Origin of the sequence: Pseudomonas baltica (genome assembly GCF_031880315.1) — a bacterium.
In the GTDB taxonomy this organism is placed as follows: Bacteria; Pseudomonadota; Gammaproteobacteria; order Pseudomonadales; family Pseudomonadaceae; genus Aquipseudomonas.
Genome location: NZ_CP134771.1, coordinates 5,962,663 through 6,018,937, shown reverse-complemented (window position 1 = coordinate 6,018,937; position 56,275 = coordinate 5,962,663). Strand labels below are relative to the sequence as shown.

General features: G+C 63.0%; 53 protein-coding genes and 2 pseudogenes (2 of these 55 running past the window's edge). 32 read left to right on the top strand and 23 right to left on the bottom strand.

Going from position 1 to position 56,275, the window contains the following annotated elements:
* The 4 genes in view from REH34_RS27455 to REH34_RS27440 are tightly spaced (at most 7 nt apart) and all read left to right on the top strand, a layout consistent with a single transcriptional unit that may run on beyond the window.
* On the top strand, positions 1-406 hold the 3' portion of the coding sequence (locus tag REH34_RS27455) for an ABC transporter permease (protein WP_226502235.1). The gene continues 512 nt to the left of window position 1, outside the view; only the last 406 of its 918 coding nucleotides appear in the window; the start codon falls outside the window, past its left edge; its stop codon occupies positions 404-406.
* A complete protein-coding gene (locus REH34_RS27450; RefSeq protein ID WP_311969922.1) occupies positions 403-1,281 on the top strand; it encodes an ABC transporter permease in 879 nt (292 codons plus the stop codon). Before REH34_RS27455 ends, REH34_RS27450 begins: the two co-directional genes overlap by 4 nt.
* Positions 1,278-2,957, top strand: a complete 1,680-nt coding sequence (locus tag REH34_RS27445) for an ABC transporter ATP-binding protein (RefSeq protein WP_311969921.1) — start codon at positions 1,278-1,280, stop codon at positions 2,955-2,957. Before REH34_RS27450 ends, REH34_RS27445 begins: the two co-directional genes overlap by 4 nt.
* Positions 2,958-2,964: 7 nt before the next feature.
* Positions 2,965-4,623, top strand: a complete 1,659-nt coding sequence (locus REH34_RS27440; protein WP_311969920.1) for an ABC transporter substrate-binding protein — start codon at positions 2,965-2,967, stop codon at positions 4,621-4,623.
* Between the two features lie 198 nt (positions 4,624-4,821).
* On the opposite strand, the gene REH34_RS27435 is transcribed toward REH34_RS27440, so the two are convergent.
* Positions 4,822-7,206, bottom strand: a complete 2,385-nt coding sequence (locus REH34_RS27435) for a TonB-dependent receptor (RefSeq protein WP_311969919.1) — start codon at positions 7,204-7,206, stop codon at positions 4,822-4,824.
* 308 nt (positions 7,207-7,514) lie between these two features.
* Here REH34_RS27435 and REH34_RS27430 point away from each other — a divergent pair, with 308 nt between their 5' ends.
* Together REH34_RS27430 and REH34_RS27425 are read left to right on the top strand one after the other, a co-directional pair.
* Positions 7,515-8,903, top strand: coding sequence for an MFS transporter (locus REH34_RS27430; protein ID WP_311969918.1), 1,389 nt, complete (start codon positions 7,515-7,517; stop codon positions 8,901-8,903).
* A gap of 58 nt (positions 8,904-8,961) precedes the next feature.
* Positions 8,962-9,123, top strand: coding sequence for a hypothetical protein (locus REH34_RS27425; protein WP_311969917.1), 162 nt, complete (start codon positions 8,962-8,964; stop codon positions 9,121-9,123).
* 6 nt (positions 9,124-9,129) lie between these two features.
* Here the strand turns inward: REH34_RS27425 and REH34_RS27420 are convergent, their stop codons facing one another.
* From REH34_RS27420 to REH34_RS27395, 6 genes are all read right to left on the bottom strand, one after another.
* Entirely contained in the window at positions 9,130-10,059 is a 930-nt protein-coding gene (locus tag REH34_RS27420) for a MetQ/NlpA family ABC transporter substrate-binding protein (protein WP_311969916.1), read from the bottom strand.
* 33 nt (positions 10,060-10,092) lie between these two features.
* Positions 10,093-10,761, bottom strand: a complete 669-nt coding sequence (locus tag REH34_RS27415) for a methionine ABC transporter permease (RefSeq protein ID WP_311969915.1) — start codon at positions 10,759-10,761, stop codon at positions 10,093-10,095.
* 18 nt (positions 10,762-10,779) lie between these two features.
* On the bottom strand, positions 10,780-11,778 hold the full coding sequence (locus tag REH34_RS27410) for a methionine ABC transporter ATP-binding protein (RefSeq protein ID WP_311969914.1): 999 nt from the start codon (positions 11,776-11,778) through the stop codon (positions 10,780-10,782).
* An 11-nt stretch (positions 11,779-11,789) separates the two neighbouring features.
* Complete coding sequence (locus REH34_RS27405; RefSeq protein WP_311969912.1) at positions 11,790-12,191, bottom strand: biopolymer transporter ExbD; 402 nt, start codon at positions 12,189-12,191, stop codon at positions 11,790-11,792.
* A gap of 1 nt (position 12,192) precedes the next feature.
* On the bottom strand, positions 12,193-12,906 hold the full coding sequence (locus REH34_RS27400) for a MotA/TolQ/ExbB proton channel family protein (RefSeq protein WP_226502224.1): 714 nt from the start codon (positions 12,904-12,906) through the stop codon (positions 12,193-12,195).
* Between the two features lie 102 nt (positions 12,907-13,008).
* Positions 13,009-13,833 carry an energy transducer TonB gene (locus REH34_RS27395; protein ID WP_311969911.1) on the bottom strand — a complete coding sequence of 275 codons (825 nt, stop codon included), beginning with the start codon at positions 13,831-13,833 and terminating at the stop codon, positions 13,009-13,011.
* Between the two features lie 353 nt (positions 13,834-14,186).
* Between REH34_RS27395 and REH34_RS27390 the strand changes: the two genes are divergently transcribed.
* Positions 14,187-14,351 carry a hypothetical protein gene (locus REH34_RS27390; protein WP_226502222.1) on the top strand — a complete coding sequence of 55 codons (165 nt, stop codon included), beginning with the start codon at positions 14,187-14,189 and terminating at the stop codon, positions 14,349-14,351.
* Positions 14,352-14,449: 98 nt separating this feature from the next.
* Positions 14,450-15,007: a helix-turn-helix domain-containing protein gene (locus REH34_RS27385; RefSeq protein ID WP_226502823.1), complete on the top strand. Its 558-nt coding sequence runs from the start codon at positions 14,450-14,452 to the stop codon at positions 15,005-15,007.
* Between the two features lie 105 nt (positions 15,008-15,112).
* On the opposite strand, the gene REH34_RS27380 is transcribed toward REH34_RS27385, so the two are convergent.
* Together REH34_RS27380 and REH34_RS27375 are read right to left on the bottom strand one after the other, a co-directional pair.
* Positions 15,113-15,634, bottom strand: coding sequence for a hypothetical protein (locus REH34_RS27380; protein ID WP_311969910.1), 522 nt, complete (start codon positions 15,632-15,634; stop codon positions 15,113-15,115).
* A gap of 177 nt (positions 15,635-15,811) precedes the next feature.
* The gene (locus REH34_RS27375) at positions 15,812-16,435 is read right to left on the bottom strand and encodes a LysR family transcriptional regulator (RefSeq protein ID WP_311969909.1); all 624 of its coding nucleotides are present in this window, start codon (positions 16,433-16,435) and stop codon (positions 15,812-15,814) included.
* Positions 16,436-16,543: 108 nt separating this feature from the next.
* Between REH34_RS27375 and REH34_RS27370 the strand changes: the two genes are divergently transcribed.
* Positions 16,544-17,143, top strand: coding sequence for a cysteine hydrolase family protein (locus REH34_RS27370; RefSeq protein WP_311969908.1), 600 nt, complete (start codon positions 16,544-16,546; stop codon positions 17,141-17,143).
* A gap of 124 nt (positions 17,144-17,267) precedes the next feature.
* On the opposite strand, the gene REH34_RS27365 is transcribed toward REH34_RS27370, so the two are convergent.
* Positions 17,268-18,437 carry an MFS transporter gene (locus REH34_RS27365; protein WP_311969907.1) on the bottom strand — a complete coding sequence of 390 codons (1,170 nt, stop codon included), beginning with the start codon at positions 18,435-18,437 and terminating at the stop codon, positions 17,268-17,270.
* A gap of 74 nt (positions 18,438-18,511) precedes the next feature.
* Between REH34_RS27365 and REH34_RS27360 the strand changes: the two genes are divergently transcribed.
* Complete coding sequence (locus REH34_RS27360; RefSeq protein WP_311969906.1) at positions 18,512-19,387, top strand: LysR substrate-binding domain-containing protein; 876 nt, start codon at positions 18,512-18,514, stop codon at positions 19,385-19,387.
* Between the two features lie 43 nt (positions 19,388-19,430).
* On the opposite strand, the gene REH34_RS27355 is transcribed toward REH34_RS27360, so the two are convergent.
* Positions 19,431-19,709: a hypothetical protein gene (locus REH34_RS27355; RefSeq protein ID WP_311969905.1), complete on the bottom strand. Its 279-nt coding sequence runs from the start codon at positions 19,707-19,709 to the stop codon at positions 19,431-19,433.
* Between the two features lie 217 nt (positions 19,710-19,926).
* Here REH34_RS27355 and REH34_RS27350 point away from each other — a divergent pair, with 217 nt between their 5' ends.
* Entirely contained in the window at positions 19,927-20,826 is a 900-nt protein-coding gene (locus REH34_RS27350) for an SDR family oxidoreductase (RefSeq protein WP_311969904.1), read from the top strand.
* Between the two features lie 374 nt (positions 20,827-21,200).
* Here the strand turns inward: REH34_RS27350 and REH34_RS27345 are convergent, their stop codons facing one another.
* Positions 21,201-21,998 (bottom strand): IclR family transcriptional regulator, encoded by a 798-nt coding sequence (locus tag REH34_RS27345; RefSeq protein ID WP_409373190.1) that lies wholly within the window; start codon positions 21,996-21,998, stop codon positions 21,201-21,203.
* Positions 21,999-22,092: 94 nt separating this feature from the next.
* Here REH34_RS27345 and REH34_RS27340 point away from each other — a divergent pair, with 94 nt between their 5' ends.
* The 14 genes and pseudogenes from REH34_RS27340 to REH34_RS27275 all read left to right on the top strand — a co-directional run bounded on the left by REH34_RS27340 (position 22,093) and on the right by REH34_RS27275 (position 36,931).
* Positions 22,093-22,491 carry an OB-fold domain-containing protein gene (locus tag REH34_RS27340; RefSeq protein WP_311969903.1) on the top strand — a complete coding sequence of 133 codons (399 nt, stop codon included), beginning with the start codon at positions 22,093-22,095 and terminating at the stop codon, positions 22,489-22,491.
* Positions 22,488-23,639, top strand: a complete 1,152-nt coding sequence (locus REH34_RS27335; protein ID WP_311969902.1) for a thiolase — start codon at positions 22,488-22,490, stop codon at positions 23,637-23,639. Before REH34_RS27340 ends, REH34_RS27335 begins: the two co-directional genes overlap by 4 nt.
* Before the next feature lie 29 nt (positions 23,640-23,668).
* On the top strand, positions 23,669-25,819 hold the full coding sequence (locus REH34_RS27330; RefSeq protein ID WP_311969901.1) for an acetate--CoA ligase family protein: 2,151 nt from the start codon (positions 23,669-23,671) through the stop codon (positions 25,817-25,819).
* A complete protein-coding gene (locus REH34_RS27325) occupies positions 25,803-26,684 on the top strand; it encodes a MaoC/PaaZ C-terminal domain-containing protein (RefSeq protein WP_311969900.1) in 882 nt (293 codons plus the stop codon). The genes REH34_RS27330 and REH34_RS27325 overlap by 17 nt, the downstream gene beginning before the upstream one ends.
* Positions 26,681-27,751 (top strand): acyl-CoA dehydrogenase family protein, encoded by a 1,071-nt coding sequence (locus tag REH34_RS27320; RefSeq protein WP_311969899.1) that lies wholly within the window; start codon positions 26,681-26,683, stop codon positions 27,749-27,751. The genes REH34_RS27325 and REH34_RS27320 overlap by 4 nt, the downstream gene beginning before the upstream one ends.
* Positions 27,748-28,512, top strand: a complete 765-nt coding sequence (locus REH34_RS27315) for an enoyl-CoA hydratase-related protein (RefSeq protein WP_311969898.1) — start codon at positions 27,748-27,750, stop codon at positions 28,510-28,512. Before REH34_RS27320 ends, REH34_RS27315 begins: the two co-directional genes overlap by 4 nt.
* Positions 28,513-28,515: 3 nt before the next feature.
* Complete coding sequence (locus tag REH34_RS27310; protein ID WP_311969897.1) at positions 28,516-29,664, top strand: acyl-CoA dehydrogenase family protein; 1,149 nt, start codon at positions 28,516-28,518, stop codon at positions 29,662-29,664.
* 34 nt (positions 29,665-29,698) lie between these two features.
* The gene (locus REH34_RS27305; RefSeq protein WP_311969896.1) at positions 29,699-30,619 is read left to right on the top strand and encodes an SDR family NAD(P)-dependent oxidoreductase; all 921 of its coding nucleotides are present in this window, start codon (positions 29,699-29,701) and stop codon (positions 30,617-30,619) included.
* The gene (locus REH34_RS27300; RefSeq protein WP_311969895.1) at positions 30,616-31,596 is read left to right on the top strand and encodes a nitronate monooxygenase family protein; all 981 of its coding nucleotides are present in this window, start codon (positions 30,616-30,618) and stop codon (positions 31,594-31,596) included. Before REH34_RS27305 ends, REH34_RS27300 begins: the two co-directional genes overlap by 4 nt.
* A 42-nt stretch (positions 31,597-31,638) precedes the next feature.
* Complete coding sequence (locus tag REH34_RS27295; protein ID WP_311969894.1) at positions 31,639-32,907, top strand: MFS transporter; 1,269 nt, start codon at positions 31,639-31,641, stop codon at positions 32,905-32,907.
* Between the two features lie 159 nt (positions 32,908-33,066).
* Positions 33,067-33,249, top strand: a pseudogene (locus REH34_RS27290) (transposase); the annotation flags it as partial.
* 88 nt (positions 33,250-33,337) lie between these two features.
* Positions 33,338-33,658 carry an AraC family transcriptional regulator gene (locus REH34_RS27285; RefSeq protein ID WP_311969893.1) on the top strand — a complete coding sequence of 107 codons (321 nt, stop codon included), beginning with the start codon at positions 33,338-33,340 and terminating at the stop codon, positions 33,656-33,658.
* Positions 33,659-34,059: 401 nt separating this feature from the next.
* Positions 34,060-34,899, top strand: a complete 840-nt coding sequence (yghU, locus tag REH34_RS27280; protein WP_226502202.1) for a glutathione-dependent disulfide-bond oxidoreductase — start codon at positions 34,060-34,062, stop codon at positions 34,897-34,899.
* Between the two features lie 388 nt (positions 34,900-35,287).
* The gene (locus tag REH34_RS27275; protein WP_311969892.1) at positions 35,288-36,931 is read left to right on the top strand and encodes an acetolactate synthase large subunit; all 1,644 of its coding nucleotides are present in this window, start codon (positions 35,288-35,290) and stop codon (positions 36,929-36,931) included.
* 88 nt (positions 36,932-37,019) lie between these two features.
* Here REH34_RS27275 and REH34_RS27270 read toward each other — a convergent pair whose 3' ends face one another.
* The gene (locus REH34_RS27270) at positions 37,020-38,174 is read right to left on the bottom strand and encodes an alpha-hydroxy acid oxidase (RefSeq protein WP_311969891.1); all 1,155 of its coding nucleotides are present in this window, start codon (positions 38,172-38,174) and stop codon (positions 37,020-37,022) included.
* An 84-nt stretch (positions 38,175-38,258) separates the two neighbouring features.
* Complete coding sequence (locus tag REH34_RS27265; RefSeq protein ID WP_311969890.1) at positions 38,259-39,176, bottom strand: LysR substrate-binding domain-containing protein; 918 nt, start codon at positions 39,174-39,176, stop codon at positions 38,259-38,261.
* A gap of 111 nt (positions 39,177-39,287) precedes the next feature.
* Here REH34_RS27265 and REH34_RS27260 point away from each other — a divergent pair, with 111 nt between their 5' ends.
* From REH34_RS27260 to REH34_RS27245, 4 genes are all read left to right on the top strand, one after another.
* On the top strand, positions 39,288-39,992 hold the full coding sequence (locus REH34_RS27260) for an SDR family oxidoreductase (RefSeq protein ID WP_311969889.1): 705 nt from the start codon (positions 39,288-39,290) through the stop codon (positions 39,990-39,992).
* A 120-nt stretch (positions 39,993-40,112) separates the two neighbouring features.
* Positions 40,113-40,952, top strand: a complete 840-nt coding sequence (locus REH34_RS27255; RefSeq protein ID WP_311969888.1) for a hypothetical protein — start codon at positions 40,113-40,115, stop codon at positions 40,950-40,952.
* A gap of 199 nt (positions 40,953-41,151) precedes the next feature.
* Positions 41,152-41,910: a carbon-nitrogen hydrolase family protein gene (locus REH34_RS27250; RefSeq protein ID WP_311972174.1), complete on the top strand. Its 759-nt coding sequence runs from the start codon at positions 41,152-41,154 to the stop codon at positions 41,908-41,910.
* Between the two features lie 86 nt (positions 41,911-41,996).
* Positions 41,997-42,287: a chorismate mutase gene (locus REH34_RS27245; RefSeq protein ID WP_311969887.1), complete on the top strand. Its 291-nt coding sequence runs from the start codon at positions 41,997-41,999 to the stop codon at positions 42,285-42,287.
* A gap of 11 nt (positions 42,288-42,298) precedes the next feature.
* Here REH34_RS27245 and ddlA read toward each other — a convergent pair whose 3' ends face one another.
* The 4 genes and pseudogenes from ddlA to REH34_RS27225 form a co-directional block, all read right to left on the bottom strand.
* Positions 42,299-43,393 carry a D-alanine--D-alanine ligase gene (gene ddlA, locus REH34_RS27240; RefSeq protein ID WP_311969886.1) on the bottom strand — a complete coding sequence of 365 codons (1,095 nt, stop codon included), beginning with the start codon at positions 43,391-43,393 and terminating at the stop codon, positions 42,299-42,301.
* Between the two features lie 201 nt (positions 43,394-43,594).
* Complete coding sequence (locus tag REH34_RS27235) at positions 43,595-44,020, bottom strand: GNAT family N-acetyltransferase (protein ID WP_311969885.1); 426 nt, start codon at positions 44,018-44,020, stop codon at positions 43,595-43,597.
* 65 nt (positions 44,021-44,085) lie between these two features.
* Positions 44,086-44,178: pseudogene (locus tag REH34_RS27230) on the bottom strand (LysE family translocator); the annotation flags it as partial.
* 20 nt (positions 44,179-44,198) lie between these two features.
* Positions 44,199-46,730: an ATP-binding protein gene (locus tag REH34_RS27225; protein WP_311969884.1), complete on the bottom strand. Its 2,532-nt coding sequence runs from the start codon at positions 46,728-46,730 to the stop codon at positions 44,199-44,201.
* Between the two features lie 266 nt (positions 46,731-46,996).
* Here REH34_RS27225 and REH34_RS27220 point away from each other — a divergent pair, with 266 nt between their 5' ends.
* Both REH34_RS27220 and REH34_RS27215 read left to right on the top strand, forming a co-directional pair.
* Positions 46,997-47,482: a response regulator gene (locus tag REH34_RS27220; protein WP_226502191.1), complete on the top strand. Its 486-nt coding sequence runs from the start codon at positions 46,997-46,999 to the stop codon at positions 47,480-47,482.
* Positions 47,460-48,464: a histidine kinase dimerization/phosphoacceptor domain -containing protein gene (locus tag REH34_RS27215; protein ID WP_311969883.1), complete on the top strand. Its 1,005-nt coding sequence runs from the start codon at positions 47,460-47,462 to the stop codon at positions 48,462-48,464. Before REH34_RS27220 ends, REH34_RS27215 begins: the two co-directional genes overlap by 23 nt.
* On the opposite strand, the gene REH34_RS27210 is transcribed toward REH34_RS27215, so the two are convergent.
* Positions 48,465-49,781 carry an LLM class flavin-dependent oxidoreductase gene (locus REH34_RS27210; RefSeq protein ID WP_311969882.1) on the bottom strand — a complete coding sequence of 439 codons (1,317 nt, stop codon included), beginning with the start codon at positions 49,779-49,781 and terminating at the stop codon, positions 48,465-48,467.
* 237 nt (positions 49,782-50,018) lie between these two features.
* On the opposite strand from REH34_RS27210, the gene REH34_RS27205 reads away from it, so the two are divergent.
* Positions 50,019-50,657, top strand: a complete 639-nt coding sequence (locus tag REH34_RS27205; protein ID WP_311969881.1) for a glutathione S-transferase — start codon at positions 50,019-50,021, stop codon at positions 50,655-50,657.
* Positions 50,658-50,817: 160 nt separating this feature from the next.
* Here REH34_RS27205 and REH34_RS27200 read toward each other — a convergent pair whose 3' ends face one another.
* From REH34_RS27200 to REH34_RS30420, 4 genes are all read right to left on the bottom strand, one after another.
* Positions 50,818-52,053 carry a saccharopine dehydrogenase family protein gene (locus REH34_RS27200; RefSeq protein WP_311969880.1) on the bottom strand — a complete coding sequence of 412 codons (1,236 nt, stop codon included), beginning with the start codon at positions 52,051-52,053 and terminating at the stop codon, positions 50,818-50,820.
* 28 nt (positions 52,054-52,081) lie between these two features.
* Positions 52,082-53,179 (bottom strand): carboxynorspermidine decarboxylase, encoded by a 1,098-nt coding sequence (locus REH34_RS27195; protein WP_311969879.1) that lies wholly within the window; start codon positions 53,177-53,179, stop codon positions 52,082-52,084.
* 166 nt (positions 53,180-53,345) lie between these two features.
* Positions 53,346-55,778, bottom strand: coding sequence for a TonB-dependent receptor (locus REH34_RS27190; RefSeq protein WP_311969878.1), 2,433 nt, complete (start codon positions 55,776-55,778; stop codon positions 53,346-53,348).
* A 137-nt stretch (positions 55,779-55,915) separates the two neighbouring features.
* A protein-coding gene (locus REH34_RS30420; protein WP_409373354.1) for a methyl-accepting chemotaxis protein crosses the window boundary here: on the bottom strand, positions 55,916-56,275 show its 3' portion. The gene runs 396 nt beyond the window's last position; only the last 360 of its 756 coding nucleotides appear in the window; its start codon lies off the right edge, out of view; its stop codon occupies positions 55,916-55,918.

Here is a 56,275-nt window from a genome sequence, read left to right as displayed (position 1 = left end):
GCTGGTCTTGCCCGCCGTGACCCTGGCGCTGCCCACCGCCGGGATCCTTGCACAAGTATTGCGCGAGGCCATGGAGAAAGCCCTCGAGCAGCCCTTCGTGACCACCCTGCGCGCTCGCGGCCTGAGTGAAACCCGACTGCGCTTCAGCCACGTGCTGCGCCATGCCTTGCTACCGATCGTGACTCTGGGCGGTTGGCTGGTGGGAGGCCTGCTCGGCGGCGCGGTGATCACCGAAAAAGTCTTCGGCCGACCCGGTCTCGGCACCGTCACCCTCAACGCCATCACCAGCCAGGACGTGCCGGTGGTGTTGGCCGTGGTGCTGGTGGCGGCCTTTATCTACGTAGCGATCTCGACGCTGCTGGATGTTCTGTATCTGCTCATCGATCCGAGGCTCAGAAGCCAATGACCCAGACTGTCTCCACCTTCGCGCCGGATGACACCGGCGCTACTGCAGCAGCCCCGTCGACGCGCCGCAAACTGCCTCTGGGCGTGGTGCTGAGCGCGGCGTTCTTGCTGGCGCTGGCCATCGCCCTGGTCGTGCCGTTCTGGCTGACCGGCTACGATCCACTGTCGGGCGACGTCACCGTCGGCCTGCAGGCGCCGAACCTGGTGCACTGGTTCGGCACCGATCGGCTCGGCCGCGACGTGTTCGCCCGCGTAGTCTACGGCACGCGCTATTCGCTGCTGATCGGCATCGCCGGCATGCTCCTGAGCCTGGTAGTCGGCACCCTGTTGGGTTTGCTCGCCGGCATGAAAAACCGCTGGCTCGACGAAGTCGCCTCACGCCTGTTCGACATGCTCTCGGCCTTCCCTAACGTGTTGCTGGCCTTGCTGGTGATCGCCCTGATCGGCCCTGGTTTGATGAACGTCGCAGTGGCTATCGGTATCGCCGGGATTCCCAAGTTCGGGCGCTTGATCCGCAGCCAGACGCAACTGGTGCGCAACGCCGATTACGTGCGCCATGCGGTGCTGTACGGGCAGTCGCGAGGGAAGGTGTTCCTGCGCCACTTGCTGCCCAACGTGCTGGTGGCCATTCCAATCGTGGCGACCATCGATATCGGCAGCTCGATCATCGCCGTCTCCGGCCTCAGCTTCCTGGGTCTTGGCCCACAACCACCGACACCGGAATGGGGCGTGATGCTCGCCGAAGGCCGTGACGTGCTGCGCGTGGCCTGGTGGCCGAGTGTGTTCCCCGGCGTGGCCATCACCCTCACGGTGATCTCTTTTACCGTGGTCGGCAGCTACCTGCAGCGCCGCTTCGAAGGGAGGCTCGCGCCATGACCCAAGCCTTGGTAGACATCGACAACCTGAGCATCAGCTTCCCGGCCCTGCACGGCGATACGCCGCTGGTGCGCGGTTTGAGCCTGAGTATCCAGCCCGGCGAATGCGTGGCCCTGGTGGGCGAATCCGGCTCGGGCAAGAGCCTGACCGCGCGCAGCCTGTTGGGTCTGGCCGGTGATGGCGCCGTGGTCAAGGCCAGGACCTTGCAAATCGCCGGTCGCGATGCCCTGACTTTCACCGAGCAGGATTGGCGCCAGATCCGCGGCCGCTGGGCCGGGCTGGTGATGCAAGATGCGCTGGTGTCGCTGGATCCTTTGCGCACCATCGGCCAGGAGGCGGGCGAAGTCCTCACCGTGCACGACTTGCTCAAGAGCAGTCGCGAGGTGGAACAGCGGGTGGTCGAGGTGTTCGCGCAGGTCGGCATCCCCGAAGCCAGGGAGCGCGCCGGTCAATATGCCCATCAACTGTCCGGCGGCCTGCGCCAACGGGCATTGATCGGCGCCGCCATCGCCGGCGAGCCAAGCCTGATCATCGCCGACGAACCGACGACCGCCCTCGATGTGACCGTGCAACAACAAGTGATCGCGGTCTTGGCCGACCGCGTGGCCCGTGGTGCCGGGCTGCTGATCATCAGCCACGACCTGGCATTGGTGGCGCAGATCGCCGACCGCGTTTACGTGATGCACAACGGCGTGGTGGTCGACTCCGGGCCGGTGGCGCAAGTGCTCACCCGCCCGCGCCACGACTACACCCGCCAACTGTTGGCGGCGACACCGAGCGAACAGTCCCGTGGCACCCGCCTGAGTTCGGCGCGGGTGCTGCCGGCCGTCGACGAGACTCAACCGTTGCGCATCGAGCGCAGCGCCTTGCCGAGTCGGCATATCGATCGACAACAGGTGGTGCTGCACGTCGACAACATCAGCAAGCACTATCGGCGCGGCGGTTTCGGCCGCCGCAAGGAGAGTTTCACCGCCTTGCACAGCGCCTCGTTCAGCGTGCACAAGGGCGAAGTGCTGGGCATCGTCGGTGAGTCGGGCTCCGGCAAGACCACCTGCGCCAACATCGTCCTCGGCCTGCTCGAACCCGACAGCGGCAGCGTGCAGCTGCTCGGCCAGCCATGGAGCCAGGTGCCCGAGGCGCAACGCCGGCCATGGCGGCGGCAGATGCAGTACATCCCGCAAGACCCGCTGAGCTCGTTCGATCCGCGCTACAGCGTGCTGCAGATCATCGCTGAAAACCTCCACGCCCAGGATCGCCAACGCGAGCGAGTCACCGCCCTGCTCACCCAGGTCGGCCTCAACGCCGCCTATCTCGATCGCCATCCCCGCTCGCTGTCCGGTGGTCAGCGCCAACGCATCGCCATCGCCCGTGCACTGGCGGCAGAACCCGCGCTGATCATCTGCGATGAACCGGTGTCGGCGCTGGACGTGTACGTTCAAGCGCAGGTACTGGACCTGATCAGCGAGTTACAAGCCGAGCGCGGCATCGCCCTGCTGTTCATTTCTCACGACCTGGAAGTGATCCGCCACGTCAGCGATCGCGTGCTGGTGTTCCATCAGGGCGAGGTGGTCGAGCACGGCACGGTCCAGCAAGTCTTCGACGCCCCGCAACATCCCTATACCCAACGTCTGTTGTCGGCACAGCCGACCGTGGCCGCTTCACCTGCTTGCGCTTAAGGACATCATGAGAGCACCCCTTCCCCTGCTTTGCCTGGCCGTTGCCATCAGCCCATTACTGGCCAGTTGCGACAACCCTTCAGAACCCGCCAAGAGCGTCGCCAAAACCGAGAACAGCGTGGTCAAGCCCCGCGACGGCGGCGACATCACGTTTGGCGTGACCACCGAACCGGTGTGCTTCGACCCGCACAACTCGTCGCAGCAGAATGCCTTCCTGGTGATCCGCAACTACATCGACTCGTTGGTCGGCAAGCAGGCCGACGGCACGTTCGCGCCCTGGCTGGCGAAGAGCTGGCGCATCTCCGACGATGGCCTGAGCTACAGCTTCACGCTGCGTGACGACGTGACCTTCAGCGACGGCACGCCATTCGATGGTGAGGCGGTCAAGGCCAACCTCGACTGGACCAGGGATCCGGCCCACACCGCCAACGCCGCCGCCTTTCTGGAGTATTACGATCACACCGAGGTGGTCTCGCCCCATGAGGTCAAGATCGTGCTGAGCAAGGCTGACTCGGCGTTCCTCGAGTCACTGTCGAGCGTCAAGCTGGGCTTTTTGTCGCCCAAGACCCTGGCCAAGGGCGGTGACCTCTGCCAAGGCGGTCCGAACCTGGTGGGCACTGGCCCGTTCGTGTTCGACCAGTACACGCGCGGCCAGTCGGCGCGCTTCGTCAAGAACCCCAACTATCACTGGGCGCCGGCCTATGCCGCGCATCAAGGCCCGGCCTATTTGAACTCGGTCACCTATCGCTTCCTGCCCGAATACGCGGTACGTGCGGGGGCCTTGAGCTCCGGGCAGGTGGACATGATCGAAGGCGTACAGCCCACCGATCGCGCGCTGTTCGAGAATGCCCAGGGCTTCCAGTTCCTCACCGGGCCGTCGGCAGAGACATCGTTCACGCTTAACCTCAACTACACCGCCGCGCCTACCGATGACGTGCGTGTGCGCCGGGCACTGCGCGATGGCTTCGACCTGGAAGCGATCGTCAAGAACATCTACCTGGGCACGGTGCCGCGCGCCTGGTCCAACATCGGCCCGGACAACACGGCCTACAACAAGGGTCTCAAAGGTTCCTGGGGCAACGACGTGGCAGGCGCCAACAAGCTGCTCGACGACGCTGGCTGGACCGGCCGCGACGCCGAGGGCTATCGAACCCGCGATGGCCAGCGCCTGCGCATCGAGGTGGGCTACCCGCAACCTTATGTGCGCGACAACCGGGATCTGTTGATCCAGCAGATCCAGGCGGCGGTAAAGAAGAACCTGAACCTGCAGCTGGACCTGCGCATCATCAGTTCGGGTGAATGGGTCAAGTCCATCGCCGACGGCACCTGGCATGTCTATCCCAACACCCTCAACCCATCGGATGCGGCGCTGTCGCTACGTGACGTGCTGGGTGGCAGCGGGTTTTTGTATCGCGGCATCAAGACGCCGGACCCGGAGATCGTCGGTCTGATCGACCAGGCCCGAGCGACCACCGACCTTGCCAAACGCCAGCCGATCCTGGATCAGATCCAGAAGCTGGCGGTGGACAAGGCCTACGTCATCCCGCTGTTCGCGCCCAACTATCAGCTCGCGGCGCGCAGTACGTTGCACGGGTTGAATTTCGAGGTGCAGCTGGATGCGCCGTCGAATTTGTATGACGTGTGGAGTGAGGAAAATGCCAGATGAGGGCCTGTTTGTGGGGTGAGCTTGAGGGCCTCTTCGCCGCCCAACGCGCAACCTTGCTCCCACAGGTGTACACCTCACCATTGTGGGAGCAAGGCTTGCCCGCGAAGAGGCCGGCCCTGCTTGCACAGGTACACCGCACCATTGTAGGAGCAAGGTTGCGCTTTCGGCGGCGAAGGGGCCGGCCCTGCAAGCGCAGAATCACCAGCGATACGCCACCTTGGCGTAGTAGAACGCCCCGCTATACCCATACGGCGAGTACGTGCTGTATGCCAGGTTGCCGCCACTGTTGCTGTACGCGTTGAGCTTCTCCGGGTACTTGTCGGTCACGTTGTCGCCACCCAGGGTGAACAGCCAGTTGCGGTAGCGATAATCCAGAGACAGATCGAGGATCCACGCCGCCTTGAAGGTCTGGTCGTTGACTTCACTGGCCTGATAGCTGGTGAACGAGCCGTAGCGCACCAGGTTGCTGTGCAACGTCCAGGCGTCATAGGTGAAATCGTTGCCCAGGCTCAATTTGTGCTGCGGCGTGGTATCGCCCAGCAGCCCGTCTTTCTCCCGTCGATCAACGCGCAGCAGGTTCTGCCCCAACTGATCGAGAATCCCCGGATTGGCCGCCACGTGGGTGACCTTGGTGTGGTTGTAGTTGTAGCCCACCGTGCTGTTCCAGCGCACGCCGCTGTCCAGTTGATAGCGATAGTTGGCCACCAGGTCGATGCCGTTGGTGCTGGTGTTCACCGCGTTGGTGAAGTACCGCGCCGTAGTGTAGTTGATGTTGCCGACGCCGTTGGCCTGCAGGTAATTGATCGCGTCCTGATTGAGGCTCAGGTTGGACGACAAGGTGATCCGGTCACGGATGTCGATGCGGTAGGCATCGGCGGTCAGGGTCAGGTTGTCGGTGGGTTCGAAGACCACGCCCAGGCTGTAGTTGCGCGACTTTTCGGGCTTCAGGTCTTCGGCGCCGAGCAGCTTGGCGACCTTGCTGTTGGACGCGAAGGTACCGGCCTCCTGCACGGTATTGCCGATCAGTTGCGACGAGGTGTAGGCAAAGTTCTGCTGGGCCAGCGACGGCGCGCGGAAGCCCGTCGACACGCTGCCGCGAATCGCCACTTTCGGGGTCAAGGCGAAGCGCCCGGACAGCGAGCCGCTGGTGTTGGAACCGAAGTCGCTGTAGTCCTCGTGCCGTGCCGCCGCCGAGACACTCAAGCGATCGGTCAGGTCGGTTTCCAGGTCCAGGTACTGGGCAAAGTCATGCCGACTGAAGCTCCCGGCATCGGCATCGCGAAAGCCGCCCAACCCGGAGCTGCCGGTCAGGTAATAGGACGCCGGGTCCCCTGATTCGATCTGGTAATCCTGATGCAGATACTCCGTACCAAAGGCCACGTTGACCGGATTGGGCAAAAAACCGACGTTGAATTCCCGCGACAGATCCAGGCTCAGCTGCTTTTGCGTATTGCTCAGCGTGCCGTTGTAGAACGAGCGCGGCGTGGCCAGGCCCAACGAGGTGTTGATGGTGCGGGTGTTGATTTCGTACTGGTTCTGGCCGTAGTTGGCAGACAAGTCGTAGTGCCAGTCGTCCAGCCACTCGCCCCGCACGCCGACCACCAGCGAGCGATCCTCGAGGGTGCCGCGAATCAGCGGCAGGTAGCCATTGGGGTAGAGCGCGGGCAGGTTGTTGGAGGCGTTGCTGGCGCGGTAGAACGCGGCCGTTTCACCACGGCGCTTGCTGTAGCCGCCAAAGCCGTAGAGTTGCGCGGAATCGTTGAGGTCGAACTCGCCGTTGAACCACAGCTTGCCTTCATCGGTGGCGGGCTCGCCCTGGCGGAATACACGCTGGCCATAGGTGGTGGAACCAACGCTGGCACTGCGGTAATCGTCGCCGGCGCGGTTGGTGTAATCGTTGTCGGCACCTTCGGCGGAGAAGTTCAGGAAGCCCCGGTCGCCCAGCGCGATACCGGTGTTGCCGCTCAGCTGACGCTGGATGCCGTCACCCTTTTTGTAGCTGCCGTACTTGGCGGAAATCTCGCCGCCGTGGTTGGCATCCTTGAGGATGATGTTGATCACCCCGGCAATCGCATCTGAGCCATAACGAGCCGCAGCGCCATCGCGCAGCACTTCGATATGGTCGATGGACGACAGCGGGATCGCGTTCAGATCGGCCGGTGCCGAGCCGCGCCCCACGGCGCCGCCAAGGTTGACGAACGCCCCGGTGTGGCGGCGCTTGCCATTGACCAGCACCAGCACCTGATCGGGCGACAGGCCGCGCAGCTGTGCCGGACGCGCCAGTTCGGCGCCGTCGACCAGGCTGGGCCGGGGGAAGTTGATCGAGGGAATCAACCGCGCCAGCACCGTGCCAAGTTCATCGGAACCACTGCTGCGCAGGGTGTCGCCGCTGATCACATCGATAGGCGACAGCGAGTCGCTGGCAGTGCGCTTCAGCACCCGGGTGCCGGTGACGATGACCGTGCTCAGGGGCTTGGCTTCGGTATCGTTGCCCACCTCGGCGTCGGCCGCCCAGGTGCTGTTGCACAGCAGGCTGGCGGACATGATGGCGAGGGACAGAGGGGTCTTGCGGAAGGGTCGCATGAACCGATTTCCTTGATTCCAGACCCGGCACTTCGCTGTGCCGGGGGCAGGAGCGGTCCGCTGGCAGCGGTCGCGAGCATCCTTGCGAATTGATTAAGTTCGGCCGTCCGATCGATATAGCTTATCGATACTAAATATTTAAATTAAGAAACATTTAGACATATCCTTATATATCGTCCTGCGGCCTCTACGCCCCGTACTGACAACCGTTATAACCATGGACCAAAGGCTTATTAGAATCCGCCACCCGGCCCCTATTACAATCCCCCCGGCAAGGAATGCCTCACCCAGAACAAGGAACGCTGTTCATGTCTGCTGCCAATCCCCGCCGCAATCCCTGGCTCGCGCTCATCGGCGTGGCCATCGCCAGTTTCCTCGGCTGTATCGATTTCACCATCGTCAATACCGCTTTGCCGGCTTTGGGTCAGGAACTGGGCATCGCCCTGACCCGGTCACAGTGGCTGATCACCGCCTTCGTCATGGCTCTGGCGGCCTTCATGGTCACCGCCGGGCGCCTGGCCGATCTAGTTGGGCGTCGGCGCATGATGCTCGGTGCCATGTTGCTGTTCGGGATCGCCTCGCTGGCGGCCGGACTGAGCGCCAGCCTCGCGGCACTGGTGCTCTGGCGGGTCGTGCAAGGCCTGGCGTGCGCAGTGCTGTACACCGCCTCCACGGCCATCGTCGGCCATGCGTTCGATGCACGACACCGGGGCAAGGCCATCGGCCTGCTCTACAGCGCCAACGGTCTGGGCCTGGCGATCGGCCCGGTAGCTGGCGGGCTGATCGTTGCGGCTTGGGGCTGGCGCTGGGTGTTCCTGCTCAACGTACCGTTGATTTTGGTCGGGCTGGCGTTGGTCTGGCGTCATGTCGAGGAATCCGCTGCTGCGGATGACGGTCAGGGCCTGGATCTGGCCGGCCTGTTGTTATTGACCCTGACGTTGCCGTTCTGGGTGCTGGTGCTGGTACGCGGCGGCAGTTGGGGCTGGTCATCACCCACCACTCTCGGCCTGCTGGCCTGGGCCGCCCTACTGCTGGTGATACTGATAGTGGTCGAGCGCCGGGTAGCAGCGCCCTTGCTGCGCTTTGATTTTCTCGCCCGCCCGGCCTTCAGCGGCGCCTGCCTGGCCACCGCGGGCCTGGCGTTTTTCTATTGCGCGGCGTTTCTGTTGATGCCGCTGTATCTGGCCGATGTACGCGGCCTGTCCAGTGCCGCCGTTGGCCTGCTGTTGTTGCCGACCACAGCGGTGCTGGCACTCTTGTCACCCTGGGCCGGGCGCTGGGCCGATCGCTTCGGTACGCGGCCGGTGTTGCTCGCCGGTTTCGCCCTGCTGGTCGCATCCGCCTTGTTGCAAAGCGGCTTCGACGGCCACAGCCCTTGGTGGCGGGTGATACTCGCGTTCATGCTGATGGGGGCCGGCTGGGCCTGCATCCTCGGCCCTTCGACCCTGGCCGCCATCGCGGCCGTGCCGGGCGACGCCAGCGGCGTGGCGATGGGCATGTCCTGGACGCTGCACAACCTCGCCGGCGCTCTAGGGCTGGCAGTCACCACCTTGGTATTGCAGCACGTCAGCGGCGACTTCGTGGCCGGCTATCAGCAGGTGATGACGGTCTTGGCCAGCGTCAGTGCGCTGGTGTTGCCGAGTTTGCTGGTGCTGCTGCGAAAAGGTCCGGTGGGGTGTGCGCAAGCGACCGCATGAGCGGTCACCCGCCGCTTCATATCCACGAACAGCTACTCGCTCACACCCGGAACAACCCATGAACTGGATCGAAGCAGCAAAAAACCTCCCCCACGCCTGGCGCTCGAAGATCCTCGGGCGCACCGCAGGCGCCAACTTCAAGGTCATCCGCATGGACGAAGCCGGGTGGGTGCTGTGCGGTCTGATTGCTGGACTGGATGGCGGCGTTGGCAACCTCTGAGCGCATCTAGCGCACGAGCTTCTGATCGGCAATCACGAAGCCGCGGTAATTGTCATCGATGAACTTTTTCACTTCCGGCCCCGTGAGGTAACTGGCAAGCAGCTTGACCCGTGGATCGTCCAGCTGCTCGTTGCGGGTATAGATCAGGTTGGCGTAAGGGTTATCGGTGGTGTGCTCGCGCACCAGAGCCTTCGACGGGTCGATACCGTTGGACAAGGCCACGTCGCCGTTGATGAAGCTCGCGTCGGCGTCCGGCAATGCCTTGGCGCGCAGCACCGTGTCGGTGGGGATGAACACCAGATGGCGAGGGTTGTCGACGATCGATTTTTCGCTGACGGCGACCGCCGCTGGCGAGCTGTCGAGCTTGGCGACGTTGAGCTTGATCAGGCCCAGGTCCTGGAGGATGAACAAGGCACGCGGCAGGTTGGTCTGCTCGTTGGGAATGAGGATTCGCGCGCCGTCAGGCAGCGCCTGCGGGGTCTGGTATTTTTGCGAGTACAGGCCGAAGGCGTTGAGCAGCACCGTGGCCTTGCCGTCGAAGTTGTCGAGCTTGGGATGGGCGGCCTTCCAGGCGTTGACGTATGGCTGATGGCCGGTGAAGTTGACGTCGGTATCGCCGTTGGCCAGCAACTCGTAGGAGTCAAGGGTGCCGCTGCCGCCACTGGTGGTCAGCTTGAGCACCAGCCCCGTGCCGTCGGCGTCGGCGAGCTTCTGTACGTAGCGCACGATGTCGCCCTGGGGCGAGGCCGTCGCGTAGATCTTCAGCGGCGTGCCGGGCACCACCGTGCCCTTGTTCACTGTCGTGGCTTGCTCGGCAGCCTGGGCCTGGCCTTTGGCGAACAGCCCGGGAACGGCCAGCGACACACCGATGCCAATGGCCACTAGGGCGGCGGCGAACACGCCAAGGTGAGCGGGTTTGAATCTTGGGTTAGCCATGAAGAGTCCTGAAAAGTAGTCGATGATTGAGGCTTAACGTTTGTGTTTTCGGGCGCGGATCCACAGGTCGCCGCTGATCTGGATCACCTGCACGATGATGACCATGGCGAACACCGAGATGAACATCAGCTCGCCATAGAAACGCTGGTAGCCGAACTCGATCGCGAAGTCCCCTACCCCGCCCGCTCCCACGGCGCCGGCCACCGCCGTGCCCTCGACGGTGCCGACGAGGATGATGGTCATGGCGTTCAACAGCCCCGACAACGACTCGGGAAACAGCACGCGAAACACCAGTTGCCACTGGGTCACGCCCATCGCCCGCGCCGCTTCGATGCGGCCTTGATCGATCTCGCGCAACGCCGCTTCGACCAGCCGCGAGAAGAACGGACTGAAGCCCAGCACCAGCGGAATGATCGCCGCCACCGGCCCCAGGGTCGTGCCGACCGCCGCGCGCGTGACCGGAATCAACAGCACGATGAGGATCAGAAACGGGATAGAGCGGCCGACGTTCACCAGCGTGGTCAGCAAATAATAAAACGCCGGTTTCGGCGTCACCGAGCCGGGTGCGATCAAGTACAGCGTGGTGCCGACCGTAAGGCCGACGACAATGATGCTCGGCCCGGCGATGGCGACCATGTACAGCGTCTGCAGCAGGGCCGCCCAGAAGTCCGGAAGGTAGGTTTGCCAAGTGAGGGTATTCATCGAGCGCTCTGCCAGGGGTTACACATTCACCGTGACCAATTCCTGCGCCAGCAACTCGCGCACCCGCGCGACGTCGAACGACGCCTGCGGATCCCGGGAGCTGAAGCGCACCTTGAAGCGCGCGATCGGTGTGTTGCCGAGGCTGTCCATGCGCCCCGAGAGAATGGAAAAATCCAGGTGCAAGGCGTTAGCCACCTTAGACAGCAGGTGCGTCTGGCTTTCCGGGTGCTCGAAGATCAGGTCCACGGTGTCCGGGCCGTTCTGCCAGGCAGCCTTTTCGTCGAGCGGCAGCAGGTGATCCTTGAGCACCGAGCGCTCACGCTGGATCACCTCCTTGAGCGCCCCGGCCTCGGTGATCGCGCCGTGCTCGATCAGCACCACGGCGTCACAGGCATAGCGGATCACGTCCCACGAGTGGGTAATCAGGATGACAGTGAATCCGTAGGCCTGCTTGAGCTGGGCCAGCAGGTCGAGAATGGTCTGGGTGGTCTGCGAATCCAGGGCGCTGGTGGCTTCGTCACACAGCAACACCTCGGGATGGGTGATCAGCGCTCGCGCAATGCCGACCCGCTGCTTCTGCCCACCGGACAACTGCGAGGGGTAGTGATCTTCGCGATCCTGCAGGCCGACCCTGGCGATCAATTCCCGGGCGCGAATTCGCCGCTCGGCCAGCGGCACACCACGAATGGCCAGCGGGAAGGCGATATTTTCCAGCACCGTCTTGCCGTGGAACAGGTTGAAGTGCTGGAAGATGGTCGCCACTTTCGAGAGGTATTCACGCTGGCCCTTGCCATCGAGTTCGGCCAGGTCGCGGCCATTGAACGCGATGCTGCCGCTAGTGGGCGTTTCGAGCAGGTTGAGCAACCGCAACAGGGTGCTTTTACCGGCACCCGAAGTGCCCACCACGCCCAGAAACGCGCCCCGTTCGATGTCCAGGTCGATCCCGCCAAGGGCCGGCACCGAGGCATCGCCAAACAACTTGGTGACACCGGCCAGGCGGAAAATCGGGTCACTCATTCATACACCCCTCACTTGGCAGTGATCACTGCCAGTTTGGTGATCCCGGCTTTCTCGATCACGGCCATGGCCTTGGCGACTACGCCATAGTTGACGCCGTTGTCCGCTTGCAACTGAATGCGCACGTCCGGGTCCTTGGCCTTGGCCCCCTGCAGGCGGAACTGCAGTTGGTCGAGGTCGATCTGCTCCTTGGCGATGAACACCTGGCCCTTGTCGTCGATGCTCACCACCACCGGGTCTTTCTGCTCGACCGGCGCCACGGCATCGGTCTTGGGCAGGTTGATGGGGATGGCGTTGGTCAACAATGGCGCGGTGACGATGAACACCACCAGCAGCACCAACATCACGTCCACCAGGGGCGTGACGTTGATTTCGCTCAGTACTTCGTCGCTGTCCTGGGTCGAAAAGGCCATTTCAAACAGCCTCCTTCACGGGGCGGCTGGCGCCGGCTTTCGGGCCGGTCGGCAGGCTGATCAAACGGAACTGGCTCTTCTGCGCGAGGCTGTAGAAGTCATGGGCGAAATCGTCGAGGTCGGCGGCGGTCAGCTTCAGGCGGCGCAAGAAGTAGTTGTAGACCAGCACCGCAGGCACCGCGACAGCGATACCCACACCGGTGGCCACCAAGGCCGCACCGATGGGCCCGGCAACGGTTTCAAGGCTCGCCGAGCCGGCCGCGCTGATACCCTTGAGCGCAGACATGATGCCCCACACGGTGCCGAACAGGCCGATGAAGGGCGAAGTGCTGCCGATACTGGCGAGGATGGCCAGGCCGGTCTCCAGCGAGCGCCGCTCACGGACGATTTGCTGGCGCAGGGCGCGTTCGAGACGGTCCTGATGATTGATGGCCTGACTCAGATCGGCCGCCGCAGCTTCCGGCACCTGAATGGCGTTGTAACCCGCCAGTGCCACGCGAGCAGCTGCACCGGGTTGCTCATGAGCGAGCACGGCGGCGGAATCGAGGCTCGAGGCGGCCCAGAACTGCTTGTGGAACTTGCGATCCTGCGACTTCAGGCGGGTGAACTGCGAACCCTTGAGCAGGAACAGGCCCCAGGTAGCGACGGAGAACAAAATCAACAGCCAGATGACGGCGGATTCAATGGAAGCGAATGGCGAAGCGATCAGGTTCATGGCAATACGTCCTTGCTGATTCATGGATTCGTGGTGGCGGCGCTCCTTTGGTGGTGGTGGCCCGCAAAGCTGTAGTGAGGGGCTTGCCCTTGGAAATGAAATCTATCGAAGCTTGAAGTCGATCGGCACGCTGACCCAACCGGCCTGCGGTACGTTGCCTTGCTTGGCCGGCACGAAACTCCAGCGTTTGACCGCTGCCAGCGCGGCCTCGTCGAGCTGGGTACGACCGCTGCTCTTCTGGATCTGGATGTCGCCGGGCTGACCGCTGGCCAGTACTTGCACGCGCAGCAACACGGTGCCCTCCCAACCGCGGCGCATGGCCAGGTCCGGGTATTGCGGCGCCGGGTTCTTCAAATAGCCGGCGGTGGCCGATGGTGGCGTGACAGGTGCGGGTGCCGGCGGCGCGGGCGGTGCCGGGGCCGCTACGGGCGCAGGCGCTGGTACGGGTTCGGCAGGCTTGGGCAAAGGTTTCTCGACCGGTTTGGCCACGGGCTTGGGGACCGGCTTCACGACCGGCTTGGGCTTGGGCTTGGGTTCCGGCTTGGCAGCCATCTCGTCCACCACGGGCGGTGGCGGCGTCTCGGCCACGGGCGGCGCGGGGGCCGGCGGTGGTGGCTCGACCACCGGCGGTGCCGGTGGCGCTGGCTGGGAGAATTCGATGGTCATGGGCGGTACTTCAGGCGGTACCACCGGCAAGGTTGGCGTGGGCGTGCTGTTCAGCCAGTAGATCACCGCACCGTGCAGCACCAGGGCGAACACCCCGAGCAGGATGCCCTCGCGCTTGCTGAGGATTGGCCCGGGAGCGCGCTGCAGGCGCAACGTCCACAGCGGTTCGCGAAATACATTGCCCAGCGCCAACAGTTCGGCATTGGCTGGCTCGCGCCAAAGCGTGCGAGTCGCGCTGGCAGCGGTCGGGACATTGCCCATCGGTTAGCTCCTGCTCAATGGAATAAAAGGAGCGGTGCCGATGCACGCCTCTTTGTCGGCGACCGCTCAAGGCCGCGATAATCGGCGGTAAACGTCAGCACTTAAAGGAATATTTAATTCTTTCCTTATGCTTTTTAAAAAAACGACAGGAGTGCCAGATCGAGATGTAAACGCCCGATAATTGCTAACTCTTTATAGGCAACTTGTTGATGCGTAAAACGCATTTGGCGTCCCTGGCCCGCACACCCCAACCCGTGCAATTGGTAATAACCAAATGCAAACTCAGTATTTATGGTTCTAATTCCGGCACGGGTACTCTTCGAGCACGAATACCGACCTCTCGGAGCGACACCATGACCCGCGCGACCAACATCGTTGACCTGGCACTGCACCGCAAGCGCAGGAATGCTCAGCAAATGGGTCGTGCCCTGTGGGCGCTGTACGAACAACGCGCCGGCCTCGCGACGCAAGCCCAGCCTCAGCCTCTGCACATTGGCGAAGCGCCAAGGCACGCCTGATCGTGACAGTACCTAGCGGCTTCATTGACACCAGCAGTTCACGCAGCAACGTCGAACTCGACCTCGACACCCGCAACGCCGACACCGCAGCCGACCCGATCGGCCAGCGAGTCGCCAGCAACCTGCAACGCCTGCGCAGCAAACGCCTGCTTTCGCTCGACGGCCTGGCCCGCACCAGCGGCGTTAGCCGTGCCATGCTCGCGCAGATCGAAACCGGCCGCAGCGTGCCGTCGATCAAAGTGCTGTGCAAGATCGCCAAAGGCCTCAAGGTGTCGGTGGCGGCCTTCCTCGAACACCGCGAATTCGAAGGCGTGGCGGTATTGCCGGCGCGCGAGAGCAAGCGCCTGGTGAGTGCCGACGGTGCCTTTGTGACACGTGCGCTTTTTCCGTACGACGTGGCGCGCCAGGTGGAGTTCTATGAACTGCGCCTGAGTCCGTTGAGTGAGGAGGTGTCGGTGGGACACGGGCCCGGGGTGCAGGAAAACATCGTGGTGTCACAGGGCGCACTGGAGATCACCGTCAACGATGAGCGCTACCTGCTCTCCACCGGCGATTCGATCCTGTTCTACGCCGACCAGCCGCACAGCTATCGCAATCCGGTGGACAGCGAAGCGGTGGCATTTCTGGTGGTCACCCACCCCGAACGCCGCGACTGAATGCAACGAGGGAGCTTGCTCCCGATTCGTCATACCTGCCACGCGCGGTGGGCCAATGATGGTGGATCGGGAGCAAGCTCCCTCGCTACAGTGATCGAGTCGCTATCAGCAGGTGCAGCACATCATCGGCATGCCGTTGCAGCTCATCATCATCGGCATGGCGCAGTCGTTCATCATCTTGTTCATCAGGGCGCAGCAATTAGCGAGCATGTCCATGCTCATGCCTGGCATTGGCATCATCTTGCAGGTCATGCCGGTAGCGGTTTCGGCGCATTCCATCATGCACATCATCATTGGCATCATCATGCCCATCATCGGCATCATCATGCCGTTGTTCATCATGCTGCCTTTCATCATCTCCATGTTGTTCATGGCGGCGCTGCTCATGCACATCATCGACATGTTGGCGCACTGCATCATCATCGGCATGCCGCAGTTCATCATCATCTGCATCATTTGCGCGTTGTTGCGAAACATCGCCATGTCCATGCCAGCGGCCGGCTGCATCGTGCACATCATGCAGTCGTCCATCATTTCGCACGTCATGGTCGCCATCATCATCGGCATGCCCATCATTGGCATCATCGGCATGTTGGCGCTCATAGGCATCTGCATTGCGTTCATCATGTTGAAATCCTCATTCAAGTCGAGAGTGGCTGTTGCGATGAGGGGCATTCTAGGCATTGAACGAGGTGCGACAAGCTGTCGCCGGGACGGCGCGTCGAAGTGCGGCGACGCTAAAAAACAGGTCACTGAACATAATCCCCATGCGATAACAGACTCTACGACGCTATAGCGACTCTATTAAAAGTCAGCGCAGCCAAATCGACACCCCAGGGTTTTCGGCCATTGCACCTCTGGCAGCGCCAGGCCGCTGTGCTCCGTCAGCCCGCACAGCGGCCCATCAGCGCTGGCCGAGGTCGCTGCGGCCCCGTACATGCCAAAGCGTACCCGCCCGACTTTGAGGGCCACCATGTCCGCCTCCTGGGGCCGTGCCAGACGCACGCCGATATGCGCGCGACGCTTGGCCAGGCTGGTGATGTGGTCGCCCAGTTGCAAGCACACTTCAATATGCGGGTGAGCGCGGTACAGCCCTGGTAGGCGGGGTGTCAGGTAGTGGCTGCCCATGGCGGCGGTCGCCGCGATCCGCACCTCGCCGGTGACCCCCTGGCTGCTCGCCTCGGTTTCGCGCAACAGGCGGTCGGCGGCTTGCTCCATCTGCAGGGCCGCGGCCAGGGCGCCGTGGCCATGACTGGTCAGGCGAAAGGTGTTGTCTTCACGGGTCACCACCGGCTTGCCGAGGGCCTGCTCCAGGCGGCGGATACGGCGGATTACCGTGGCATGGGTGAGGTCCAGCTCGCGGGCGCAGGCGGAGTAGCTACCGCTGCGCATCAGGGTCGACAAGGTCAGCAGATCGTCCCAGGACATTGTGCTTTTTTGCACAGCGGCTGTGCCTTTTCAGGGAATGGCCGTACAGCTTAGCCTGCCTCAGGATAGGCGCCTAGCACCCCTCACCTGCCTTTCAAGGAAGCTGTCATGCCTACGCCCTTTACCCTGCTTGACCTCGCGCGTGCCAGCCGCGCCCCCGCCGCCTGGGACGCCGCAGTACTCATACTGATCGATCATCAGCGCGAATACATCGACGGCACGCTGGCGCTGGTCGGCATGCCGGCGGCGGTGGCGCAATGCGCTCAACTGCTGGCGCGGGCGCGGGCCAATGGCACCCCGGTCATCCATGTAGTGCATCGCGGCGGCGTCGGCGGCGTGTTCGATCCAGAGGGCCCGTCTGGGGCGATCATCGACGGCCTGACGCCGCTGGCAGATGAAGTCATCGTCAGCAAGGCTTTTCCCAGTGCCTTTGCAGGCACTGACCTCGCCGCGCAGCTTGAGACGTTGGCGCGCAAGGAGCTGATCGTCGCCGGTTTTCAGACCCACATGTGTGTCAGCTCCACAGTGCGCGCGGCACTGGACCATGGTCATCGAGTGACCCTGGTGGCCGACGCCTGCGCCACCCGCGACTTGCCCGACCCGCTGGGCGGCGCCGCGCTAAGCGCCGAGCAACTGCATCGCAGCACCTTGGCGGCATTGCATGATCGCTTTGCGACAGTGGTGGCGGATGTAGGGGCATGGGGCTGAAATTTGCAGCGATCTGACGGGCCTCTTCGTCGCCGAACGTGCAGCCTTGCCCCCACGGTGTACGACGTCAGTTCAGCCGACTCTGTGGGAGCAAAGCTTGCGCGCCAAGCCTTTGCAGGTAGTGCTATTCCCCTGACTGGACCGCAGCCGCCGGCACACTGCCTGGCCGCCGGGCGCACATGATCGCCGCCACGCCCAGCAGCGCCGCCGGCACGGCGTAAATCCAGACCGGCGCCATGATCGGCAGCAACAACCCCGCCAGCACCGGCCCGGCGCCCGCGCCAATGTCGCGCCAGACCGAGCGCGACACCAGGGCCTGGACTCGCTCCGGCCCCGGCGTGCGCATCGCCACGATCGGCGCCAGCAACGGCAATTGCAGGGCCCGCAGCACCACGATCACCCCCGCCCCGCCCCACACCCAGCCCAGGCCGAAGCCGACCAGCGCCGCGCAGGTCATCAGCGACAGCACCACCAGAATGCGCTCGGCACCGAACTGATCGGCCAGATGGCCACCCAACGGGCTGAGCAGAATCTCGCCCAGATAGCGCACCGCCAGCAAGCTGCCGGCAACCAGCACCGCGCCGCCGGGCAGCACGTCGCCCCCCAGGTACGACAAACCGATAATGAACAGGCCATCGAGCGTCAGCCCTTCAAGGAACGACCAGCTGTCCAGGCTGTTGGGCAACTTCAGGCCGCGACGCCGGGCGGGCATGGCATGGGGCAAGGTCGGCAGACCACGGGTGACCAGCAATCCAGCGAGCGCCGCGAGGGCGAACACCCAGAACACCGAGCGTGGGCCCCAAAAATGCGCGAACACCGCCGCCAACGGCAGCGCCACCACCGGCCCCAGTGCCGAAAAGGCGCGCGAACGTCCCGAACGTCGCGCCGCTCCCGCCGGGTCCGCGGTGGCCAGCGCCTGGGTAGACAGGCTTAACGCCGCAAAGCACAGCCCCCACAGCAGCCGTAGCGGCAGCAACATCCACAACCCGGACAGACTCGCATTACCCGCCGCACATACGGCAGCGCCGAGCACCGCCAGGGTGCAGGTGGCGCGGTCGCCATGGCGGGCATAGAAGCGGGTGACGTAGCCGTAGCCGACAATGCGAATCAAGCGGTTGGCCGCCAAAAGCAAGCCGGCCTGTGCCAGGGTCACGCCGAATTGATCGGCGTACATAGGCAGCAGCAGATACAACACGGCGTCGGCCGGCAACGCCAGCGTCAAGGCCAAGGCGGCAAGACGTGAATGACGGTCGACGGTGGCGGTGGAAACAGGCACGGCGGTGGGAGTAGGCATACGCGGATGCTGCACCTTCGTGGTGAGCGCGACAAACGAGATTAATGTTAAGCATATGTGACAAAATCGCACGCATGAGCCTCTTATTGCCTCCTCTCAATGCAGTCCGCGCCTTCGTGGCCGCCGCCCGGCACCAGAGTTTCACCCTGGCCGCTGGTGAATTGCATGTCACCCACAGCGCCATCAGCCGCCAGATCAAGACGCTGGAAACGCACCTGGGCGTGCGCCTGTTCGAACGGCGCGTGCGCCAGGTCAGCCTGACGGTCGAGGGCCTGCGGTTCTACTCCCAGGCCGACGCCGCCTTGCAGCAACTGCTCGCCGCTACCGAAGCAGTCATGGCCCCGACGCCATCGCGCGTGGTACGAATCAACGTGCGGCCATCGTTCGCGGTGCGCTGGCTGATCCCGCGGCTGCCGGATTTCGTCGAGCAATACCCTGGCATCGAACCTCATGTACTGACCAGCACCCTGTCCCCGGAGAAGGCCGACGAGCGCTTCGACGTCGCGATCCGCCGTGGCCACAGCAACTGGCCTGCGACCATAGAACTGCGACCCTTCCTTGAAGATGAAATCTGCCTGGTGGTGTCCCCCACCCTGCTCGCCAGCCACCCACTGGCGCAACCGGGCGCGCTGACGCAACTGGTGATGCTCTGGTCGAAGACGCGCAAGGGGGATTGGCAGAGCTGGCTGGCGTCATCCGGTGCCGGCAACCTCAAACCGGCCGGGCAGATGCAATTCGATCACGTGCATTTCGTGGTGCAGGCGGCCATCGACGGGCTGGGTTTCGCCGTGGTGCCGACCTCGCTGGCAGCCAGCGCCATCGCGGCGGGCCAACTACTGTGCCCGTTCCCGGAGCAGCGCCTGGCGGTCAATCGCTATTACTACGGCCTGGCCCCGGATGCGGTGCCGCAGGCGCAGTTTTTCTCGGCCTGGCTGCAGGGTTATCTCTGATCGAGGCCAGCGGCTGGCCGTCATAAAACCCCGTGGAGAATCCTCACGCCACCTTGGCGATGTTGCTGGCGACACCCCGCAGATCGAGGATCGACGCCGCCAACTCATCGAGGCGATGCTCGATGGAGTCGATTTCGGCCAGGTTATCGATATATCGGCTGTGCCGAAGATAGCGGGCATGCCCTTCGAGCATTCTCGACAGGCCCGCCAGATGGGCGGCGGTGTCTTCAAGGTCGTGCTGAATGATGTCCAAGCGCTCGATCTGCATTGCATGTGCTCCCAAAGCCAGGGTGCTGCGCAAGTCCACGACATCGGAGGTCATGAACGGCATTCAGCTGGTTATTCTGTATATCGACCTCCCTGGCGATCTCTCGATTAAATATTGGTATCCACATCATGTACATATTTTTACATTAGGCGATACAACCAATAAAGATGGAACGAACAATTCCTCAAGGCGCTCCACTTTAATGACTATTCGATGCAGCACTGCTCACGGCGATGCTGCACTGTTCATTAAAGCAGCCGAGGAGCCTGGCATGCCTGACGACAACCAATATTCGATGCAAAACCCACTGACTCAATACCCGCAGCCACCATTTCCCAAACAGCCACAGTCGGCGCCAGGCACGGTCCACGACCTGCAACCGGCCGCCGACCACGGCGAGACCAGCTATAAAGGCTTTGGACGCCTGGCGGGGCGCCGTGCCCTGATCACCGGCGCCGACTCGGGGATCGGCCGCGCGGCCGCTATCGCCTTTGCCCGCGAAGGCGCCGATATCGTCCTCAATTATTTGCCCGAGGAAGAAGCCGATGCCCGTGAGGTGGTGCAGCTGATCGAGGCCGAAGGCCGCAAGGCGATCAGCGTACCGGGCGACCTCAAGGACGAGCAATTCTGCCAAAGTCTGATCGACAAGGCGGTCGCCGGACTCGGCGGCCTGGACATCCTCGTCAATGTCGCCGGCAAGCAGACGGCGCAAAAGGACATCGCCGAACTGACCACTGAACAGTTCGACGCGACCTTCAAGACCAACGTCTACGCATTGTTCTGGTTGTGCAAGGCGGCCCTGCCGCATCTGCCGGCGGGTGCCACCATCATCAACACCGCGTCGATCCAATCGTATCAGCCATCGGCCACGCTACTCGACTACGCCTCGACCAAATCCGCCATCGTCGCCTTCACCAAGGCCCTGGCCAAGCAGGTCATCAGCAAAGGCATCCGTGTCAACGCCGTGGCTCCGGGCCCGTTCTGGACCCCGCTGCAGCCGAGCGGTGGCCAGCCCCAGGACAATATCCCCGATTTTGGTTCGGAAACGCCGATGGGCCGCCCTGGACAACCCGCCGAATGCGCGCCGATCTACGTGCTGCTGGCCAGCCAGGAATCGAGCTACATCACTGGCGAAGTGTTTGGTGTGACTGGCGGCAATCCGCTGCCTTGAACCCACGCTCGCGATTGACGCTCTGATAAAAGACGTCTCACTAAAAGGAGTTTGACCATGCTGAAATTTCTCGGCGGTACCGTCGGCATCATCTTTCTGATCGGCTTGATCGTGGTGATTGCGCTGTTCAAGTTCATTTTCTAATGGACTGAACCGGTCCCCCGCCCGATATCCCAAGGGCGGGGACTCACGCCGACACCCCCGGTCGGCGTGCCTGCTAATCCTCAAAGACGCTCGCCGCAGCATTGGCCTTAAGCAAAGCTGCGCCCGGGCTTCGGCAAAAGTGAATTCTCTCGCTCGGCCACAAACGCGACCATGGCGGCAGCACCTCCAATCCATCGATTATATTTTGAATGCCATTCTGCATTCGGAATTCATGCGCCCGAGCGCTTGCCCGGAAACAACGCCCGCCCTATAAAAGCCGAGGTCTGGCTCAAGGCAACCCCCATGCGCTCCAACTCTTCCCGACTGTGCTGAGCACCGATACCGATGCCGGAGATCACCAGGCGCGGCTGATCATGGTGGTCGGTGATCGCACTGGCGACAAGGCTGACGCCGCGATACAGGTTGCCCTCATCGATCGCCCAGCCGCTCTGCAGCGTGGCCTGGGCCTCACGCATGTAGGTTTCGAAGGTCGGTGGATTCTCCCATTGCAGCCGAGCGAAACGACGACGCATCTCCTCCTCGGGCACCTGGCGCAAGGCAGCGATACACCGACCACTGGCACCGATCAACTCGGGCAGGCGGGTATTGAGGCGCACGTCGACGTGAGCTGCCGTGGGGATCGCGCGGCCGATGGCGTGAATGTGATTGTCGCCAGTGACCTGCCAGAGGATCACCAGAATGCGGTAATTGAGGCTCAACCGATCAAGCTCGGGCTGGATCAGGTCGGCATAGCTGTAGCCGATCAGACTCACTGCCAACTCGGACAGCCCGAGGCCCAGGCGGTAGGTCTTGGCGTTGTCATTGAAGGACACCAACTGCTCGTTGGTCAGGGTGCGCAGGATATTGAAGGCGCTGCTGGGGCTGATGCCCGTGGCCCGGGCAATGGCCGCTACACCTTCAGGGTCGGGGGTGCTGGCCAGATGGCGGAGGATCTGGATGGCGTTGACTACAGCGCCGACGTCCTTGGTCGCGGGCCGGGCATTTTTGTCTAACAAGTCGTCGGTCATTTTATTCAGCATTCGGATTGACATTCTCTATGTTGAATATATGCTCACTTCAACACGTGGTATAGCGTGACGCACAACAATAACAGGAGGGCGCATGACTCATGCACCGCAACCTCTGCCAGACAGCCCTCTCGGGCCAGAGGCGCAATACCAGGCGTATCTGGATCAAGGCCGCTTCATGCTGCAGTTCAGCCCAAGCGCCGGCCGCCATGTGTTCTACCCCCGGATAGCGGTGCCCGGCAGCGGTGAGATCGATCTGCACTGGGTGGCCGCCAGCGGGCTGGGCACACTTTACGCGATCACCGTCAATCATTCTCGCCAAGGCAGCCACAACATCGCACTGGTTGACCTCGACGAGGGGCCGCGAATGATGTCGCGCCTGCAGGACTGTGACACCGCGCCCATCGGTAGCCGCTTGCGCGCCGAGATCGTCGAACTGCATGGACAAGCCGCCGTGGTCTTTCGCGTGCTGACCGAGGAGACACCCTCATGACCCGCCCGTTGCGCGGCCAGACCGCGATCGTCGGCATCGGCCAATCCGGCATCGGCAATGCCCCCGGTTACAGCGCCATGGAATTGCTCGGTCAGGCAGCCGTCAACGCCGTGGCCGATGCAGGCCTGCTGATGAGCGACATCGACGGCTTGTTCTGCGCCACCAGCGTCAATGCCTTTCCAACGCTGTCGGCTGGCGAGTATCTGGGGCTGCGCCCGACCTTTTTCGACGGCACCAATGCCGGCGGTTCGAGTTTCGAGATGCACTTGCTGCAAGCCACCCTGGCGCTGCAGGCCGGCCTGTGCAGTGCCGCGCTGATCTGCTACGGCTCCAATCAGCGCAGCGGTGGCGGCAAGCTGGTGTCAATGAGCGAGCCGCAGTGGCACGAGACCCCTTACCAACCGCGCCACCCGATCACCGCCTACGCCTTGGCCACCAGCCGTCACATGCACCAATACGGCACCACCCGCGCCATGCTTGCCGAGGTCGCCGTGGCCGCCCGCGGCTGGGCCAACCTCAACCCTGACGCCCATGCCCGTGGCCCGTTGAGCATCGACGATGTGCTGGCCGCACGCATGGTCAGCGACCCGCTGAGCACCGCCGATTGCTGCCTGGTCACCGATGGCGGCGGCGCCTGCGTGATGGTGCGTGCCGACCGCGCCCGCGATCTGCCCCGCGCGCCCGCTTACTTCCTTGGCGCCGCCGGCGCGCAATGGCATCGCTCGATCGTCGCCATGCCCGATTTGACGGTGACCGCCGCCAGCGAAAGTGGTCCGCGCGCCCTGGCCATGGCCGGTATCAGCCACGCCGATATCGACCTGGCGATGCTCTACGACGCCTTCACCATCAACACCATCCTGTTCCTCGAAGATTTAGGCTTCTGCCCCAAAGGCGAGGGCGGCCGCTTCGTTCAGGACGGCCGTATCGCGCCGGGCGGCTCGCTGGCGGTCAACACCAACGGTGGCGGCCTGTCGTGCATGCACCCCGGCATGTACGGCATGTTCCTGATCCTTGAAGCGGTCCGGCAGATTCGTGGCGAGGCCGGCGAACGCCAGTTGGCCAGATCCGACATTGCCTTGCTGCACGGCAACGGCGGCACGCTGTCGAGCCAGGTCACCGCCATTCTCGGGAGCGCAGCAACGCTCTGACTCCGCCAGCCCCCTTCACAGGTGACGACATGCACGACAATAAAAACAATGCAGATGACCGCGACCGGTCACGATTCGACAGCCTCACTCCCCTGCTGCAACCGCGTTCGGTGGCCGTGGTGGGCGCTTCCTCAGACCCGACCCGCATCGGCGGGCGCCCCATTTCCTATATGTTGCGCCAGGGGTTCGAGGGCGTGCTGATGCCGGTCAACCCCAACCGCCAGGAAGTCCAGGGCATCCGCGCCTACGCCAGCGTCGCGGATCTGCCCCAGGCGCCGGATACCGCCATCGTCGCGGTGCCCGCCACGCAGGTGCTCGACACCCTCAGAGCCCTGGGTGAACGTGGCACCCGGAGCGCGCTGGTGTTCTCCTCAGGCTTCAGTGAAGTGGGCGGTGATGGCGTGGCGCTGCAGGATGCCTTGGTGCTCGAGGCGCGCCGCCACAATATGCGCCTGCTCGGCCCCAATACCGCGGGTGTGTTCAATGCCAATCTGGGCTACTACGGCACCTTCGCCTCGGGCCTGGAGCGCGGCTTCCCGTTGCTAGGCCGCGTGGGCATCGCTTCGCAGTCCGGCGCCTACGCCGCGCACATGCTCGGCCTGTCGCGGGCGCGCGGGCTCGGCACGCCGTTGATGATCTCGACGGGCAACGAAGCCGATATCACTTTGGGCGAAGGGATCGGCTGGCTGGTCGACAGCCCCGACGTCGATGTGGTCATGGCCTACGCCGAATCGATCCGCGACGTCGACAGCTTCATCCATGCTCTGGAAGCGGCGCACCGGGCGCGCAAGCCGGTGATCCTGCAAAAAGTCGGGCGCAGTGCGCTCGGCCAGCAAGCGGCGATGTCCCACACGGCGTCGCTGGCCGGTGACGACAAAGTATTCAAGGCAGTCCTCGGCGATTACGCCGTGTTCCTTGCCGACAGCGGTGCGCAGATGCTCAATATCGCCTACGCCGCCACCCGGCGCATCTATCCGGCCAGCAACAGCCTGGGCATGGTCACCATCAGCGGCGGCGCCGGCATCATCGTCAGCGACGCCGCCGAGGACCTCGGCCTGCCAATGCCGCCCATGCCCGTCGCCGCCCAGGCGAAGCTCAAGGAACAGCTATCGTTTTGTTCGCCGATCAATCCGGTGGACTTCACGGCCCACGTGCTCAATGACATTTCCCTGGCCGGCAGCTTCACCGAAAGCCTGATCAGTGATGGCGGCTACCGCTCGGTGCTGGCGTTCTTCAGCCAGGCCGGCACCGTGCCGTCGATTGCGCCACGCTTGTGCGCGGAGCTGAAAAAGGTCAAGGATGCTCACCCCGAGACGCTCTTCGTGGTCTCGCTGATCGGCGACGCACAGCAAGTGGTGCCGTACGAGAACGAAGGCTTCGTGCTGTTCGAGGATCCGACCCAGGCGGTCACCGCCATTCACGCCATGGGCCAACTGGGCGAGGCCTTCGACCGCCTGCTGCCGAGCAAGCCCGACCTGCCCGCCGTGCACCTGCCATCCGGCAAACTGAGCGAGGCCGAGGCCAAGACTCTGCTCGGCGAATTCGGCATTGCCAGTGCCGCCGAAAAAGTCGTCGACAGCGCAGCCGAGGCGGCCCGTTTCGCCAGCCAGATCGGCTACCCGGTGGTGATGAAAATCTCTTCGGCCGATATCCTGCACAAATCCGAGATCGGCGGCGTGCTGCTCGATATCGCCGGCCCGCAGGCGGCCCAGGAGGGCTACGCAACGTTGCTCGAACGCGCCGCCCGGCACGCCCCCGATGCGCATCTGGACGGCATCCTGGTGGCCCGCCAACTGAGTGGCGGCGTCGAGTGTTTCATGGGTATCCAGCGCGACCCGATGTTCGGCCCGGTGGCAGTCTTCGGCCTCGGCGGGATCTTTGTCGAAGTGCTCAAGGACGTGGTCCTGCGGCGCTGCCCGTTCGACGCCACTGAGGCCGAGAAGATGATCCGCAGCATCAAGGGCGCGCCTCTGTTGCTGGGTGCCCGTGGCCGCCCACCCGTGGACATCGACGCCTTGGCGCAGATGCTCGCGAAGCTCTCCGAGTTCGCCTGGCGCGCGGGCGACAGCCTGCAATCGGTCGACCTCAACCCGGTGTTCGCCATGCCCGCCGGCCAAGGCGCGTTCGCCGCCGATGCGGTGATCATCAGCCAAGAGGTGCCCCATGCCACTCAATCCTGAGACTCTGCTGAATTACCCTATCCCGGATGTGCACCAGCACCTGAGCCGCCAGGACACCGCCTTTTATGCATTGTCGGTGGGCATGGCCGCAGACCCGCTCGACCGCAAGCAACTGGATTTCGTCGACTCGGCCCGCGATTTTCAGGCCCACCCGTGCTTCCCCGTGGTGCTCGCCTACCCCGGCTTCTGGCTGGGCAATCCAGCCACCGGCGTCGATGCGCTGAAACTGGTGCTGGGCGAACAACGTATCGAATGGCACAAACCCATTCCGGTGGCTGGCGAGATCATCGGCCGCACCCGCGTCACCGGGCTGGTCGACAAAGGCCCCGGCAAAGGCGCCCTGCTCTACAGCGATAAACAACTGGTGGACGCCGCCAGCGGGGAAGTGTTCGCTATCACCTCCAGTACCACCTTCCTGCGCGGTGACGGTGGCTGCGGCGCGCCCAGCGGCCCGGTGCGTGCCGCGCATGCGATGCCCGAGGGTACGCCCGACTGCGTGATCGACCACCCGACCCGCCCGGAACAGGCGCTCTACTATCGCCTCAACGGTGATGACAACCCCCTGCACGCCAACCCCGACGTGGCAATTCGCGCTGGCTTCGAACGGCCGATCCTGCATGGACTGTGCACCCTGGCGATCTCGTTTCAGGCGCTGTTCGAAGTCCTCGCCGACTACCGCAGCGAGCTGCTGCACAGCCTCGAAGTGCGCTTCAGCGCGCCGGTGTACCCGGGCGAAACCCTGCGCACCGAAATCTGGAACGACGGCTCCTTCCGCGCCCGAGTGGTGGAGCGCGATGTCGTGGTGCTCAACAACGGCAGATTGGTGTTGAACAGATCAGAGTTGAAGAAGGAGCATCGCTCATGAACCAGGCCCTGAATACGCCCGACGATTACGAACGCCTTGAACGCCTCAATATGATTCGCGACAGCGCCGCGGCTGTGGTGCCGCGTGACGGCGATCTGTCCCGCATCCGCGCCCTGCGCTTCACTGCGCCGCACGCACTGCGCGGCCCGTGGCAGGCCCTGTGCGAGCAAGGCTGGACGGGCTTGAGCCTGGCCGAAGCACGTGGCGGCAGCGGCCTGGGCCAGGCCGAGTCGATTGCCCTGCTGGAGGAACTGGGCCGCGGCCTGGCACCCGAGCCGCTGATCGACGCCACGTTGGCCGCCGCGCTGTTGCCTGCCGATTTGCTGGCTGCGCAACTGAGCGGCACGCACCTGACACTGCCCGCCGGGCTGCACCAGCGCGCTAGCGTGCAGTACCGCGACAGTACCGTGAGTGGCGAGCTGCACGACGTGGCCCTCGGCGCCTGCGCCGATGCCTTCGTGCTGAACACCGATCACGGCCTGGCGTTGGTCGATGTGCGCGCCGGCGGGGTAGAAATCCAACAGGCCGCCACTCAGGATGGTGGCCACAGCGCCCGCTTGAAATTCACCCAGGCACCGGGGCGCCTGCTCGACATGTCCGCCGCCACCCTGCAACAGGCGCTGGACCAGGCCACCCTGGGCACCGCCGCCTATCTGCTCGGCTGCATGCAAGGCGCCTTCGAACGCACCCTCGACTACCTCAAGGTACGCCGCCAGTTCGGTCATGCCATCGGCAGCTTCCAGGCCCTGCAACACCGTTGCGTCGACCTCATACTGCAGATCGAATTGAGTCGAGCGATCATCACCCAGGCCGCCGTACGCATTGATGAAGGCATCGCCGCCGACGCCCGCCAACGCCAGGTCAGCGCTGCCAAGCTGCGCAGCAGCCGCGCGGCATTGCAGGTCTGCCGCGAGGCGATTCAGCTGCACGGTGCCATCGGCTACACCGACGAAGCCGACATCGGCCTGTTCCTGCGCAAGGCGTTGGTGCTGATCAATAGCGGCGGCACGCTGGAGCAGCATCAGGCGCGTTACATCCACCAGGTATTCGCCGAGGTGCAGGCATGAGCCAGGCCATCCTCGAAGAAGACCGCGGCCGCACACGCATCCTCTCGATCAACGTCCCGCAGCGGCGCAACTCGGTATCCCTGGCCTTGCGCGAGCAGCTGTGCGCCGCCCTGGTCCGCGCTGAGCAGGACGCGAACGTGCGCTGCGTGATCCTCACCGGCGTCGACGGCAACTTTTGCGCAGGCGGCGATATCACCGATATGCACGTCACTGATCTGGCCGCCGGCCGTGAACGCATGCGCCGCAGCCACCGTTTGATCCGCCAGATGGTCGGCATGAGCAAGCCACTGATCGCCGCCGTCGAGGGCTGGGCCGCCGGTGCCGGGCTGTCACTGGCCATGGCTTGCGACACCGTCGTGGCCGGCGCTGGCGCGCGCTTCGTCGCCAGCTTCGGCCAGGTCGGGCTAATGGCCGACATGGGCGTGCTGCACACCCTCACCCAGCGCATCGGCCGCGGCCGCGCGCGCCAGGTGCTGCTCTATGGCGAGAAATGGGACGCCACCCAAGCCGACAAGCTCGGCCTGATCGACCACCTGGTGCCCGTCGGCCAAGCGCTCGAAGTCGCCCTGGGCCGCGCGCAGGTGCTGGAGAAACTCGCGCCGTTGCCGCTAGCGTTGACCAAGGCGGTGCTTGCCGAAGGGCTCGACGCCCAACTGGACCGCGAACTGGAGCTGCAAAGCCAGCTGTTCCTCAGCCGCGACCACGCCGAGGGCAAGGCGGCCTTTTTGGGCAAGCGCCCAGCCGAATTCACCGGAGCCTGAACCATGACCGATTACAACGCATTGGACGACAGTCATTTCCGCGCCGAGGTACGCGGCTGGGTGCAGGCCAACTACCCGGCCACCAAGCGCAACCCGCGCAAACGCATGGGCACCGAGGAGAGCCGCGAGTGGTATCAGCTGCTGTCGAAAAAAGGCTGGCTGGCCCCCGGCTGGCCGCCGGAATACGGTGGCATGGGCCTGAGCGCGGCCAAGCAACTGATCATGATGGAAGAGATGGAAAGCCACGGCTGCGCACGCTTGCCCGACAGTGGTCTGACCATGCTCGGGCCGATGCTGGTGCGCTATGGCAGCGAAGAGCAGAAGGCCTTTCATCTGCCACGCATCCTCAGTGGCGAACACCTCTGGTGTCAGGGCTACAGCGAGCCCAATGCCGGTTCGGATCTGGCCAGCCTGCGCACCGAAGCCGTGGATGAGGGTGACCATTGGCGCGTCAGTGGCCAAAAGATCTGGACCACCATGGCCACCGAATCCAACTGGATCTTCATGCTGGTGCGCACCGATCGCACGGCCAAGCCTCAGGCCGGCATCAGTTTCCTGCTGGTGCCGCTGGACACTCCCGGTATCGAGGTGCGGCCGATCCTCAACCTCGACCTGCACGACGAGTTCGCCGAGGTGTTTTTCACCGACGTGAAAGTGCCCAAGGCCAACCTGGTCGGCGAGCTCAACCAGGGCTGGAGCATGGCCAAGGCACTGCTGGGTTTCGAGCGCATCTTCCTCGGTTCACCTAAGCAGTCGACCCACTCGCTGGATCGTCTGGCGCGCCTGGCCAAACTCAATGGCGCCTGGCAGCAACCGGTGTTCCGCCAGCGCTTCGCCGACCTGCAGCTCGACCTGGACTGCCATTGCGCGCTGTACGAATCGTTCGCCGACGCCCTGCGCCGCGGGCAGCCGCTGGGGGCCGAGGTGTCGATGCTGAAGATTTTCCAGTCCGAGCTGTTCCAGCGCATCAACGAACTGGCACTGCAGACCGCTGGCGAAGCGGCAGCCCTGCTCGACCCGATTCCGGAAGACGCCGCGCTGTATCCCGCCGGGCTGTTCATCCAGTCGCTGTGCGCGACCATCTACGGCGGCAGCAACGAGATCCAGCGCAACATTCTGGCCAAGCAGGTGCTGGATCTGCCGGCCGCGTGATTGTCATTTTGCATAACTACAAGGACACCCAATCATGAGCACCTCCCCATCGATTGAAGGCAAAGTCGCAATCGTCACCGGCAGCGGCAGCGGTATCGGTCAGGCGATCGCCCTGGCCATGGCCGCCGCTGGCGCCAAGGTCGTGATCAACGACATCGGCGTATCGCTGCAAGGCGAAGGCGGTTCCAACAGCCCGGCCATGCAGACCCAGGCCCTTATCCGCGAAGCCGGCGGCGAGGCAGTGATCAACACCGACAGCGTCTCGGAATGGGCCAACGCCAAGCGCATCGTCGACTGCGCGCTGGACTCGTTCGGCCGCGTCGACATCGTGGTCAACAACGCCGGTATCCTGCGCGACGCGATCTTCCACAAGATGAGCCCCGAACAATGGCTGGCCGTGATCAACGTGCACCTCAACGGCAGTTTCTTCGTCAGCCGCGCCGCCGCCGAGCATTTCCGTGAACAGCAAAGCGGTGCCTTCGTGCACATGACCAGCACCTCGGGGCTGATCGGCAACGTCGGCCAGGCCAACTATTCGGCGGCCAAACTTGGCATCGTCGGCCTGTCGAAAACCATTGCGATGGACATGCAGCGTTTTGGCGTGCGCTCCAACTGCATTGCACCCTTCGCCTGGGGCCGCATGACCAGCTCGATTCCCTCCGACACGCCTGAGCAGAAAGCCCGGGTCGAGCGCCTGCAGCAGATGACCCCGGACAAGAACGCACCGCTGGCCGTCTACCTGGCCAGCGACGCGGCCAAGGACGTCAGCGGCCAGGTGTTCGCCGCGCGCAACAACGAGCTGTTCCTGATGAGCCAGAGCCGGCCGCTGCGCAGCGTGCAACGCAGCGACGGCTGGACCCCGCAGCAGATCGCCGAGCACGGCATGCCGGCCCTGCGCGGCAGCTTCCTGCCGCTGGACGCCAGCGCCGACGTGTTCTCGTGGGACCCGGTATGAGCACCTTCAAGACGCGCTTCACCGAGACCTTCGGCATCCAGCACCCGATCATGCAAGGCGGCATGCAATGGGCGGCCAAGGCCGAGCTGGTTGCGGCGGTGGCCAACGCCGGGGCGCTGGGCACGCTGTCGGCACTGACGCAACCGACCCCCGAAGACCTGGCGCGGGAGATTCAGCGCTGCCAAGGCCTGACCGATCGCCCCTTCGCGGTCAACCTGACCCTGCTGCCGACCCTCAAGCCGGTGCCCTATAGCGAATACTGCGCGGCCATCATCGAAGGCGGCGTCGGCATCGTCGAAACCGCCGGCAGCAACCCGCAGGAGCACATTGACGTGCTGCGCGCCCACGGCGTCAGGGTCATCCACAAATGCACCTCGGTGCGCCACGCCCTCAAAGCGCAGGCGTTGGGGGTGGATGCGGTGTCCATCGACGGCTTCGAGTGCGCCGGCCACCCCGGCGAGGACGATGTGCCAGGGCTGGTGCTGATCCCGGCGGCAGCGCAGCGTTTGAGCGTGCCACTGATCGCCTCCGGGGGGTTTGCCGATGCCCGTGGCCTGGTCGCCGCACTGGCGCTAGGCGCGGACGCGATCAGCATGGGCACGCGTTTTTTGTGTACCCGGGAGGCGCCGGTGCATGACCACGTCAAAGCCACGTTGGTGGCCAACGATGAACGCAGCACCGACCTGATCCTGCGCAGCCTGCGCAACACCGCGCGGGTCGCACGCAACGTCATCAGCCAGGAGGTACGGGCCATGGAGGCGCGTGGCGCCAAGTTCGAAGAGCTCGCGCACCTGGTTTCAGGTCAGCGTGGTCGCCAGGTCTACGCCACCGGCGACGCGGATTTCGGCGTGTGGTCGGCCGGGCTGGTGCAAGGCCTGATCGACGACATCCCGACCTGCCAGGCCCTGGTGCAGCGCATCGTCGACCAGGCCCGGCTCCTGATTACCCAGCGCCTGCAAGGCCTGCTGGTGGAGTAGACACAACACGCGTCGCAGCCCTTCAACAAGAGAATAAAAATAATGGACATGCTCGCTGCTTCAACGCCCGTCAAGGCTATCGCCACGCACACCAAAGCCATCGTCTTCGTGTTCTGCTTCCTCGGCCTGCTCGCCGACGGCGCCGACCTCATGCTGCTGTCCTACAGCCTCGGCAGCCTGCGCCAGGAATTCGGCCTGAGCAGCTTCGAAGCCGGCAGCCTGGGCAGCATCACCCTCGCCGGCATGGCCATTGGCGGCATCTACGGCGGCTGGGCCTGCGACCGCTTCGGCCGGGTCAAGGTGGTGTTCTGGACCACCCTGGTGTTCTCCATCGGCACCGCGATGCTGGGCTTCACCCACAGCTACCTGCAGTTCGCCGGAGTGCGCTTCTTCGCCTCACTGGGGCTCGGCTCGTTGTTCGTGGCCTGCAACACGCTGATGTCCGAATACGTCTCGACCAAATACCGCACCACCGTGCTCGCCACCCTGCAGGCCGGCTGGACCGTAGGCTACCTGGTGGCGACGCTGCTGGCCGGCGCGATCATCCCCGAGCATGGCTGGCGCTGGCTGTTCTTCATTGCCATCGTGCCGGTGGTGCTGGCGCTGTTCGTCAAACCGCTGGTGCCCGAGCCGCCCGCCTGGCTGGCCGCCCAGGCCGAACGCCAACGCCTCAAGCGCGAAGGTGGCGGTGTGGTGGTGAAGAAACCCGACTCGCTGAAGATCCTGTTCGCCGACAAGGCCGCGCGGCGCATGCTGATGCTCTGGACCCTGACCGCAGGCTTTTTGCAGTTCGGCTATTACGGGGTCAACAACTGGATGCCCTCGTATCTGGAGCAAGAGCTGCACATGAACTTCAAGGCCATGACCGGCTACATGGTCGGCACCTATGCGGCGATGATCGTCGGCAAGGTGTGCTCCGGGGTGCTGTCCGATGCGCTCGGACGGCGCAATTCGTTTGTGTTCGGGTGTATCGGCACGGCGCTGCTGATTCCGGCGATCGTGTATCTGAATTCACCGGGGAATATTCTTTATCTGCTGGTGTTCTTCGGGTTTATCTATGGGATTCCGGTGGGGGTGGTCGCGACCTATATGACCGAGAGTTTCGAGACGCGGGTGCGGGGCTCCGGGGTCGGTGGCGCCTACAATTTCGGCCGGATTGGGGCGGCATTTGCGCCGGCGATCATCGGGCTGCTGGCCGCGCAGGTGTCGATTGCCGCAGGCATGCTCGTGATGGGGGTGGCGTATGTCATCACTGGTCTGATCCCGGCGTTTTTCATTCGGGACAAGATTCATGATCCGCAGAAAGCCTGAGTGCAGATGCGAGATACCCGAACGGGCGTCGCCTGCCATCAGCTTTGGGAATCTAGACCCGCCGCGACGGCGTGGCCCGCAAGGCACCTTTGTGAAGCCAACCGTGCAACTCGGTTGCACGCTGGAGAAGACTTTCCTCATAGTCCCGCCCCGACATGCTCCAAGGAAGTCAGCGATGAAGATCGGTGGCGATCACATCAGCAAACAACGGTGCCCATCGCTGAAGAACTGCATGCGTGGAGGCTGGCCCAACGCGAACTAATGCCCGAGCGCTCGGCCACGGCCAAAGCCCTGGATTACAGCCTCAAACGCCGGGTAGCGCTGACGCGCTACCTGCAAGAGAAGCATCCGTTCCATCACAATGATTAGCGGTGTTCGACATGCCCCAGCGTACTTGCGTGCAGGGCCAATGCTGTGCAGGCCGACGGCCATGGCCCTGCGCAAATTTCACGAAGATCCGGCACGGGCTTGGTCGGTGGCACAACTGGCAAGGGAGGCTGCACTCTCCCGATCGGGCTTTTTCGAGCGCTTCAGCCGTGTGATGGGAGTCTCGCCCATGACCTACCTTTTGACATGGCGCATGGCTCTGGCCAAGCAATGGTTATGTCAAGACAAAATGGCTGTCAGCGAAGTGGCGCAGCGTACAGGCTATGGTTCGTCGAGCACCTTTACCGTCGCGTTCACCCGCCATACAGGGGTTTCACCGGCTAGGTATGGAAGAACGAAGACACCGGTTATAGCGGCTGGGTAGCCTGATAGCGAGTACGCCCTCTTCCCAAGATGTCTGCGACTCTAAAATTGGACAGCTAGCACCTGCCCGAAGGTGAGTAAGCAGATGTCGAACGGAAGCGATGCTTAGCAGCGGCGAACTACACACCATAGGAGGTCGCGCAGTAGATCCAAAACCTTAGGGGCGGCACTCGAGTACCTCGGGGACGCACTGACTTCGAATATGCGTGCGAACGGACCATTAGTCCTCTTAAACGATGGCTCTGTCGCTCAGGCCGCTAAGCTTCATAAATTCTTATAACCAAATATCCACACACGCGACTTTTTCGCAGGTTGACGCCAGCGCAAGGTGTGGCGGTATGCTTGGCATCGACTTCCTGCGGCCTGCCCGGCCGCATACCGCGAACCAGGAGTTTCTGTCACATGAGCAACGCCCCCTACGTCCCGCCCAAGGTCTGGAGCAACGACACCTCGGTCGGCGGTAATTTTGCCAGCATCAACCGCCCGATCGCCGGGCCGACCCACGAGAAAGTCCTGCCGGTCGGCAAGCACCCGCTGCAGTTGTACTCGCTGGCCACGCCCAATGGCATCAAGGTCACCATCCTCCTAGAAGAGCTGCTGGCACTCGGGCTCTCCGAGGCCGAGTACGATGCCTGGCTGATCCGCATCAATGAAGGCGATCAGTTCTCCAGCGGCTTCGTTGATATCAACCCGAACTCCAAGATCCCCGCCCTGCTCGACCGCAGCGTCGAACCGCCGATTCGCGTGTTCGAATCCGGTTCGATTCTGCTGTATCTCGCGGAGAAATTCGGCCGCTTCCTGCCTACCGATGCGGCTGGGCGTACCGAGGCGCTGAACTGGCTGTTCTGGCAGATGGGCGCTGCACCCTACGTCGGCGGCGGTTTCGGACACTTCTATGCCTATGCACCGGAGAAGTTCGAGTATCCGATCAACCGCTTCACCATGGAAACCAAACGCCAACTCGATGTGCTCGACCGCCGTCTGGCCGAGAGCGAGTACCTGGCGGGTGACAGCTATTCCATCGCCGACATCGCCGTGTGGTCGTGGTACGGCAAGCTGGTGCGCGGCGATCTGTATTCGGCTGCGGAATTTCTGGATGCCAAGAGTTATACCCATGTGCAGCGCTGGGCAGAAGCCATTGCCCAGCGCCCGGCGGTGATTCGCGGTACGCGCGTGAACCGGACATGGGGGGATGAGGCGACTCAGGTGCCGGAACGGCATGACGCGGCGGATCTGGATTGATATCGGGCAATCGAGGCCTGGCATCACATCTTAGCGGCCCATGACTACGAAATCAGCGCGCTGTTCTCAAGCGCATTAACACGCCGTTTTGCGATGATCGTCCAGCGAATGGCACAGCCATGGAAGGCCTCCAGCGCGTCGAATAGCCCTCGAAAGAGGGCTCACCCAGGCGGCGGCCGGTAAAACTCGTCGTGCTCCTCGCGTCCGAATCAGCGGTCAAACGCCGCCTGACGTAAAAGTCAGAACAGTACGGCAAAAAATTCCCTGCCCGGCGCCCCCTCGTGAAACCTTAATGTCATATGATGTCCAACCACCACAATCAACACCCCAAGGCCGCCACCCTACCGCGACCTTCCCCCTGCTCCCTCCTCAAGAGGCTCGCCCCACCATGCTCAAAGCTGCCGAGTTAGTCGTCAAGTGTCTGGAAAACGAAGGCGTTGAATACGTTTTCGGTATCCCAGGTGAAGAAAACCTCGACCTGCTGGACTCGCTCTCGCGCTCGTCCATCAAGCTGATCCTCACCCGCCACGAACAGCCCGCGGGCTTCATGGCCGCCACTTACGGGCGCCTGACCGGCAAGACCGGCGTGTGCCTGTCGACCCTCGGCCCTGGCGCGACCAACCTGGTGACCGCCGGTGCTTACGCGTATCTCGGCGGCATGCCGATGATGATGATCACCGGGCAGAAGCCAATCAAGAAGTCCAAGCAAGGGCGTTTCCAGATTCTCGACGTGTGCGGGATGATGGCGCCGCTGACCAAGTACACCCACCAGTTGGCCTCCGCGGACAACATCCCTTCGCGTATCCGTGAAGCGATTCGCCTGGCTGAAGAAGAGAAGCCAGGGTCAGTGCACCTGGAGCTGCCGGAAGACATAGCCGCCGAATTCACCGACAGCACACCCATCGCCCCAAGCCTGAGCCGTCGCCCGGTGGCCGAACAGAAGGCCATCGAGGCCGCCGTGGCCAAGCTCCAAGCCGCACGCAGCCCGGTGCTGGTGATCGGTGCCGGCGCCAACCGCAAGATGACCGCGCGGGTGCTGCGCCAACTGATCGAGAAGACCGGTATCCCCTTCGTCACCACGCAAATGGGCAAGGGCGTGGTCGACGAGCGCCATCCACGCTTCCTCGGTAACGCCGCGCTGTCGGCGGGTGACTTTGTCCACCGTGCGTTGGAGTCCGCCGACCTGATCGTCAACATCGGTCATGACGTGATCGAGAAGCCGCCGTTTTTCATGGTCCGTGGCGGCACCGAGGTGGTCCACATCAGCTTCCGCTCCGCTGAAGTTGACCCGGTGTACTTCCCGCAGATCGAAGTGGTCGGCGACATCGCCAATGCCATCTGGGAAATCAAGGAAAAAATCGAGGTTCAGGACACCTGGGACTTCAGCCGCATGCTGACCATCCGCGAAGCCAACGAGGCCCATGTCGCGCTGGGCGCCGACGACGGGCGTTTCCCGGTGTACCCGCAGCGGCTGGTGGCGGATCTGCGCTCGGTGCTGCCGTCCGATGGCATCGTCGCGCTGGACAACGGCGTCTACAAACTGTGGTTCGCGCGCAACTACAAAGCCTACATGCCTAACACCGTGCTGCTCGACAACGCCCTGGCGACCATGGGCGCCGGCCTGCCTTCCGCCATGGCGGCACGCCTGGTGTACCCGGACACGCCGATCGTGTCGGTGTGTGGCGATGGCGGTTTCATGATGAACAGTCAGGAACTCGAAACGGCGGTACGCCTGAAGATGAACCTGGTGGTGATCGTGTTGCGCGATGACGGCTACGGCATGATCCGCTGGAAGCAGCAGCAGATGGGCTTCCAGGACTTCGGCCTGGACTATGGCAACCCGGATTTCGTCAAGTATGCGCAGAGCTACGGCGCGTTCGGGCATCGGGTTGAAAGCGCCGAGGCGTTCGCGCCGTTGGTGACGCAGTGCCTGCAGACGCCAGGGGTGCATGTGATCGATTGCCCGGTGGATTACTCGGAAAACGATCAGATTCTGCATCGGGATATTCAGGCGCTGAGCGCAGCTGTTTAAGCTTCCTGTACAACACCCGCCGCAACGGCGGGTGTCTGATCGAATCCGCTGAAAGCAACCTGCCGTATCTATGCTCCGCGCCCACGCCCTAGCGCCGCACCAGCATCTGCGGCCCCAGCGCGGCCAGCTCGGTGATGCCTAGCAGGCCCAGATCACGACTCACTTCATCGACGATCAAGCGCAGGGCGTGGGCCACCCCAGGCTGCCCGCCCACCGCACTGGCGTAGTTGAAAGGGCGGCCGATGAACGCCGCCTTGGCACCCAGGGCCAGCGCCTTGAGCACGTCGGTGCCGCGCCGGATGCCGCTGTCGAGCATCACCGTCATGCCGTCGCTGGCGCCGATGATGTCGGGCAGCACATACAGCGGCGGTACCGTACCGTCGAGCTGCCGACCACCGTGGTTGGAGACGATCACGCCGTCGATGCCGATCTCTTTGCAACGCGCCGCGTCAGCTGCCGTCAGCACGCCCTTGATGATCATCGCGCCTGGCCATTGCCGGCGAATGTCACGCACATGGCCCCAGTGCAGGTGACCGCGGTCGGTGAAGTCGCGCATCACGCTCGACGACATCACCGGCGCGCCACGGGTGGCGTAGTTGTTTTCGAAATACGGCATGCCATGGTGGGCCAGGGTGCGCAAGAAGGTCCCCAGCAGCCAGCGCGGGTGGGTCACGCCTTGGCAGGCCAGCGCCAGGCTGGGTCGCAGCGGCGTGGAGAAGCCAGCGCGCACGTTGTTTTCGCGGTTGGCCTTGACCGGGGTGTCGACGGTGATCACCAGCGTCTGCACCCGGGCCTTGCGCACACGCTCGATCAGCGGCGCGATCTGCGTGGCGTCACCCGGCAGGTAGGCCTGGAACCAGGTGTTGGGAGCGGCCTCGACGACCTCCTCCAGACGAATCAGCGAGGACCCGCTCATGATGAAAGGCACATTGGCCTCGGCCGCCGCCTGCGCCAGCGACAGGTCGCCGCGATAGCCCGTGAGCGCGGCGATGCCCATGGGCGCGATGCCGACAGGAGCAGCGTAGCGATGGCCAAACAACTCGGTCGTCAGGTCCCGCTGGGACACGTCGACCAGCACGTTGGGCTTGAGGAAGTAATCGTTGAACACCGCGCGGTTGGCCAGCAGCGTCTGATTATCCTCAACGCCGCCCTGCACATAGGCGAACAGCGGCTTGGGCAAGTGCTTGCGCGCAGCGAGTTCGAAATCGTCCAGCGAGAGGTAGCGGGAAAGGCGTGTGGTCATGGTCGCGGCTGCCGAGTCAAACGAGCGGCGACTATAAAGGGCGTGGGCGGCGGCGCTAAATAGCGAGATGGCATATGGATATATTCAGCGATGGGCAGCCGCCTCCGCCATCAGCCATTCCACCACCGTGCCCAACGCGGTATCCGCGGCGACGGGCTCGGCGGTGACCATGTAGAAACCGTGGCGCGTATCCAGCGGATAGTGATCGTCCAGCACGCGCACCAGTCGGCCACTGCTCAGGGCCGACTCGACAAACAGCTCGGGCACCAAGGCGATCCCCATCCCCTGTTCGGCGGCGTCCAGCGCCAGGCTGGTCTGGGAAAACGACGGCCCGGCGAACGGCATACCGGGGTGGCCATAGGTCTCGAACCAGCGCTTCCAGTTGGCGTGGCTGTCGGTGATCAGGGGAGCGCGCGCCAGGTCCTGCGGTGTGTGCCAGGCCTCCAGCCCTTTCAGGCCAGGGGAGCAGACGGCGATGGCGCGCCCCGGCAGCAGAAAGCGCGCTTCGCCTTGGGCAAAAGGCGGCGTGCCCCAGCGGATCGCCATATCGACCCCGCCGCGACCGGCGAGCGGGCGGATGACCTCGGACGCGTCGATCCGTAAGGCAATATGCGGGTGCTTGAGGCCCAGACCGGGCAAGCGCGGGATCAACCAGCGGCTGGCAAAGGTGCCGGTGGTGCTGAGCGTCAACTGATGGGCATCGCTGCCGTCGTGCGCTGCCAGCAGTTCACGGGTGGCGTCCTCGACCATACTCAACGCCAGGCGCACGCGGCTGATGTATTGCTCAGCCGCCGGGGTGGGCGACAGACCACGAGGCAAACGCGTGAAGAGTTGCACGCCCAGCTTGCTCTCCATGGCGCGCACCTGCTGCGCGACTGCGCCTTGGCTCACACAGAGCTCCTCTGCCGCGGCACGGAAGCTGCCCAGCCTCGCGGTCGCCTCCAGCGCCAGCAGGTGATTGTGGACCGCGAAGGCGGCGCGGCGCCCTTCCGGATGGCTCATTGAGGACCCTACCCTGTAGTTTTTCTACCGCAATACCTGATTAATCATGGTGAGTGAATTTACAGTAATTCGGGCCTAATAGACGCAACTCCCATTCCAGAGGCAACCCTCATGACAGACCACAAAGTAGCGATTATCACAGCCGGTGGCAGTGGCATGGGCGCTGCCGCCGCCCGTCAGCTGGCCGCCGACGGCTACCGTGTAGCTATTCTGTCGTCTTCAGGCAAGGGCGAAGCGCTCGGCAAGGCACTGGGCGGGATCGGCATGACCGGCTCGAACCAGCGCGTCGATGATCTCCAGGCGTTGGTCGACAAGGTCATGGCGCAATGGGGCCGGATCGACGTACTGGTCAACAGCGCCGGCCACGGCCCGCGCGCGCCGATCCTGGAGATCCCTGACGAGGACTGGCACACCGGCCTGGACGTGTATTTTCTGCCAGTGGTGCGGGCTACCCGACTGGTCGCACCCGTCATGCAGCAACAGGGGGGCGGGTCGATCGTCAACATCTCCACGGCCTGGGCATTCGAGCCCAGCGACCTGTTCCCCACTTCGGCAGTGTTCCGCGCTGGCCTGGCCTCCTACACCAAGATTTTTGCCGACAGCTACGCCAAGCATAACGTGCGCATGAACAACGTTCTGCCGGGCTGGATCGACAGCTTGCCGGGCACGGATGAACGCCGCAAAAGCGTGCCGATGGAACGCTATGGCACCGCTGAAGAAGTTGCCAGCGTGATTGCGTTTCTGGCGGGCGCAGGCGCGGGTTATATCACCGGGCAGAACTTGCGGGTCGATGGTGGGGTGACGAGTTCGGTTTGACGATCGAGGCCTGGGGCGCAGCAATTGCGCCGGACCTGAATTAAAGCGTGCCGAGGTGCTGAAACTAAAGCCTTGCAGGATCGGGCCGATAGCAAAACATCCTCGTCCGAGCCCGCACCTATGCCCCGTAGAACCCGTGCCCTGCTGATAACGCTGCTACTCTCGATCGGCCTCTATCTGGTCGCCAGCGGTGACTGGAAAGTGCCGTTCAAGAGTTACGAGGTCTACACGCAGACGCGCAACGAGTGGCACACGCTCTGTACCGAATGTTCGAAGCGCGCGCTCGCTACGTTGCGCAAGACTTACGGAGACAGCGCTGACATGACCTGGACCGTACAAGTAGGTTGGCATCAGGACGAGGACATCAAGGTCACCCGTACCCTCATCCTTACCCGCAGCTGTGGCGCCATGGATAACGAGCAGCTGTTGCGCGATGCGCTGCGTTACACCCACGAAGAAGGCATGCGCTGGCCCGACAAAGTGGAATACAACTACGCCTGCCGTTTCGATGCGCCCGCCTCTTTGGGGATCAGCGTCACCGCCTTGGCGCAAGGCATCGCGCAACCGGTAAAACCGCAATCGCCCTGCGGCGCCGCCAATATCGGCAGCTTGCAACCGGGCAACTCTGAATCGGTGCAAACGCTCTTTGGCACGGATGGCAGCGTGGATTTGCACTACAAGGTTGGTTTCGCGGGCGATGTGACAAGCGTGCAACTGAAAGGGCGGCCCTTATTCAATCAGAAAGCACCCAACGCAATGCTGCTCAGTTGCGCTGCGCGCATCGTGCTGGATACTCTTCAACCCAAGGTCGACCATCAGGCATTGCTCACCGAGATCGAACATGTCTGGTACGTGGCCGGCAGCAGCGACACGTTCGGGCCTGCGCCTGGGTTTCCCGTGCTAGTGCGCGCCGAGCCTATGATGCTGACCTTCACCCCTGCAGCGTCGAAACCCCGATAGGCGCCACTCAGGGCGGGCTCATCCCGTGAGCGATTGCCCAGTACGCCGTCGACCATGACGATAGACAATACTGGGCGCCGTGCGCATTGTCGTAGCAGTGAACAGCCCGGTATCATTCAGCCTTCGCCGCGTTGTCGCAGGCTGATATCCGGGCACGCATCGATCGGGATGCTGATCACTCATGGAGATGTCGATGTCGATACCCATTCTTGCCGCGGCCCAATGCGCCGTTCGGGCCGGCGATATCGATGCCAACCTGGCGCTGCACCAAAAATTCATGCGCCGCGCACAAGCACTGGGCGTCGGGTTGCTGGTATTTCCCGAGTTGTCCCTCACTGGCTATGAGCCGACCCTGGCTGACGCCTTGGCCCAGGACGCGCACTGCGCGCTGTTGGCACCCTTGCGAGCACTGGCCAGGCAGGCGTCGATGACCACCGTGGTGGGCTTGCCGTTGCGCTCGCCAGATCACGAGAAACCGCTGATTGCAGCGTTCATGCTGCATGCGGATGGTTCGCTGGGGATCTACACCAAGCAGCACCTGCATCCGGGCGAGGATCAATACTTCAGTGTTGGCAACGGCGGCGACTTGCTGCAGCTGTACGAGGTGCCCATCGCCCTGTCGGTGTGTGCCGACTTCAGTCAACCGCAACATGCACAGCGCGCCGCAGCACGGGGAGCACAGCTGTATGCCGCGAGCGTGCTGATCGGCGAAACCGGCTACCCACACGACAGCGCGTTATTGCAGTCCTACGCTGAACGCCACGCCATGGCGGTGCTCATGGCCAATCACGGCGGCCCGACCGGTGGCTGGGCCGCGGCTGGGCGCAGTACGTTCTGGGATGAGCGCGGTCGGTGCGTTGCGTCTACCCCTGGCACGGGCAATCGTTTGCTGGTGGTTTCCAGACAATTCGAGGGATGGGCGGGGCTTGACGCGCCGTTGATTGATCCCGACGCGTGAACGTCGCGTGGCAGTGATTCTGCACTGCGCATGAATCTTGCTAACCGATACTGACGACGAGCTAAAAAATACTTGAGGCAACCTGCATGAGCGACCACGACTTACAGCATCTGCGCGCGGAAATCGACGACCTGGATGAAGAGCTCATCAGGATTCTTGGGCTGAGGTTCATCGCGACTGAAAAAGTCGGGCATATCAAGGCTGCGCAGAGCCTGGCTGCGGTAGATCCTGCTCGCGAAGCCGCGCAGGCACAACGGTATTGCGAATTAGCAGCACACTGTGGATTGAGCGAGCAACTGGTGCAAAGGGTGTTCAGGGCAGTGATCGATGAAGTGGTGATCAATCATCAAGCCATCCGCGACCGTGCGTTGAAATAGGTCGCAGGCTGCTACCGACTGATCTTCAACGCCTTCCGCCGCGCGTGCTGCTCCAGCGCCAACTCGATCAAGCGGCTGACCAACTCGCTGTAACTCATCCCCGCCGCCTGCCACAGCTTTGGATACATGCTGATGCGGGTAAACCCGGGCAACGAATTGACCTCATTGATCAACACCTGGCCGTCCTCGGTGAGAAACACATCGACCCGCGCCAGCCCGGCGCATCCCAGCGTTTCAAACGCCTCTACCGCCAAGGCGCGAATACGCTCGCTGACATCGACGCTGATATCCGCCGGCACCACGACCTGGGCCGCCTGGTCGTCGATGTATTTGCTGTCGTAGGAATAGAATCCGTCGCGCACCACTATTTCACCGCAACCGCTGGCGATCGGCTGATCGTTGCCAAGTACGGCGCATTCGATTTCCCGGCCGGTCATGGCGGACTCCACCAGTACTTTTTCATCAAAGCTCAAGGCCAGTTCAATCGCCGCATCATATTGCGCTGCATTGCCGACCTTGCTCACACCGACGGAAGAACCCTGATTCGCAGGCTTCACGAACAACGGCAGCCCAAGCTTCTGTTGCGCCAGCTCGAAGGGCATGCGCGCGGCATTGGCGCGGCTCAAGGTAATGAACGGCACCACGGCAATCCCGGCGTCGCGCAGCAAGCGCTTGCTGATGTCCTTGTCCATGCACACTGCCGAACCCAGCACGTCGGATCCCACGAACGGCAAGTCCGCCATGCGCAACAAACCCTGCAGGCAACCGTCTTCGCCCAGGCTCCCATGGACGATGGGGAAGATCACATCGACATGGCCGAGCAAGGCTTCGCTGCCGGTCTCCAGCAATTGCTGGCTGGCTTTGCCGGGCACGATCGCCAACTCGCGATTGGATTGGTTGAGCGCAATCAGCGCCGGGTTTTCCTGGTTGATGAGGAAGTCCGAACTGTCGTTGAGATGCCACTGGCCGGTCTTGTCGATGCCGATCAGCACTGGCTCGAAACGTGAACGGTCGAGGGCATCAACGATGTTGCGGGCGGACTGCAACGAAACTTCGTGCTCGGCCGAACGGCCACCAAAAATAATACCTACCTGCAGCTTGCTCATGACCGGCCTCTCTTTTGGAGGTAAGGCTTATTACCATGAGCGGCGCACCGGGCCAAGCTCGGCTTCAATGAAATGCAGCGGCCAAGTCGCTGTAACGGCCGGCCCTGTCGCGAAAGTGGCTCTAAATAGCGCTACCACCAAATAATGCAGCAGATGGATCGGTCAAGGACCTCGACGGACCTGGCCGACGTGACGATTGGATCAGCTTAATCGCTTCTGATAAAAGAAGCGCTTGTGCTCCGCCGGGAAACTGTCGAGATGCCCGAACTGAGTAAACCCATGCTTCTCATAAAAAGCCGGCGCCTGGAAATCGAAGGTATCGAGCCAAATGCCGACGCAGCCCCGGTCGCGCGCAACCTCCTCGGCCATGTTCATCAAGCGTGAGCCCGTACCCTGCCCTCGCGCTTGCTCCGGTATGGCGAGCAACTCGATAAACAACCAGCCATGAAAGATGTCGCCATACAGCCCGCCAATGATTTCGTCGGTGAGTTCGTCTCGCACCAGCAAGGCGATAGTCTGCGCGTTGGGATCACCCAAGTGGGAATGATTGAACGCCCGCAGCGGCTTGAGGATCGCCGAACGCTCGACGTCCCCAGGGGGGACCGCCATTTCGATACGCGTATTCATTGGCTAATCCTTTAGGTAGAAGTGACTGTTTGTCGGCGCATCAGAACATCCTTCAGGTCCATAAGGCGAGACCCGATCCAGATCATGTTCGGCCCCGGTGTCAGCACCATCCCCAAGGCAACCAGCGCGAACATCAACAGCGTCGAAACGTGCGGCATATCCAATTCCCTATGAAACATCAGTTTTGTTCGATGAGCCCTTTGATCCGTACCGCCAGCCCTTCCACCGAAAACGGCTTGGTCATGATATGCATGTCGGCATCCAGGCTGCCATCGCCGATCACCGCCTGCTCCGCATACCCGGTAATGAACAGCACCTTGAGCCCAGGCCGCGCATGCCGCGCCAGGTCGACCATCTGCCGACCGTTCATGTTGCCAGGCAGCCCGACGTCGGACACCAACAGATCGATACGCACATCGGACTCGAGAATCCGCAGCCCGGACACGCCATCCGACGCTTCGATGGCATGGTAGCCCAACTCTTCGAGAATCTCGGTGACCAACAGCCGCACCGTCGGCTCGTCATCGACGACCAGCACGGTCTCACCGTCGACCGCGCGGGGCATTTGCGTCAGTTGCAAAGGCTCGTCGAGCTGTTCTTCGCCCAGATGGCGCGGCAGATACAGGCACAGGGTCGAGCCCTTGCCTGGTTCGGAATAGATCTTCGCCTGCCCACCTGACTGGCGAATGAAGCCGTAGATCATCGACAGGCCCAGGCCAGTGCCCATGCCAATGGGCTTGGTCGTGAAGAACGGCTCGAACGCCCTTGCGGCGACATCGGCGCTCATGCCGCTGCCATTGTCCGATACACACAGCGACACGTATTTGCCAGGGGCCAGATCGAAGGCCGCGGCCGCCCTGGCATCCAGGGTGTGGTTGCTCGTTTCGACCGTCAAGCGGCCACCGTCCGGCATCGCGTCACGGGCGTTGATGCACAGGTTGAGCAAGGCGTTTTCCAGCTGGTTGGGGTCGACGTGGGTGGTCCAGATCGCGTTGCCGGTAAGCATCCGCGTTTCGACCGCCGGGCCCATGGTCCGCGCAATCAGATCGGCCATCTCGGCCACCAGACGGTTGATGTCGGTGGCCCTGGGGTCGAGAGTCTGGCGCCGTGAGAAAGCCAGCAGGCGGTGGGTCAGCGAAGCCGCTCGGCGGGCCGCACCGTGGGCCGCGCCGAGGTATTTATCGAGCTCATTGAAGCGGCCTTGAACAATGCGGTTCTGCATCATTTCAAGGCTGCCGGAGATGCCGGTCAAGAGGTTGTTGAAGTCGTGGGCGATGCCGCCGGTGAGCTGCCCCACCGCTTCCATTTTCTGCGACTGGCGCAGTTGTTCTTCGGAGCGCAGGAGGTCTTCGGTGCGCGCGACGACGGCCTGCTCCAGTGACGCGTTGAGCTGGCGCAGATCGTTCTCGGCCTTGCGCCGGGCGATGGCGCTGTTGGTGCGCTCGGCGATATCGCGCACCAGCCGCGACTCGGCTTCTTCCCAGGGATGGGCTTCGTTGTGCAGCACGCAGAGGGCGGCGATAGGCACACCCGCCTCCATCAGCGGGATGTTGATCATCGATAGCGTGCGGCTGCCCGAGCGCAATGCCGTGCGCGAATCGCCACGGGTGTCGGCGTTGAGCAATACCCGCGACGGTAAAAACGTGCCGAGCAATTCTTCATAATCTGGCCTGGCGCGATCGGCCGCATGATAATCGCCGATCACCACCGGCCGCTCGCCCGCGGCGATCGAGACGTAACAGGCGGCGTCGGCCTTCAACGCCTCGACCACCGCGGCGGTGGCCGTCTTGGCCATCTCGGCCGGGTCCTGCATGTCGCGCAGCTGGTCGGTAAACTCCAGCAACACCTGACGCCTGCCCGCCGCAGCATGGGCCTCGGTCACGTCCTGGAAGATAATCGTGAAGCGGTCGCCACCCAAGGGGTGAACCCGACCCTCGAACCAGCGCCGCAATTCGCCAACCTGGTGATTGAACGCCGCCGATCGCTGGCTGGCCACGGCCTCGGCTGCGGCCCTGATCCAGAAGCCTTCGATGTCAGGGAATACCTCACGCAGCGTTTTGCCCCTGGCGACTTGATGGTCGATGCCTAGGTTGCGACCCCAGGCCGGATTTACATCGAGGAACCGCCAGTCGGTGGCAGTACCGGCGGCATCGCGCACCAACTCGGCGAGAATGAAGCCGTCGTTGAGCTTCTCGAAAATCCCCCGCCACCAGGCCTCGCTCTCGCGCAGCGCCTGCTCGGCCAGATACTGCGCGCTCTTGTCGTTGAACAGCACCGCGACCCGGTCGGTACCGTCGTTCAAGGCAATCGCGTGTACGGCAAACCAGCGATCCAGAGCATCGGCGCGATTTTCAAAGCGGATCGACTCGCCGCTCCTGGCCACTTGGCCGTAGATATCGAACCAGTGCTGGTCGTGCTCCGGGACCAGATCGCGCATCCACCGCCCTTGAGCCCCTACCAGCCCGGTCTGGCCTTCGAATGCACGGTTGGTCTCGATAAACAGGTAATCGCAGGGGCGGCCCTGCTCATCGAATTTCATCTGGATAATGCAGAAACCTTCGTCGATCACATCCAGCAGCTGTTGGTACTGTTGCTGACTTTGCGCCAGGTCAATGGGGCCGGGAGCCACGACCTCGGGCTGCATGCGGCGCAATTGCGCGCGGAGGCGATCGATCTCTGCCTGAAGAATCTCTGTTGGAGTTTGACTCATGGAGCGTCCCGGATGTCCCTGTGGGCGTGACATTGAGGCATAAGCACCTGCAGATGTGATCACGGTGGGTGGCGGTAGTTCGAACAGGCGCAGCTCCCTGCCGACTGCCAATAACCTTGCAATGCAACACGCTACCGTACCGTGCGTCAGCTGGCCACAGGATAGGGTCAACTTCTGATTGAACGGATCAACGTCTGGCTGTTCTGAACTGATGCGCCCACTGCACATCACCGCTTCGACCGGAGCTAACGCCGAGATTTTGCCGAATGCGCATCCTGCTTGTAGACGACGACCCCATCCTGGCCTTGCTGGCCGAAATCGCCCTGGAAGAAGATGGGCATCAGATCGTCGGCCCTGCCTACGACGCCGAAGAGGCATTGCGGCTGACTGAAACCAACGCGATCGACCTGGCGCTGGTGGACATCAACCTCAGTGGCCATGACGAGGGGGTCGACCTTGCGCAACTGTTGCACGAGCGCTTCGACGTATTCTCGCTGTTCGTCAGCGGCCAGGTGGACGTCGCCAAGGCCAACACCCGTTACGCCGTCGGCCTGCTGGCCAAGCCGTACACGCCCCACGACCTGTCGCGCAGCGTGCACATCGTGCATGCATTGGTCAAAGGTGAACTCCCGCTGACCCTGTCGATACCCTCGCCGCTCACCCTTTTTACCGATTCCACCGGCTTATACGCACCTCTTGATGGCAGTACTCTTCATGGTAGAACGCAACATGACCGAATCCGAGCACGCTAGTCATTACGCCGCTCTAGGGGAAGCCGAATTCCGTGAGCTGGCGGACAATGCGCCGGTGATGATCTGGCGCTCGAGCGAAACGCCCTTGCGCGACTGGTTCAATCGGCCCTGGCAAGCTTTCGCCGGCAAGAATCACGAGCAACTGCTGGGCTACGGCTGGGCCGAAGACCTGCACCCGGACGACTTCAACCCCAGCGTGACCCTCTACCAGGAAGCGTTCGAGGCGCGCCGGGCCTTCACGCTGCCGTACCGCCTGCGTCGCCAGGACGGCGCGTATCGCTGGTTCCTGGACAAGGGCGCACCCTACTACCGTCACGGCGAGTTCGCCGGGTTCTTCGGCAGTTGCACCGACATCACCGACCAGAAAGACCTCGAAGCCCACCAGCAAGTGCTGTTGGCCGAGCTGGACCACCGGGTCAAGAACAATCTGCAGCTAATTATCGCCTTTTTGCAGATGTCCAAGATTCGCGCCACGGGGGACGAGGCCAAGGAGCTGCTGGAGTCGGCCATCGGGCGCATTCAAGGCGTCGGCGCGGTGCAAGCTGAATTGCATCGCAGCGCCACTGGTTTCGTCGACCTGGCGGTGTACCTGCCCAATCTTATCCGGGCCTCGATTCAGGCCGAAAGCGGCAACCATGCCGATCTGCGCGTCGAAGCCGAGTCGATCAACGTGCCTTTCAAGCTGGCGTCCGATCTGGGCCTGATTACCAACGAGCTGATCACCAACGCCATCAAGCACGGCGGCACCGCAGCGCCCGCCATTCGCTTCGCCGTCAGGCGCCTGGACGGCGGCCTGTTGCAGGTGTCGATCGGCGATTCAGGCAAAGGCTTTCGCGCCGATCAACTGAGCAGCGGCGGCGCGACTGGCAGCTCGCTGCGCGGCCTGGGCCTGATCGGCGCGCTGGCCAAACGCTGCAACGCCGAGCTGACCCGTACCAACGATCAGGGCGCACTGGTGACGGTGATCCTGCCCCTGCCGTGATCAATGCGCGGCAGCGAACCGATGCGCCGGGCGCGGCAACCCCAGGTGATCGCGCAAGGTCCGGCCCTCGTACCGCTCGCGGAACAACCCGCGCTGACGCAGAATCGGCAACACGCCATCAATGAACAGCTGCAAGCCCTCGGGGAAATGCGACGGCATCAGGTTGAAGCCGTCAGCGGCCTCGCCTTCGAACCAGGCAATCATCTCGTCGGCCACCTGAGCCGGGGTGCCGATCACCATCTTGTGGCCACGGGCGCCGCCAGCCAGATAGCAGATCTGCCGCAGGGTCAGCCCATCACGGTGGCTTATGTCCAGCAACAGCTTGGCGCGGCTGCGCATGTTCTGGGGCAGAGGCAGGTCGGGCAGCGGCTGATCGAGGTCGAAACCGCTGAGATCCTGCCCCAGCCGATCGCTGACCAGCAGCAGGGCGGCGTCCAGATCCGTCCATTGCTGCAGCTGCTCGAAGCGCGCCTGCGCGTCGGCCTGGGTCGCGCCGATGATCGGCATGATGCCCGGCATTACCAGGCAGTGCTGCGGATCGCGACCATGGGCGACCACCTGGCGCTTGAGATCCGCATAAAATTGCTGCGCCCCTGCCAGATCCTGCTGGGCAGTGAACACCACCTCCGCGACCCGCGCCGCCAGGCCCATGCCCGGCCCCGATGAACCGGCCTGGATCAACACCGGATGGCCTTGCGGGCTGCGCGTCAGGTTCAGCGGCCCGGCGATGTCGAAGTACTCGCCCTTGTGGTCGAGGCGGTGCATCTTTTGCGCATCGAGGTACACGCCAGTCTTGGCATCACGGACATAGGCGCCGTCTTCGAAGCTGTCCCACAGGCCGCGCACCACGTCGACGAACTCCTCGGCCACGGCATACCGCTGCGCGTGATCCGGATGGGTGGCGCGGGTGAAGTTTTCGGCGCTGTCGTAGCCGGTGGTCACCACGTTCCAGGCCACACGCCCCTCGGAGATGTGATCAAGGGTGCCGAACTGGCGCGCCACGCTGTAGGGCTCGCCGTAGGTGGTCGAGGCCGTCGCTGCCAGGCCGATGCGCTCGGTAACCGACGCCAGTGCGCCGAGCAGGGTCAGCGGCTCGAAGCGCACGATCATCGAGGGGTGCTCCTGAGCCGTAGTGACCAGCTTGTCGCCGAAGAACACCATGTCCAGGCAGGCACGCTCGGCGGCCTCGGTCAGTTGCCGGATCAGCTTGAAATTCTCGCTGCCGCTTTGCGCGCCGGGGTAGCGCCAGCCGCTGAAATGGTGACCGGCAGCTTGAATGAACAGGCCCAGGCGCATCTGGGAAAGTGTTTGGCTCATAGGGGTCTCGGCAGAAAACAGTGATCGCGGGCAGCGGGGCCTAGTGCCGCGCTAAAACAGCACTAAGCTTAGACGCGAAAGTTATTAAGAGTCCGCATAAAACAGGCGGGCAATAATAAGGAAAAGCGCGACGACGCGTCTACCGTAATGACGTAGCGGGAGGCCGACGCTCATGGTTTGGATAGCACTTCAGCGCCGCATGGCAGTCTGTAGATACACACCGCCCTGGAGATTCACATGACTACTGGCAAGATCATCGTCCACCACCTCAACAACTCGCGCTCGCAACGTATCCTCTGGCTGCTCGAAGAGCTCGGCCTGCCTTACGAGATCAAACGCTATCAACGCGATGCGAAAACCAATCTGGCACCGCCCGAACTCAAGGCGATCAACCCGCTCGGCAAGTCGCCGGTGATCGAGGATGGGCCGCACACCTTGATCGAGTCTGCCGCGATCATCGATTACCTGATCCGCCGCCACGGTGACGGCCGCTTGCAGCCCGATCCGGCCACCGCCACCTACGACGAATACGTGCAGTGGCTGCACTTCGCCGAGGGCTCGGCCATGCTGCCGTTGATGCTCAACCTGTACGTGGGCCGCCTCGGTGAGGCAGGTGCGCCGCTGCATCCGCGCATCCACTCGGAACTGGCCAACTACCTTGGTTACCTCGACACCGCCTTGGGCCTGACCCCGTATCTGGTGGGCGAAGAGTTCAGCGGCGCCGACATTCAGATGAGCTTTATCGGCGAAATCGCCAAAGCCCAAGGCCTGCTCGCGCCCTACCCCAACCTCACCGCCTGGGTCGAGCGCTTCCAGGCGCGCCCGGCGTACAAGAAGGCCATCGAACAAGGCGGCGAGTACAGTTACTCTAAATAGTCGGCTGAACCCGCTGGCCCCTTCGCGAGCAGGCTTTGCTCTCACACAGTGAACTGTGGGAACACAGCTTGCCCGCAAAGGGAGCTTGAGAAGCGACGCAAATAGCGCGCAAAAAAAAGGTGCGCCGGTCATGGCGCACCTTGTCTACATCAGCAACGAATCAATTCCACGGGCGATCGCCGTGTTCGTCCTTGATGCGGGTCGGCAGGCCCATCACGTCCAGCGCCTTGAGGAACGGCTCGGCCGGCAGTTCCTCGACGTTGACCATGCGCTGCACATCCCACTCGCCACGGGCGACCAGCAAGGCTGCGGCCACGGGCGGCACGCCCGCAGTGTAGGAAATGCCCTGGCTGTCGGTCTCGTCGAAGGCCTCTTCATGATCCGCGACGTTGTAGATGAACACCTCGCGCGGCTGCCCATCCTTGGTGCCCTTGACCAGGTCACCGATGCAGGTCTTGCCGGTATAGCCCGGCGCCAGCGACGACGGATCGGGCAGCACGGCCTTGACCACTTTCAGCGGCACGACCTGCAGGCCTTCAGCGGTGGTGACCGGCTGCTCGGACAGCAGCCCGAGGTTTTTCAAGACGGTGAACACATTGATGTAGTGCTCGCCGAAACTCATCCAGAAACGCACGTTGGGCACGTCGAGATTTTTCGACAACGAGTGCACTTCGTCGTGACCGGTGAGATAGAGGTTCTGCGCACCGACCACCGGCAGGTCGTCGGTACGTTTGACTTCGAACATGGTGTTGCTGGTCCACTGGCTGTTCTGCCAGCTCCACACCTGTCCGGTGAACTCGCGGAAGTTGATTTCCGGGTCGAAATTGGTGGCGAAATATTTGCCATGGGAGCCAGCATTGACGTCGAGGATATCGATCGAATCAATGCGGTCGAAATACTGTTGTTGCGCCAACGCCGCATAGGCATTGACCACACCCGGGTCGAAGCCCACGCCGAGGATGGCGGTGATGTTCTTGCGCTGGCACTCTTCGAGGTGATTCCACTCGTAGTTGCCGTACCAGGGCGGCGTTTCGCAGACCTTGCCCGGTTCTTCGTGGATGGCGGTGTCGAGATAGGCGACGCCGCTATCGATGCAGGCACGCAGCACCGACATGTTGAGGAAGGCGGAGCCGACGTTGATGACGATCTGCGATTCGGTCTCGCGGATCAACGCCTTGGTCGCTTCGACATCCAGCGCATTGAGCGCGAAAGCCTTGATATCGGCCGGCTGCTTGAGGCTGCCCTTGGCCTTGACGCTGTCGATGATGGCCTGGCACTTGGAGATGTTGCGCGACGCGATAGCAATACGACCGAGCTCGTCGTTGTGCTGCGCGCACTTGTGGGCCACCACCTTGGCGACACCTCCTGCACCAATGATAAGAACGTTCTTCTTCAATTTCTTTACTTCTCCTCAGGCTGCCAGCTCAGGAAAGGCTGGACAGATAGTCTGCAAAACCAAACTCACGTACGACTTCGACTGTACCATCGAGTTGTTTCACTACGATGGACGGCATCTTCAGGCCGTTGAACCAGTTCTTCTTGACCATGGTGTAGCCTGCCGCGTCGACGAACGACAGGCGATCGCCAATCTGCAACGGCGCCGGGAATTGATATTCACCGAAGATATCGCCGGCCAGGCACGACTTGCCGCACACCATGAAGGTGTGTTCACCCTCGCTTGGCGCGAGCTTGGCGTTGAGGCGGTAGATCAGCAGATCGAGCATGTGTGCTTCGATGGAGCTGTCCACAACGGCGAGGTGCTTGCCGTTGTAGAGGGTATCGAGCACGGTGACTTCCAACGAAGCGCTCTGGGTGATGGCGGCTTCGCCCGGCTCCAGATACACCTGCACGCCGTATTTCTGGGAGAAGGCCTTGAGGCGCGCGCAAAAGGCATCCAGTGCATAGCCCTCGCCCGTGAAATGAATACCGCCGCCCAGGCTGACCCACTCGACCTTGTGCAACAGGTGGCCGAAGCGGTCCTCGATGGTGCTGAGCATCTGGTCGAACAGGCCGAAATCACCGTTCTCGCAGTTGTTGTGGAACATGAAGCCGGAGATCTGCTCGATGACCGCTTCGACCTTGACCGGGTCCCATTCGCCCAGGCGGCTGAACGGCCGCGCCGGATCGGCCAGCAGGTAATCGGAGCTGCTCACCTGCGGGTTGACGCGCAAGCCGCGCACCTTGCCCTCGGACGCCTCGGCGAAACGCTGCAGCTGGCCGATGGAGTTGAAGATGATCTTGTCGCAGTTGGCGAGCATCTCTTCGATCTCGTCATCGGCCCAAGCGACGCTGTAGGCGTGGGTCTCGCCGACGAACTTCTCGCGGCCGAGCTTGAGCTCGTACAGCGACGACGACGTAGTACCGTCCATGTACTCCTGCATCAGGTCGAACACCGACCAGGTGGCGAAGCACTTGAGCGCCAGCAGCGCCTTGGCGCCGGAGTGCTCGCGCACGTAGGCGATCTTCTGCATGTTGCCCAGCAGCTTCTGTTTGTCGATGAGGTAGTACGGCGTCTTGATCATTTCGAGACCCCCGGCATGGCCAGCAAAAAAAAGGATGCGAATTGTGCCTTCCCTCGGGCGAAAAAGCTGCAAGTTTTAAGCTGCAAGCTGCAAGCTGCAAGCGGTAGGTCGTTGGCTATGAGCTTCGGGCTTGTAGCTTGTAGCTTGCAGCTGCTTCAAAGCTGCTTCAAAACCCAAGCGTAGCCGACAGCAGATAGGTGCGCGGCGTCGATAGCGTGAGCCCGGGCTCGCTGTCGTCGGAGGCGCCCGCCGAAGACCAGTAGCGCGCATCCATCACATTCTCGACGCTGCCGCGCAGGGTCACGTCCTTGCCGTCGACCTTGAAGGCGTACCGCGCGCCCACGTCGAAGCGGCGCCAGGCCTCGATCTCCTTGGTGTTGGCCTGATCCAGATACTGTGAACTGGAATAGATACCGCGCCCAGTCAGGGTCAGGCCGGAGACGACGGGCACGTCCCACTCCGCGCCCAGGTTGATGTTGTACTCGGGCGTGGCCGGGGCGCGATTGCCGTCGTAGCTGCCATTGGTGGTGTGGGTCAGCTTGCTGTCGATGTACATCACCCCACCGAGCAAGCGCACGCCCTCGAGCGGCTCGCCGAAGAGGCTCAGCTCCACGCCCTTGTTCTCGCGCTTGCCATTGGGCCCGAAGCGCCGTGAGGTGGTGTTGGTCTCATAGGCCGGCTGGCGGATGCGGAACGCTGCGGCGGTCAGGGCGAAGGCGCCCAGATCGTACTTGGCGCCGACCTCGATCTGGCGGCTGATGAACGGCGCGAAGATCTCGTCCTCGTTGATCGAGGTCGACGGCGCGATCTTGCCCTGGCTCAGGCCTTCCATGTAGTTGGCGTACAGCGACAGCCGCTCGGTGGCCTTGAACAGCAGGCCACCCGAGGGCGAGAGCTTCTCTTCGTCATAGGCCGTGGCACCCTTGATGCCGTTGGTCCAGTCGTCGACCTTGACCCGCTGCCAGCGACCGCCCAGGGTCAGCAGCACGCGATCGTCGATGAAGCCCAAGGTGTCGGACAGCGCCACACCCGTGAAGCGGTTCTCGGTATAGACCTTGTCGTCCTGGCGGGTGGCGTTGATCGGCGTGGGCGTTTGTACGGGGTCATACAGGTTGCTGGGCGAGGCGCCATAGCGCGCGCCACCGTTGGTGAAATCCATGTAGAAGTCGCTGAAGGCCAGGTTGACCTCATGGCTGACGGGCCCGGTGTGGAACCAGTTGCGCACGCCCGCCGTGGCAGTACGCACGTTTTCGTCACGGGTGAAGTCGCGCGGCAGCACGCTGAAATCCCCAGCATCGTTGGTGACGGACACGGCATGACGCAGAAAGTCATGGTTGCTTTTGCGCGCGCCCACGCCGCCATAGACCATCACCGAATCGTTGACATCGAACTCGCCATTGAGCGTGCCGAAGGTGTCGTTGGTGCGTGCCTGGCTCCAGGATTGCGCATAGTTGCGGTGCACATCGTCGGCATCCGGGACCTTGGCGTTGGCACCGATCTGCACACGCTCCTGAGGCGCATCAGTGGCGCGTTCGGTGTGGCCGATGTCGGTCGACAGACGCAGCCGCTCACCGCGAAAGTCCAGGCCCAGCACATACATCTGCCGGTCGACGCTTTGATGATCCCACTCGGTGTCACCGGACTGCTTGACGCCGTTGAAGCGCAGGCCGAACTGGTTTTCACCGCCGAAACGCCGACCGATGTCCACTGCCCCGCCGACCTGACTGTCCGAGGCATAGCTGCCGGTGAACTCGGTGATGGGCTTGTCGGTGGCACGTTTGGGCACCACGTTGATACCGCCGCCGACACTGCCGCGCGGCGATATACCATTGATCAACTGGCTGGGGCCTTTGAGCACGTCGACCCGATCGGCCATTTCCATATCGATGGTGTAGGTCGGCAGGACGCCGTACAGGCCGTTATAAGAGACGTCACTGTTGAACAGGCTGAAGCCGCGAATGGTGAACTGTTCGTAACGCCCGCCCGCCGGGTTGGTGGCGCGCACCGAGGGGTCACTGGCGATCAGGTCGCCCAGGGTGCGCGCCTGTTGATTCTTGACCGTCTCGCTGGTGTAGGTGGTCATGCTGAACGGCGTCTCCATGAAGTCGCGGCCACCCAGCAAGCCTTGGGAACCGCGTCGGGCCACCTGACCGCCGGCGTAGCGCTCGCCGTCATCGGCCGGCGCGCCAGTGGTTGCACCAAGAATGCTGGTCGGGGCGATCTCGACCGCGTTCGCACCCAGGGGTGCGGGCACCAGGGTGTAGGCCGAAGCGCCCACCGCCTGCAACTGCAGGCCACTGCCCTGCAGCAGGTTGGCGAAACCGGCCTCGACGCTGTAGCTGCCGGACAACCCCGGCGTACGTCGACCGCTGACCAGTTGCGGGTCCACCGACAGGCTCACCCCAGCCTCGCCAGCGAAGCGCGTCAAAGCCACGCCCAGATCACCGGCGGGCACGTTGAACGTGCGGCTATCGGCAACGGCCAGTTGCGAGGCGACTGACGCGCTCAGGGTGCCACCGCCGAGCAACAGGCTCAGGCACAAGGTGCGACAGGAAATCGATGACGCCAGTCGGGGCCGACGGCGGGTCAGTGCGGGCATGGATGCGCTCTCTTCAGGATTCACTTACCTGCAGTGACAGCCGAGCGCAAAAAAGGGGACAGCGTTGATGAAAAACATCGACGCCCTGGGCTCAAGGGCGTCGATATCAGCAGCGTACGGCACCTGGACCCATGGCCTCAAACCACGAAGCGGTTGACCAGGCGATTAAGGTTGACCGCCAGCTTGGACATCTCCCCGCAAGCGGTTGCCGTCTGGCTGGCGCCGGCGGAACTCTGCACGGTCAGTTCGCGAATACTCACCAGGTTGCGGTCGACTTCGCGGGCCACGTGGGCCTGCTCTTCGGACGCTGTGGCGATCAACAGGTTGCGTTCGTTGATGCGCACGATGGCCGCCGCGATCTGGTCCAGCGAGGTGCTGGCTTCCTGAGCGACGTCCAGAGACTGCGTGGCCAGGGTCTTGCTCATGTTCATGGCATTCACCGCCAGCTCGGAATCAGCCTGGATGCCGCTGATCATCTGTTCGATTTCCTGGGTCGA

Coding starts and splice junctions, on each gene's coding strand:
- REH34_RS27450 (WP_311969922.1), top strand. CDS start 403: ATGACCCAGACTGTCTCCACCTTCGCGCCGGATGACACCGGCGCTACT.
- REH34_RS27445 (WP_311969921.1), top strand. CDS start 1,278: ATGACCCAAGCCTTGGTAGACATCGACAACCTGAGCATCAGCTTCCCG.
- REH34_RS27440 (WP_311969920.1), top strand. CDS start 2,965: ATGAGAGCACCCCTTCCCCTGCTTTGCCTGGCCGTTGCCATCAGCCCA.
- REH34_RS27435 (WP_311969919.1), bottom strand. CDS start 7,206: ATGCGACCCTTCCGCAAGACCCCTCTGTCCCTCGCCATCATGTCCGCC.
- REH34_RS27430 (WP_311969918.1), top strand. CDS start 7,515: ATGTCTGCTGCCAATCCCCGCCGCAATCCCTGGCTCGCGCTCATCGGC.
- REH34_RS27425 (WP_311969917.1), top strand. CDS start 8,962: ATGAACTGGATCGAAGCAGCAAAAAACCTCCCCCACGCCTGGCGCTCG.
- REH34_RS27420 (WP_311969916.1), bottom strand. CDS start 10,059: ATGGCTAACCCAAGATTCAAACCCGCTCACCTTGGCGTGTTCGCCGCC.
- REH34_RS27415 (WP_311969915.1), bottom strand. CDS start 10,761: ATGAATACCCTCACTTGGCAAACCTACCTTCCGGACTTCTGGGCGGCC.
- REH34_RS27410 (WP_311969914.1), bottom strand. CDS start 11,778: ATGAGTGACCCGATTTTCCGCCTGGCCGGTGTCACCAAGTTGTTTGGC.
- REH34_RS27405 (WP_311969912.1), bottom strand. CDS start 12,191: ATGGCCTTTTCGACCCAGGACAGCGACGAAGTACTGAGCGAAATCAAC.
- REH34_RS27400 (WP_226502224.1), bottom strand. CDS start 12,906: ATGAACCTGATCGCTTCGCCATTCGCTTCCATTGAATCCGCCGTCATC.
- REH34_RS27395 (WP_311969911.1), bottom strand. CDS start 13,833: ATGGGCAATGTCCCGACCGCTGCCAGCGCGACTCGCACGCTTTGGCGC.
- REH34_RS27390 (WP_226502222.1), top strand. CDS start 14,187: ATGACCCGCGCGACCAACATCGTTGACCTGGCACTGCACCGCAAGCGC.
- REH34_RS27380 (WP_311969910.1), bottom strand. CDS start 15,634: ATGATGAACGCAATGCAGATGCCTATGAGCGCCAACATGCCGATGATG.
- REH34_RS27375 (WP_311969909.1), bottom strand. CDS start 16,435: ATGTCCTGGGACGATCTGCTGACCTTGTCGACCCTGATGCGCAGCGGT.
- REH34_RS27370 (WP_311969908.1), top strand. CDS start 16,544: ATGCCTACGCCCTTTACCCTGCTTGACCTCGCGCGTGCCAGCCGCGCC.
- REH34_RS27365 (WP_311969907.1), bottom strand. CDS start 18,437: ATGCCTACTCCCACCGCCGTGCCTGTTTCCACCGCCACCGTCGACCGT.
- REH34_RS27360 (WP_311969906.1), top strand. CDS start 18,512: ATGAGCCTCTTATTGCCTCCTCTCAATGCAGTCCGCGCCTTCGTGGCC.
- REH34_RS27355 (WP_311969905.1), bottom strand. CDS start 19,709: ATGACCTCCGATGTCGTGGACTTGCGCAGCACCCTGGCTTTGGGAGCA.
- REH34_RS27350 (WP_311969904.1), top strand. CDS start 19,927: ATGCCTGACGACAACCAATATTCGATGCAAAACCCACTGACTCAATAC.
- REH34_RS27345 (WP_409373190.1), bottom strand. CDS start 21,998: ATGACCGACGACTTGTTAGACAAAAATGCCCGGCCCGCGACCAAGGAC.
- REH34_RS27340 (WP_311969903.1), top strand. CDS start 22,093: ATGACTCATGCACCGCAACCTCTGCCAGACAGCCCTCTCGGGCCAGAG.
- REH34_RS27335 (WP_311969902.1), top strand. CDS start 22,488: ATGACCCGCCCGTTGCGCGGCCAGACCGCGATCGTCGGCATCGGCCAA.
- REH34_RS27330 (WP_311969901.1), top strand. CDS start 23,669: ATGCACGACAATAAAAACAATGCAGATGACCGCGACCGGTCACGATTC.
- REH34_RS27325 (WP_311969900.1), top strand. CDS start 25,803: ATGCCACTCAATCCTGAGACTCTGCTGAATTACCCTATCCCGGATGTG.
- REH34_RS27320 (WP_311969899.1), top strand. CDS start 26,681: ATGAACCAGGCCCTGAATACGCCCGACGATTACGAACGCCTTGAACGC.
- REH34_RS27315 (WP_311969898.1), top strand. CDS start 27,748: ATGAGCCAGGCCATCCTCGAAGAAGACCGCGGCCGCACACGCATCCTC.
- REH34_RS27310 (WP_311969897.1), top strand. CDS start 28,516: ATGACCGATTACAACGCATTGGACGACAGTCATTTCCGCGCCGAGGTA.
- REH34_RS27305 (WP_311969896.1), top strand. CDS start 29,699: ATGAGCACCTCCCCATCGATTGAAGGCAAAGTCGCAATCGTCACCGGC.
- REH34_RS27300 (WP_311969895.1), top strand. CDS start 30,616: ATGAGCACCTTCAAGACGCGCTTCACCGAGACCTTCGGCATCCAGCAC.
- REH34_RS27295 (WP_311969894.1), top strand. CDS start 31,639: ATGGACATGCTCGCTGCTTCAACGCCCGTCAAGGCTATCGCCACGCAC.
- REH34_RS27285 (WP_311969893.1), top strand. CDS start 33,338: ATGGCCCTGCGCAAATTTCACGAAGATCCGGCACGGGCTTGGTCGGTG.
- yghU (WP_226502202.1), top strand. CDS start 34,060: ATGAGCAACGCCCCCTACGTCCCGCCCAAGGTCTGGAGCAACGACACC.
- REH34_RS27275 (WP_311969892.1), top strand. CDS start 35,288: ATGCTCAAAGCTGCCGAGTTAGTCGTCAAGTGTCTGGAAAACGAAGGC.
- REH34_RS27270 (WP_311969891.1), bottom strand. CDS start 38,174: ATGACCACACGCCTTTCCCGCTACCTCTCGCTGGACGATTTCGAACTC.
- REH34_RS27265 (WP_311969890.1), bottom strand. CDS start 39,176: ATGAGCCATCCGGAAGGGCGCCGCGCCGCCTTCGCGGTCCACAATCAC.
- REH34_RS27260 (WP_311969889.1), top strand. CDS start 39,288: ATGACAGACCACAAAGTAGCGATTATCACAGCCGGTGGCAGTGGCATG.
- REH34_RS27255 (WP_311969888.1), top strand. CDS start 40,113: ATGCCCCGTAGAACCCGTGCCCTGCTGATAACGCTGCTACTCTCGATC.
- REH34_RS27245 (WP_311969887.1), top strand. CDS start 41,997: ATGAGCGACCACGACTTACAGCATCTGCGCGCGGAAATCGACGACCTG.
- ddlA (WP_311969886.1), bottom strand. CDS start 43,393: ATGAGCAAGCTGCAGGTAGGTATTATTTTTGGTGGCCGTTCGGCCGAG.
- REH34_RS27235 (WP_311969885.1), bottom strand. CDS start 44,020: ATGAATACGCGTATCGAAATGGCGGTCCCCCCTGGGGACGTCGAGCGT.
- REH34_RS27225 (WP_311969884.1), bottom strand. CDS start 46,730: ATGAGTCAAACTCCAACAGAGATTCTTCAGGCAGAGATCGATCGCCTC.
- REH34_RS27220 (WP_226502191.1), top strand. CDS start 46,997: ATGCGCATCCTGCTTGTAGACGACGACCCCATCCTGGCCTTGCTGGCC.
- REH34_RS27215 (WP_311969883.1), top strand. CDS start 47,460: ATGACCGAATCCGAGCACGCTAGTCATTACGCCGCTCTAGGGGAAGCC.
- REH34_RS27210 (WP_311969882.1), bottom strand. CDS start 49,781: ATGAGCCAAACACTTTCCCAGATGCGCCTGGGCCTGTTCATTCAAGCT.
- REH34_RS27205 (WP_311969881.1), top strand. CDS start 50,019: ATGACTACTGGCAAGATCATCGTCCACCACCTCAACAACTCGCGCTCG.
- REH34_RS27195 (WP_311969879.1), bottom strand. CDS start 53,179: ATGATCAAGACGCCGTACTACCTCATCGACAAACAGAAGCTGCTGGGC.
- REH34_RS27190 (WP_311969878.1), bottom strand. CDS start 55,778: ATGCCCGCACTGACCCGCCGTCGGCCCCGACTGGCGTCATCGATTTCC.